The following is a 56,246-nucleotide window of genomic DNA, read 5'->3' as shown; positions in this document are numbered from 1 at the left end:
TATGCCTAAAATAGTCATTAGTATAATATCTAACATGGTGCACCTTTTGCATTAATATCAAATATCTATTAATACATGAGGAATTAATATGAATATTTTAAATGTAGGGCAAAACTATTCCATTACGACAGCAGCTAGCGGCAATAAAATGCCGACTGAATCTATTGCTGTAGAAAAAAACATAAACCAAAATAATTCACAACCTACAAAGATTGATATGAGAAACATATCAATTGATGAAATTAATACATTAATTAAATCAGGGGAAAGTGCTTTACTTGATGTAGTGCCATTTATACCATTAAATGTACTTGAACAATATAATAATGATCCCGAAAAAATAGGTAAAATCAAAGTAGACTTAATTGGGCAAGTTGAAAAATCTATAGATTTTAAAAAAAGCATTGGTGAGAATACTGACTTTTTATCAGGTGTTTTAAGTAAATTTAAAGATCTTGACGGTAAACAGTTAAATGGGAAGGTTGATATCTTAGCATAATACGGCATATAACAAGACCTTCAAACGGACAAAAAACAGTTTGCTGTTTTCACTTCGTTCAACATTTTAGCAAACAATTTTTTGCCGCTTAAGGTGGCGTTATAACTCAAAATCAAAGCCTTGTGCTACTCGCAAGTTTTAACTATACTTTGTACCATATAGAGTACAACTAAAGGTGTCGTTATGAGCAGACTTCATTTTGATCAGGATATACAACCACTTTCAGATTTTAGGGCTAGTGCAGCTTCTTTTATTCGTCAAGTTAACGAAACAAGAAGACCTATTGTTATAACACAAAGAGGGAAAGGGGTTGCAGTCGTTGTTGATGTTGCTGAGTATGAAGCCATGCAAGAAAAGATAGAGTTACTTGAAGAAGTACAAAAAGCAGAATCTCAACTTTCTGCGGGTCTAGGTGTATCTAGCTCAGATGCTAGAAAACGGATTTTACAGAGCATTCAACCTTGAAAGTAATTTGGTCTCCTTTAGCAATAGAAAAGTTAGAAGTAATCGCTAAGTATATTGCTCTTGATAAACCGTCTGCCGCAGACAAATGGGTAAATGACGTTTTTGACCGTACAGACTTGCTTTCTTATCAACCAGAACTAGGTCGCGAAGTACCAGAGTTATTAGATTCAAACTACCGTGAAGTCGTTTTTGGTAATTATCGTATTATTTATAAAGTTGGAAATGAGGTAAATATATTAACTGTACGTAATAGTCGTCAGCTTCTAAGTTCGGATAATATTGAGTTATAACAAGCGCTTCAAACGGAAAAAATACAGTTAGCTGTTTTCACTCCGTTCAACATTATAGCCAACAATATTTTTCCGCTTAAGCGGGCGTTAGAGCGTAAGCGTCTAGCAAAGTGCACCTACCAGTAACTCATCAAATCTCTTAGTCTATTTCCTCGTTTCAATGAGGAGATAACCATGAGGAAATCACGTAGCCTTGAGCAGTGGCGCAACATTATCGAAGAGCAACAAGCTAGCGATTTAACGATTGCTGAGTATTGCCAACAACATGCTTTATCAAAAACCACGTTTTATGCCACAAAAAACAAACTGAGTGCGTCATCGGGTCATTTTATTCGTGCCAAAATCACCAAACAAATCGACGTTATCGAGCAGCAAAAGCCGTTCACTCTTGCGATTGGCAATGTAACGCTCAGCTTGCCGACAACAACCTCCGCCACCTTCCTAAGTCAATTATTACACGACCTTGCTGGATGAAAATGTTCGTTAAACCCGACAGTATTTACTTGCACCGCGATGTCGTGGACTTTCGAAAGTCTATTGATGGCCTTGTTGCTATCGTTGAAAGCGAGTTAAAGCGCGATGCCTATACTGGCGCATTATTTTTATTTTGCAATAAAGCCAAAGACAAGCTCAAGTTAGTGTACTGGGATAAAACGGGTTTTGCTTTGTGGTACAAACGATTAGAAAAGGATAAGTTCAAATGGCCCAGCCAATTAGATAAGCTGGAATGTGAACTCACCGAGCAACAACTTGTTTGGTTATTATCGGGGTATAATGTGCTTGGTCATCAAGCATTGCGCTATCAGTCTGATCTAGAAGAGATCGAATGACGAGTCAACGATCATTGCCACCACGCCAATCATTATCTGCTCTGCCAGCAAGAAAATACGAGTAAACTCTGCTAGATTGTGGCCATGAAAATTGATGCCCACTCATTACCAGACGACCCAGAGCAACTCAAGCGTATGCTGCTTGAGTTGCGCCTTGTTGTGGCAAAAAAAGACGAAGAATTGGCTAAGAAAGACGCACATATTCATGAATTACTTGCAGCCTACAACGCCAAGCTTGCCAAAGAATACGCCAAGAAATCAGAAAAAATGCCAGGCGCGGGTGAAGTGTTCAATGAAGCGGAAGAAACGCTAGATGAACATGATAAAGCGCTATTAGCGGCGTCTCCCGCCGTAAAGAAAGACAAAGCCAAGCCTAAACGCACCCCACTGCCAAAGCAGTTGCCCAGAGTTAACGTGGTTGTTGACCTAGATGATGAGGACAAAATCTGTGATTGCTGTCAAAGCCCCTTGCACAAAATGGGTGAAAGCAGCAGTGAGGCCTTAGAGCTTGTGCCGGCGCATATCAAAGTGATTAAAACCATTCGCCCTAAATATACCTGCCGCCACTGTGAGCGTGAAGGTGTTGAAAGTGCGATAAAAACCGCCCCGATGCCCGCAACGGCCATAGCAAAAAGTATCGCGACCCCCAGTTTGCTGAGTCAAATAATCACCTGTAAATACCAGTTTGGCTTACCACTTTATCGCCAAGAAACACTGTTTGCTAACATCGAAATTGAATTGAGTAGACAAACCATGTCGAGCTGGATGTTACGTTGTGCACAACTGTTGTCCCCCCTGTATCAACGCTTAAAAGAGGTGTTGTTATCTCAAGCGGTTATTCATGGTGATGAAACCCCGTTACAGGTGATTAACGCAGATAAAGCAACAAGCTATATGTGGGTGTATTGTTGTGGTGATGATAGGGCAGTTAAAGGCCGTAATAGGTCGAAAAAACTGGCTGTTCTCAAACACCAGCAAGGGCGCACATGCCAGTGCCATACTGTATAGTCTTGTTGAAACCGCAAAGGCCAATGATATTATGGTGCATGACTATATCTCAATGTGCTTGCAATACCTTGCTAAGAAGCCTGACAATATTGACAGGCTTCTACCATGGAATATTAAACACAGCTAGGTGCCGTTAGCTAGACGCTTACCTTCAATATAAGCAACTTCAAAGAACTCTTTGTGAGTATCTAAGCCAATAAAACTTATGTTATTGTTAAGCATGTTGACCTCCAGTATTGTATGACTTAACAAATACAGTATGGCTCTGGTTGTAAAACTAACCTAGGTTCTAGAAGGTCAGCACCTAGTGGGGGAGTCATTATTTCTGTGTACGATTATCGATAAAGTCTATCAAGGATATATTATGAAAAACGTTGTTGTGGTCTATTTACTCGCTGAACTTACTCCAGGCTCTCCAGATGCCGAGAGCCTAGTTTTTTCCTATGAAGATGGTGCTTATTTACCAAAGTTGGGAGAGTTTGTTTATTTTGGTGATTCTAGAATTAAATTTCAAATAAAAGCCAGGGAGCACTTTTATATAAATGATGACACATTAAGAATTGTTTTTCGATTGGATTCTCCTAAGCAAGTAGATGACGCTACCAGAAAAGCTTTGCATGCACCCTTAACTCAAATGAAAAATTTATAATACTAACACATATGAACCTTCTGGGAGTTAATAGGTAAAGCGAGTAAGTCCACACTGAATTAATTTAGTAATTTATGAGAGACTAATTATGGCTCCAAAAAAATGGACCTATTACTTATCGAAACTTACATTACTCGATGAGATTCTAGGTTTTATTTACTGGGCGCTTGCTAGTTACGGTATATTTCTTATTGCAGGCTATATTGAAAGCCAAATTGCTATGATCTGCGCTTTTTTAATTTATATCATTACAGTAGCTTTTTTTTACATTTTCATTTCAAAAAAAGTTAAAAAATATATTAACGAAGATTCAAATTAAATGTATAACAAAACGCTGGATCTGGAAATATTACGCGCTGGGAGGCATTTGTGAGCAATAAAATTAATTATTTTGCTTTGGTATTATTTGTTTTATCTGTTTTATTTCAAACCACAGTACACGGCAAGGAGAAGCATATGTCAGGGCCAGCGCAAAACGGTGTTCTTATTTATTCTAGTGATTTGAGCAACCTATCAGAATTTTATGAGAAGCTTTTTGGCATGCGAGTTGTTCGCACGACCAATGATTTTATTAACTTGGAAACGAATGGTTTCAACTTAATCATTCATGTACCACCATTTGATATGCCGACTAAAGTGTTCAGCCCAATTAAGCTTTTCCTTACGGTAGATGATATCACTATTTCTAGAGAAGAAGCTGTGAAATTAGGTGGCCAAGCATTCGAAGGCGAGTGGAGCAATCCAATATTTAAAGTGTCAAACATCGCAGATCGTGATGGTAACCATATTCAAATTCGTCAATTTAATAAATGATAAAAAGTATGTTATCCATCAGCAAGATACTTTGCTTAATCTGTCATCATGGTTGCCAGGCGATAGCCTGCAACAAACACAGGGCTCTCTTATCTTACTCTCAGTGAGTGCCTGCTTATTTCAGCATCCTTGCTGATAGCAGGGGCACCAGACATTCATCGGTTAACCTATTGCTGGCACTATTCAAGGCGACGTGTTTAAAGCCAGTTAGTGGGTGTCCACACATCTAGCCAAAATAAGCTCTGTTAAACCATAAATAGCGCTTCGTCACATCACTGAAAATCAAAATTCACAAAGTTAATGTATTAATTAATAAATGTTGCAAAAAAATGTCGCTAGGGGCAAAGTTATAAGCATTACTAAATTGATAAAGCAATGAGTAAATGGCTATAAGTAAGTTCTTCTAAAACTTGTTCGCTTTTGATGAAAATCTTAATTTTTAATAGGAGTTAAATCATGAGATTAAATAAATATGCAATATTGATTGCAGTTTTCTGGGTTAGTTTTACTTATGCGAACCCTTTGCAACAAGTAAGGGATTTTACTAGTGAGCAGTTATCCGATAATTTATTTGTCTTAAAATCAACAGGTTCAAATACTAATGTAGGGATTTTTATGGGTGAGACATTTATCTTACTAATTGATCCTTTTGTTGGTAATGCAAATAATACCAAGCTGGTGAGTGCAATTAGAAAACTATCAGATAAACCTATTAAATATATCATTAATACACATAGTCATAGTGATCATATTGGTGCTAATTCGTTTTATATCGAACTTGGCGCTGATGTAATTTCGAATAGAAACGGGCAATTCTATTTTAATAATGAGCTAATTTCCTCCGAAGATAAGTACACAATAGATGTAGGGAATGAAAAGCTAGATCTTTTGCATTTTATATCTCATACCACTGATGATGTGATAGTTCACTTTCGCAAAAACAACATTATTTTTATGGGCGATACATATATGCATGATACATATCCCCATGCCTATGCAGGCGGAAGTAAAGGCCAATTTGAAGTCATAAATAAAACATTATCACTTTCTAATGATTCAACAAAGTTAATAACAGCGCATGGACGTTTTCTGACAAAAAAAGCTGAGTTTTTATCTTTTAAAGAGAAATCTGAATTATGGTATGAAAAAATCAATGCGTTAAATGAGCAGGGAGAATCTATGGAGGTTATCGTGAGAAATGAAGAGTTAATCAACATTAGCAAAATGTTTAGACCTTTTTCTCTTGGCTACTTTGAACAACAGGTAAGAAAAACAGTGGTGGCAGAGCGTTTAATCTCGAAATAAATAAGCAAATTATAGGCTTTTTTGTCAATAGTTAAAACAGTTATTCTGGTTAAGGTTGGGACGAATGTATTCGCCCCGATCAGATTAATTACAGAATTTCAGCTGTTAATATAACGCGACTAATTCACCGCTTTTATTGAAGGTTAAAAACTCTGCAATCATGCCGTTTTGAATTTTTTCCATCATCATTTTTAACGGTTGTGCGGCTTCGTCGCTGTTGGGAGCAAAACCACCGCGGCCACCTAAGGCAGCTACAAAAGCGATATCCCAATCTATGCCGGTATGGGTAGATTCTTCAACCAGCACTGAAAAGTCTGCAATTTCTTCCGGTAATTTATCAACACAAAGCACAGGCGCTAAAGTGCCACCTTGTTGCTGGGCAAACCTTTGCTGTTGCTCTTCAGTGTAGCCTTTAGGTAATTCGGCTTTGGCAAACACAAACATTAAGCGTTGTGGTTCAGTTTGAGCGTTTGCTTCGCGGATTAAGTCGGCATAAGATTCAATGTTCATATTTAACAAGCTCTATAACTATTTTGTTTAGTTTATCAAACCTATTTGTGGTTTACATTGACCATCTTGGGGGGGAGCAATCTAACTATTAATAGGTAGATTGTTTGTTAAGCGCTAACGGGCTGACTATTAACAACTTGATGACTAAATAATGCCGCAATAATATCAGATTGGGTAATAATACCCACTAGCTTTTGCTGGGCATCTAACACTGGAATATGGTGTAAACCTTGATCTGATAATATAGGCACTAGTGCTGCTATATGGTCATCCTCATTTACCACTGTAAGCTTAGTAACCATAATTTCTTCTACTCTGCGTTTATATTGTTTGTTGTGTCTGCTTTTAAGTAGCAAATTATTAAGGTGGCGTAATAAGCCCCAATAATGTGGCACTTTTAAATTCTTTAAAAAATCTACGGTTGCTACTACGCCTAGTAACTGGTTATTACTATCTGTTACGGGCAGCATGCTAATTTTATGTTTACGCAGTAATTGCCAAGCGTTAGCTATGGCGGTGTATGGGGTTACCGTAATTAGATCGCGAGACATGATGTGGTGGCAACGAATTTCACCACTTTTACGCTGATAGGCATTAAGTTGTGCCTGATGATATAAGCGTTCTAAATCTTGTTCGCTAATGTCGATAACAGTATCAAAACTATTAAGGGCACTTAATAGGTCTTCAGTTTGTAAGCCTAACCGTTTTAGTGGTGACTTATCATGGTGTAAATGCACGGGATCAAATTTTTGGGTTGGCTTTTGTAAACCACGCCTTAATAGCACTTTATTTAGTAAAATTGACACCGCCAACATGACAAATACACTTAAAGCGACTGGATAAAGCAAAAAGTCATAGCCTAAAGCGGTATCGCTGGCGGCAATAACAGGTACTAAAGCGGTTGCGCCACCCGGCGGATGCATGCACTCAAAAATATACATCACAAAAAGTACTAAGCTTATGGTCACCGCAGCCATTAAGGCTAAATCAGTAAACAGATGCGAACACATTAAGCCAATGCTAGCAGATATTAAATGACCGCCAACAAAAGACCATGGCTTTGCCAGAGGGCTATTAGGTAAGCCAAACAATAACACAGACGATGCGCCCATAGAGGCAAGTAATACTACCGTGCTAGCAGCATCAGCCAATTGCATACAAGTAAAAGTGACCACAAATAAAGCGATAAAAGCCGCTAAAGCCACTTTTAAACGTTCTATTAATGGGATAGCAGATAAGCGTTGGCTATCTTGCTTTATTAGCCCTAACTGTGCAGCCAGCGTAATAAAAATATTTTTAGCTTTAGTTTGCAACTAAGCATCCATGTCGTGTTAAAAAGGGCGTGAATTATAATAAGTTTAAAAAAAAGACACCACCGTTGATACGGTGTTGTTATATACGATTTATATCTAACTTATCACGTAAAATAAAGCTCTAGCCGCCAAAGTACCGTGCCCAACCATAACCAACGTTTAGCCTAAATTATCCAGCTGTCAGTTATACTCAGAATTTTTCAAAATACTTTAGAGGATTTTGGTATTTCAACTGTTTTTTTCCAGAAAAAATGGGTAAGCAAATTGAATTGCTTACCAATATTTTGCAGTGAGCTTGCTTGTTGCTCACTGCTTTCGCTTTGGTGTCTTGTGTCCTCAGCAAGATCACGAATGTGGTAAATGCTTTGATTAATACTTTCAGCTACTGCCCCTTGTTCTGATACTGCCTCGGCAATTTGTTCATTGGCAATAATAGAATTAAGGGTGTTTGTACTAAGTTTGCTAAACTGCTCTGTCAGCTCAGAAATAGCACTAACACATTCTGCTGTTTGTTCAGTACCTTGTTGTAAAGCTTTACTGCTTTGTTGGGTGCTTATATCAATTAAATCGCTTATTTTTGCTATCTCGTTGACTGAACGTTGGGTTCTATTTGCTAATTGTCTAACTTCATCTGCCACTACGGCAAAGCCGCGCCCAGCATCACCAGCCCTAGCTGCTTCTATTGCTGCATTTAATGCTAATAAATTAGTTTGATCTGCTAAACCAATAATTACATCTAACACACTTCTTATTTGTTGGCTATTTAAAGTAAGAGTTGCGAATTCGGTTGATGCTAACTGAAGTGTGCTATCGAGTTTATGTAATTTTTCGGTGGTTTTTTGCGAGTATTCATTACAAAGGATAATGCCTTTTTGTAATTGATCACCACTTTGTGCATTGTCACGAGCGTTGTTTGCAACATCGTTAATACTAGCTGCCATTTGATGCATGGCAGTGGCTAATGACTCTGTTTCTGTAAACTGTTGCACCACGTTATTACGTAACTGCTGCATTTTTTCTGTAATCAATTGGCTAATATTATTTACTTGCTCTGACACAAAGCGCATTCTGCCAGCTAATGCTGCAGTATCGCTTTGCTTGCTTTGTATTTGAAAATGAAAGTTAGCCCCAAGATGACGGCTACCTGTATATATATATTGAATAGCTTGACTGGTAATATCGTTAGCTACAATAGGTTTTTTATTTACAGGATTAAGCAGCTGGATACCAAATACAGTCGTGACGGCAAGAGATAACATTAATAAAACTAAGTTAATAATATTATTTAAATTAACGAATGATATAAATAAGCTTGTTAACAAAACAGGTAAAAGTGTAATTAATAATAGTTGTAAAAATGAAAAACTAACTACGCGAGGGGTTTTTCCAGCATTTAATTGTTGATATATTAATTCTGCCCGAGCTATTTGTTCTAAAGATGCTTGGCGACGAACAGATTGATACTCAATAATTACCCCATCTTTATAAATAGGTGATACATAAGCATCTACCCAATAATGATCACCGTTTTTACAGCGATTTTTAACAATACCGCGCCATGATTGACCACTTTGAATTGTTTGCCACAAGTGTTTAAAAGCAGAAGCCGGCATATCTGGATGACGCAGTATCTTGTGGCCATGGCTTATTAACTCATTTTCAGCATAGCCGCTAATATTAATAAAATCTTGGTTAACCGAAGTGATACGACCTTTAAGATCAGTTGTAGATAAAATATTAGCATTTTCATGTACCGGAATATTTTTTTGAGTAACAGAACGTGTTTGCATAAAAAAGCTCGAATGATCTATAACGAATGTTAACAGTAACAGGTGTTATTTAATTCTACACTGCTCTTCAAGAGATACTCATAACAGGCTATAACGCAGTAAAATAGGTAGTTTAGTAAGGTAAATTTTACGTTTAGGGTTTAATGTAACGCTATATATGGTTTTGGATTATTCAAATATAAAAAAGCACCACAGCAAAGCTGTAGTGCTTTTTATTCGTTTGTTTAACTTAGTTGCTAATTTGCTTAGCTGCTTTAGTGTCAAATACGCCTTTAACAATTTGCCAGCTTACCGCTAAGGCACCTATGATAAAGACCACGTCACCTATAGTGCGCACCCAGCGTAGTGTATGCAGTAAATCACTTTGCATAAAGGCTTCACTTCGTGCATACCATAAGCCTTCTGTGGCACTAGCATAAAACTGGATAAAGCCTATTGGTAATAAACTCGTGAATAGCATTAATACTAAGCCCACGTTTAACCACCAAAATGCGGTCTTCATTAGCTTTTCGTCAAACTGCAACTGCGGCCGAATGTAGCGCAATATTAATAAACAGAAGCCTAAGGCTAAGAAACCATAAACACCAAATAATGCCGCATGCGCATGAGTAGGCGTGGTGTTTAAGCCTTGAATATAATATAGCGCTATAGGTGGGTTAATCATAAAGCCAAACACGCCTGCGCCTAACATATTCCAAAATGATACCGCGACAAAAAACATGAGCGGCCATTTTAAGTCTGCCATCCAAGGCGCACGGTTTTTCATTCGCCATTGCTCAAAAGCTTCATAGCCTAACACCACTAAAGGCACCACTTCTAAGGCACTGAAAGTTGCCCCAACGGCCATAACCGGTGTAGTCGTACCCGAGAAATATAAGTGGTGGAAAGTACCAGGAATACCACCTAGCATAAACAGTGATGCCGAGGCTAAGCTTGCGCTAGTTGCCATAGTGCGTGATACCAAGCCCATACTATGGAAAATAAAGGCTAAAGATACAGTAGCAAACACTTCAAAGAAGCCTTCTACCCATAAATGAACTACCCACCAGCGCCAGTATTCCATTACCGATAAGTTAGTCCGTTCGCCGTAGAATAAACCGGCGCCATAGAACAAACCCACACAGATAACCGAAGCACCAAATAAAGCTAATAAGTTTTTATCACCAGGCGCTTTAAAGGCGGGCACTATGGCGCGTAGCATTAACACTAACCAGAATAAAATGCCGATGTATTTAATGATTTGCCAAAAGCGACCAATATCAATGTATTCATAACCTTGATGGCCAAACCAGAAGCTATATTCATGCGGCATAATTTGCATAATGGCAAAGTAGTTACCGGCGAATGAACCTGCCACTAAAACCACTAAGGCCCAGAATAAAATATCTACGCCAAGCTTTTGGAACTTAGGATCTTTACCGCCATTAATAATAGGTGCTAAAAATAAACCTGCGGCTAAAAAGCCTGTCGCAATCCAGAACATAGCCGCTTGTAAGTGCCATGTACGGGCTAGGCTGTAGGGTAGCCATTCGGTTGTATTTAAACCATAGAAACCATCACCTTCAACGGTATAGTGAGCAGTAAAGCCACCTAAGAACACTTGCAGGGTAAATAGTGCAACTACCACTACAATATACTTGCCCAACGATTTTTGTGAGGGGGTAAGTTTAAGGTTAGCTATAGGATCGAACTTTGGTGACACCGGCTCTTCGTCATCGTGTTTGCGTAAGAATGCCCAAGCCCAAACTAAGGCTCCAACACCAGCAATTAATAAAATAATACTAATTAAAGACCAAATTAAATTTTCAGCTGTAGGCTTATTATCAATTAACGGCTCATGGGGCCAGTTGTTGGTATAAGTGGCTGCATTTGGAGTACGCTCAGTTGAAGCCGCCCAAGCCGTCCAAAAGAAAAACTGTACCATTTGCTCTCTGCGTTCTAGTGAAGGCAGGGTGTTGTTTTTCATTGCATAGTTAGCACGGGTTTCGCTTAACGACGGATCATTACCAAATAATTTAATATAGTGATCAGCAGTTGTTGCAATGGCCTGTATACGGCGACTTGACAGCACTAGGGTGTCAGTGGCTTTATCATAAGTGTTAATACGATAAGCTTCTTTTAACGCAAACTGTAAGCCATTTTGCTCAGCTGGCGTTAAACTGTCATAAGCTTTGTTATATTGATCTTGAGCGGCAAGCTCTAACCAAGCCAGTAATTCACGATGTAACCAATCTGCAGTCCAATCTGGTGCTTGGTAAGCACCATGACCCCAAATAGAGCCTAGCTGCATCCCCCCGACAGATTGCCAGGCAGTTTGACCATCTAAAATACTTTCATTGGTCATTAATACCTTACCGTCTTGGCTAACTACTTTCGCCGGAATAGGTGGAGCAGAGCGGTAAACTTCTGCACCAAAATAACCCAGCACACCAAAGGTAATTGCTAAAACGGTGATTAATACCCACCAGAGTTTACGATATCCAGCCATAATCCCTCCAAAAACTACTTACAAAGCGCCAACAAGCCATTTAAAACTCCTATTATTGTAATAAAGCATTAGATAGCTATCTAATGCTCTAGTAACAATACAAGAGTTAGGCCAGTTTTTAACTTTTTGTTTTTAATGTAATTTTAGTTATGGTGCTTGTGATTGGGTTTTTTTTACCTATTAATGTTTGGGTTTATTTAACCGTTAGGGTTATTTTTACCCTAAATGGTGAGGCGCTAAATATCTCAAGAACTATTCTTCTGGTTTATACTGCTTTTTGGCTAGAAAAGACTAGGTTAAGATAATTGGCATAAGGCTGTCAGATTTAGTTAAATAGTAAATCTGACAGTTTTAGTAAAGGCTTATCTCCTTGTTTTATTAACGTTTTTTCTTAGTTAGAACGGTGATAATGACGTAGTTGGTGCTCTACTCGGCGGCCTTTGCTAAAGGCGGATACGCGTTTTAAGTAACCTATAACGCGTGTGCCGTAGTCTATATCTGCACTACCACAGCTAGAGCAACTGGTTAAGGTGCGTTTATCTATGGCTTCACAGCTATTGCAAATGGTAATTTTAACGTTGACGCAAAAGTAGTTACAGCCAGTTTGAGCGGCGATAGTTAATAATTGGATATAACCTGCTTTATCCAGCTTTTCTTCTAAATTTAAATGTAGCGCTGAGCCGCCATCTAAGTAATCTAGTAACTGGCGGCCATGTAATTGAAACTTATCTAGGGTGTTACAGTTGTCGTCTTCTACTACATAAAAATACGAGTTATAGCAGTCACGATTAACTACATAGCCGTCATTTTTATCCCAGTTCGCGTTTTTAACGCCTAGGTTTTCAGCTGGCACAAACTCGGTATTAAACATATAGCCATATTCAGCTTTGGCAGCCTTGTTGGCATCAAAGATAATTTTTAAGTTCTGTTGCACAAACTCAATGTAGTGCGGGTTGTTGTCTGCAACTAGGCCTTGCGATTCTGCCGCTTCAACCATGCCGTTTATGCCTATGGTTAAAAATTGCTTTTCTAATGAGATAAAACCAGCGTCATATACTGTTAATAATCCAGCGTCTTTATAGTCTTGCATTAACTGACGATAGGCGACTTGGTATTTATGAATTTTGCTAACTTCTGTGGCTAAATCACGGCCATCTTGAATTAAACGATTCATATTAATGGTAATAACATTAATAGAGCCTGTGGCCACGCCACCTGCGCCTAACGAGTACGAAAAGGTATTATCGCTAATTTCACTGCGTAAGCGACAGCATGAGGCTAACGAGTCGGCATTGTCAGATTGATAAACAAAAAACGAGCTGCCCTGGGCTAAATGCTCGGCTATTTCGTTAGCAAATAGCTGATCTTTACATTTACCGTTATCTGTTAGCATAGCAACGGTTACAACAGGGAAGGTTAAAATGGTTTTTTCACGCTCTTGGTTAAACCAAGTTAAAAAGAAATTTTGTAAGGCGCTAACAGAGTGCCATTCTGGTTTTATAAAGCAGTCTTTATCAGCGCTGTCTTTAACCATGTCAGGAAATACAAAGTCGCCAAACATACTTTCAAAGTAGTGCTGATCGTAAATAGAGATATTCCAAAATACACTTTGATAACCCCGTGCCGCTGCCGGTTGGTTTAAGGCATAAACCACATGTTGTAAGTGATTTTCAATTTGTTTGCGGTGAGTCGTTAAGTAATTATCGCCATAATCTTTACGGGCAAAATGATCAAAGTAAGTTAAAAACTCTACTGTGGCAACAGCACCCGCAAATTGGCTGCTTACAGCAAACACAAAGTTAACAAAACAGCCGCAAAAAGACTCTAAATGCTTAGGCGCTTGTGACTCGCCGCCTAGCTTTGTTAAGCCATCTCGTAAAAAGGGGTACATAGTGACAGATACGCAGTATGGTTTTAAGCTGGTTTCATCATGAACATAAATTTCATGATCTTTAATTTGTCGCTGATATTCTTGCGCTAATTCAGCGCCAAATAACTGGCTAATTTTATTGCTAACTAAGCTGCGGTTTACTTGAATAAAATGATCTTTCATCAGCTCTGATTCTAAAGTCGCAATATTTTTTTGCGTTACATTAGCATTAGCATCTAAAGTCGAGCCATCAGCTGCATTTTCTGCCTGTAAATACTGCTTGATAAAGTTAAGTTTTTGCTGAAGTTGTAGTTCATTAAGCGCAATCATTAGTATATTCCTTTGTCATTATTGCTTTATAAAACGGTGGTTTAAGCACTCACCGTTGCGTAAATCGATAAAACGTTGATTCGTAATTGGGCTATTTAAGCCACCCAGTTCGGGCCGCCATGGGCCTGTTTTTAAATAAGTAAGTTGCTCGCTAACTAAATTTGGGATCTTGTCTAAACCGGTGTACAAGCATGTATGTAGTTGATGTTGGCGTACTAATTTTAATAAGCTAATTAATTTTGTTGGTTGCCATTCTCCGCCTAAAAACAACACGCAACTAATTAACCCTTTATACTGTTGTAAACGTTGCTTTAAATAGCTTTCAGTAAGCTCAGTGCCTGAATGCGCAGGCCAGCTATCTACGCTATGGCAGCCTTTACAGCCAAGTTGGCAGCCAGTAATGGTAAAGGCTAATGACACTTCACCTGGCACCTCTTGAAACACAATTTGTTCAGCACTAAAGTTAAACATTTAGGCCACCTTTTACTTTATATGGTGTGTTATTTTAAATTTGACACTATATGTTGTGGTTAAGCTTAGGCTGAGTAGCGTTTTATAGATTGATCTAGATCATGTTTTTGGCAGGCTAAATTCACTGTCTGCTGCAAACAGGCATTAGTTAAGGTTTTATTACCCCGTTGTAGGTAGTGGCTCTTTATCAGCAGACAATAAAAAAGCCGCAGTGTTTTAGAGCTGCGGCTTTTTTATAAATGGATTTTATACAAGCTGTCTATATAAGCGACTTAAACAGACAGATTTGCCTAGTTAATTACTCTAAGTGATAACTCAACATAAACCAGACTTTAGTGGTATCAACTGCAAAGTCATTAGCGTCATAGTGAGCTAGTTTAATTAAGCTGGCTAAACCATTACCGAACTTATAGCTTGCGCTTAAATTCCATTCGTCACCGTAGTGCTGATTACCAGCATCACTGTCAAACCTGTGCCATGCTAGATTAAGCTTAACAGCTTGTACTGGTACGCTTAGTTGCAACCAATGATCGCGTAAACCAGTATTAGGGGTATTCAAAAAAGTATCAGTAAAGCCATGAAAGGCATGTAAAGTTGCTAGCGGAGTTTGGAAGGCGCTAGTGCCATTACCGGCTAAGCGCTCTTGGCCAGCTTGTACATTAAAATGTTGTTGCTGCCAGTTAACACTAACTCTATGGTAATGATGCTTGTAATCTATAGCGGCATTATGCTGATCTTGTTGCTGCGCCAAGGCTAAATGCCAGCTTAAATTAGGTACTTGGCTAATGCTGCCTTGATAATCTATACCTAGGGTAATACTGCTGCGTGCTGCCCAGTTGCTGAAATCTAAGTCATACCCATACGCACTTAGCTTATGTTGTGGGTGCAGTTGCCAATTAATTAGTGCTGTATTAAAGCTACCGTCTTGGTCTGCTGCTGCGCCTTTGGGACCAAAAATGCGGTTAATGTTATAAAAATGACCAATTTCAGCGCTAATGTTTTGTTTAAAATTGTGCTGCAAACGGTAGCCATCAAAAGTTTGTTCGTTTTGCCGCCATGCTACACCGCCTAAAAAACGCTGATTTAGATGATTTACTTGCTGCCGACCCGCAGTAAAAGTAGTACCGGCAGTGCTTTTATAACGGATAAAAGCTTGATTAATATCAGTACCTTTGGGATCAGCAATAACACTATATTGGTTATTACCGTTTACTGTGCTGTTGTAGTGGTCATTACCAATTAGGCTAACATTGTCTAGTTGAATAAAGCCACTAAAACCAGAAACAGTACCAGACTGTATATTTAAGCGGCTTTTTAAAGTTGAGCCTATAGCCTCATCAAGTAAGTTATCTTGATCAACATATTCCAATCGATAACGAAAATCAGCGCTAAGATTAGACTCCTTTAAGGCTTGGCTTAGTGTATTAGTAAAATCATTAGCATAGCTGGTGTGAGACAAAGCTGTGATTACAGATAACGCGATGAGATTGCATGTTTTCATCAAATAACCCTTTTTGGTAAGAAACCTTAGGCAATTTTAACTTTTAATCAGCTTTTTAATAATTAGGACAAAGAGTTACTTACTAGAGGGTAGTCAAATAACAACAGGGGGTAGATATAAAAAACGAGCTAACCAGCTCGTTTTTTATCGTTAAATATCAATGATATGTTGGTGTTTAATTATTTACAGTTTTATTGCATAAGGGGCGAGTCAGATAAATTAAAGTCATAGCCTTTAATTTCTGCATTAGTAATTAAGGTGTGAATATATTGCGCGACAGCTTTACGGCGCACTTTTTCATTTAAATATTCTGCTATTTTTTGTTGTACTGCGCTAAAGGGCAGTAAATTACCTGCTACTTTTCGGGCAATATGCACAACATGAATACCATAGCGGCTTTCAACCCCTTGCGGCATTAACCCTGGCTCGGCAGTGAAAATTTGTCGTTCAAACTCGGGAACAGTTTGGCCTTTACTAATTTGGCCTAAACTACCACCGGTTTCTTTAGATGGGCAAATAGAATGTTGTTTAGCTAGCTGAGAAAAATTTTCGCCTTGTTGTAATTGGTTTATTAACTGTTCAGATAATATTTTCGCTTCTATTCGCCCTTTATGATCTTCGGGAGCTGCGGCTAATAAAATATGGCTAACTTCTAATAAAGGCGAACTATGAAAACGTTGCGGATTTAAGTTGTAATACTGCTCACATTCTTCATCAGACGCTGTTGGAATATTCACTTCTTGCTCAATTAGGGCGTCTAAAAAGTTGTCATCACTGGCGATGTTAAGTTCACTTTTAACTGTTAGTCCTAGTGCTTTTGCTCGTTGGCGAAATAACTCTCCAATAATTAATGACTCTGCAGCTTTTAATATAGCGGCACGTTTGTCAGGAGCAGGGTGATACTGTACTTCTGCCATCACCGTCGCTTCAGGTATGGTGGTTTGGTTAACTTGGATCATATTAAACCTCTATTGGCTTCTATAGAGTCGGATATAGCCAGACAGAGTTACTCTCTGTCTGGCTGATACTGCTCTTAACATTAATTTTTGAGCATGGTTAATTAGCGGACAAAACGTTGGCGTACAATTTGGTGCTTACGGCTAATATATTGCACCGGTACACTTAACATATGCACTAAGCGACTAAATGGGAATACCACAAATAAGGTCATACCCAAGAAAACGTGTAGCTTAAATATCCAATGAACACTGCTTATAGCTGCCACAGCAGCTGTGCTATTAAAGGTCATAGTATTTTGCGCCCAAGCCATAAGTTTTAGCATTTCTGTCCCATCCATATGACCTAAAGATACGGTAATAGACAGTAAACCAAGAATTAACTGAGCATAGAGTAAGAATAAAATGACAATATCCATAGTATTGCTAGTGGCACGAACTCGCGGGTTAAATAAGCGGCGTTTAATTAATATGGTTAATCCATAAAAGCAAATTAAACCAAATATACCGCCTGCTACAACCGCAATTACTTGCTTCATACCGGGTGTGATGCCAAATAAGTGCCATACACTGGCTGGCATTAATAAGCCAACGAAGTGGCCTAGGAATATACCAATAATACCAATGTGAAATGGAATACTGCCTTGGCGTAATTGTTTCTTTTCCAGCATTTGGCTAGAGCCAGTTTTCCAAGTGTATTGTTCTCGGTCATACCGGATCCAGCTTCCAATAAACATTATCGCCATGGCAATGTACGGATAAATACCAAAGGCAAACAAATTAAGGTGTGCCATTTTTTGCTCCTTAAGCGCGTGAGTTAGCGGCTTCTTTAAATAATTCAGTGCCCAGCTCATCAGTGCTAAGCGGTACGTATTGATCTTTGCGCTGCTTCTCGCTGGGTTTATTGCCGCTACCACAGGCTGAATCAGTTTGATTATTGCCCATAAAGGTAACCATTTCTTCTTCCCACACTTTGTCTAACTCTTTGGCGGTATCATCACGCTTCTCATTAGCGATTTGCGCTTTGATATCACTTAAGTCGACTTCTGCATTAGATAACGCTAGAAGGGTATGGAATAAGGTGGCATAGCTAGTTTCTCGTTGCTCGGCGCGACACGCCAGTACAGCAAGAATAGGGGCTATTTCTTCTAAACCAATTTGGCCATTTACTTCACCTTGAGTAGATAAAAATTCAAGGTAAAGTGGAATGTAGTCGGGCAGTTCTTTCATATCTAAGTCAAGCCCAGCTTCTTTATATTGGTTTAGTAAATCAACCATAGCTTGGCCACGATCGCGTGACTCACCATGAATATGCTCAAATAACAATAATGATAATGAGCGTCCGCGTTCAAATAAGCCGTCGTATTCAGACTGCCAATCCATTAAGTCGCTGTTACAACGGGTTGTGATAAAGTCACTTAGCTGCGCTTTTAACTCTGCATCAATATTTGCGTTAGCTACAACCTCAAGTAAGTCTTGTTTCGCTGCAACTAACGCCTCTGTTGGGTAATCTAATAGTAGCGATATAACCTGAAAAATTTTCATTTGCTTTAATCCTTAATTTCAACAGGAATAACTTGGCGTACCCCTTTAGCTTTAGTACCAAATAAGTTAACGCCGTTGTTACCATCGCCACAGCCATTACCAAAACTAAAGCCACAGCTGCTTTTTAGGTCATAAGCATTTTCAGCATAGGCGCGATGACTAGTTGGAATAACAAAACGGTCTTCATAGTTAGCAAGTGCCATATAACGGTACATTTCTTCTACTTGTACTGGTGTTAATCCCACTTGAGTTAATACATCAGCGTCTTCAACACCATCAACTTGCTGAGCACGTTTAAAAGCACGCATTGCAACCATGCGTTCTAATGCTCGAGCGACAGGGGCTTCATCACCTGCGGTTAACATATTAGCTAAGTAACGCAGTGGAATACGCAGCGATTTTACGTCTGGAATTTCGCCATTCATACCAACATGACCAGCTTGTACAGCCCCTTGAATTGGTGACAGTGGCGGCACGTACCACACCATAGGTAAGGTGCGATATTCTGGGTGTAATGGTAAGGCAACCTTCCAATCCATTGCCATCATATACACAGGAGAGCGCTGGGCTGCGGCTATCCAATTGTCGCCAATGCCTTCGGCTTTAGCGGCAGCAATGACTTTTGGATCATGTGGATCTAAGAAAATATCTAGCTGGGCTTGATATAAATCTTTTTCGTTTGGCGTATTAGCCGCGGCTTCAATTTTATCAGCGTCATATAACAGCACACCTAAGTAACGAATACGGCCAACACAGGTTTCAGAACAGACTGTCGGTTGCCCAGCTTCAATGCGAGGGAAGCAAAAAGTACATTTTTCTGATTTACCGGTTTTCCAGTTGTAGTATATTTTTTTGTACGGGCAGGCCGATACACACATCCGCCAGCCACGGCATTTATCTTGGTCAATTAATACTATGCCATCTTCATCACGCTTATAAATAGCGCCAGATGGACAAGCTGCCACACAAGCAGGGTTTAGGCAGTGTTCGCATAAACGAGGCAAGTACATCATAAAGGTCTTTTCGAACTGACCATAAATGTCTTTTTCTACTACTTCGTTAAAGTTGGTATCCACTTTACGCTTGGCGAACTCAGTACCAAGAATTTCTTCCCAGTTTGGACCCCATTCGATCTTTTCCATCCGTTTACCGCTAATAAGTGAACGCGGACGAGCAACTGGCTGATGCTTTAAGTCACCAGCTGTATGTAAATGTTGATAGTCAAAATCGAACGGCTCGTAATAGTCATCTATTTCTGGTAAATCTGGGTTGGCAAATATATTAGCTAAAATACGGCGTTTACCCCCAATTTTTAGCTCTAATTTGCCTGCTTTATTGCGTACCCAGCCGCCATTCCATTTATTTTGGTTTTCCCACTCTTTAGGAAAACCAATACCAGGTTTTGTTTCTACGTTATTAAACCAAGCGTATTCAACACCTTCACGCGAGGTCCAGACGTTTTTGCAGGTGATGGAGCAAGTGTGGCAACCAATGCACTTGTCTAAATTCAGCACCATACCAATTTGGGCTCTAACTTTCATAATTACTTACTCCAACCTTATTTTGTATCTAACCAGTCAACGTTGTGCATTTTGCGTAAGACAATAAACTCATCGCGGTTACAGCCTACAGTGCCGTAATAGTTGAAACCGTATGCTTGTTGAGCATAACCTCCTATCATATGGGTTGGCTTCATTACGGCTCGAGTGACCGAGTTATGAATACCACCTCGAGTACCGGTTTGCTCACTGCCTGGAATATTGACGATACGTTCTTGAGCGTGGTACATCATGCTAGTGCCTTCAGGTACTCGCTGTGACACAACTGCGCGTGCTGCAATTGCACCATTGACGTTGAACACTTCAATCCAATCGTTATCTACTATGCCTGCTGCTTGGGCATCAATTTCACTGATCCAAACAATAGGGCCACCACGGGATAGGGTTAGCATTAATAAGTTGTCTGAATAGGTACTGTGAATGCCCCATTTTTGATGCGGTGTTAAAAAGTTCAGCACTATTTCAGCATTACCATTGGGCTTTTTATTTAATACCGGCGCAACCGTCTTTAAGTTGATAGGTGGCTTATAGCTACAAAGTTGTTCGCCAAAGTCACGCATCCATTCATGGTCTTGATAAAACTGCTGGCGGCCGGTAATAGTACGCCAAGGAATAAGCTCATGAACGTTGGTATAGCCGGCGTTATAAGATACATGTTCATCTTCTAAACCAGACCAAGTTGGGGATGAAATAATTTTCCGTGGTTGTGCGACTATGTCGTTAAAGCGGATTTTTTCATCTTCTTTTGGCAAGGCTAAATGGGTATGGTCGCGGCCGGTAAACTCACCTAATGCTTGCCAAGCTTTAACGGCAACCTGACCATTGGTTTCTGGCGCCAAAGATAGAATCATTTCACAAGCATCAATGGCGGTATTAATTTTGGCCATGCCTTTATTAACACCTTCAGCAGTGTGGGTTCTATTTAGCTTACGAAGGAAGTCTACTTCGTCTTTAGTATCCCAGCTGATACCTTTGCCGCCGTTACCGACAGACTCTAGTAGTGGGCCTATAGAAGTAAAGCGAGCATAAGTATTAGGGTAATCACGTTCAACAATATTAATGTGCGGCATGGTTAAGCCAGGAATAGCTTCACATTCGCCTTTCCACCAAGCTTTAACGCCGTAAGGTTGGGCTAGCTCTGCTGGGGTGTCATGATGCATTGGGGTTGTGACTACATCAGTTTCAACACCTAAGTGTCCTTCACTGGCTTTTGAGAAGGCTTTTGCAATACCTTTAAATATTTCCCAGTCGCTACGCGCTTCCCATACAGGATCGATAGCTGCTGTTAATGGATGAATAAACGGATGCATATCCGAGGTATTCATATCGTCTTTTTCATACCAAGTTGCAGTAGGTAATACGATATCTGAATACAAACAAGTAGTAGACATACGGAAATCTAATGTAACCCATAAATCGACTTTGCCTTCAGCACCGTCATCGGTCCATTCTACGTCTTGAGGTTTGTTACCACCAAAGTTACCTAAGTCTTTACCTAGTAAGCCATGCTTAGTGCCTAGTAAATGCTTAAGCATATATTCGTGGCCTTTACCTGATGAACCCAATAGGTTAGAGCGCCATACAAACATATTGCGTGGGAAGTTTTGCGGATCTTCAGGGTTCTCACAAGCAAACTTAATAGTGCGATCTTTTAATTGCTGTAATACATAATCTTTAACCTCAACACCTGCAGCCTTTGCTTGTGCTGCTAACTTTAATGGGTTAGTGCCTAACTGGGGTGCAGAAGGTAACCAGCCCATACGTTCGGCGCGAGCGTTATAGTCGATAATACTGCCGGCCCATTTATCTTTATTGGCTAAAGGAGAAAGGATTTCAGTCATATTCAATTTTTCATAACGCCATTGGCTAGAATGGTTATAGAAAAATGAAGTACCGTTCATATGACGCGGTGGACGCTGCCAATCTAAACCGAAGGCCAGTGGGGTCCAGCCAGTTTGCGGACGTAGCTTTTCTTGGCCAACATAGTGCGCCCAGCCACCACCACTTTGACCAATACAGCCACACATCATTAACATATTAATTAAGCCACGGTAATTCATATCCATGTGGTACCAGTGGTTTAAACCCGCACCAACAATAATCATTGACCTACCGCGAGTTTTATCGGCGTTGCGACCAAACTCGGTGGCTATGCGAATAACGTCTTCAGGTTTAACGCCAGTAATAGCTTCTTGCCAGCCTGGAGTATAAGGAATATCGTCTAAATAACTTGTTGCGCGGTTAGGGTCGTTAACTCCGTTATCAACACCGTAATGCGCTAACATTAAGTCGTATACTGTGGCGACCAAAGAGGTTGAGCCATCAGCTAACTGCACCCGTTTAGCTGGGATTTTGCGCATTTGCACATCGTCATGCGATGTATGTTGGAAGTATTTATATTCATGTGGCGCACCACCAAAATACGGGAAGCCAACATCGGCAAATTCATCGCAATTGTCTTTTAAGGACAGCTGCAACTCTACAGTGCCATTTTTATCTTCTTGTTGTAAGTTCCACTTGCCTTTTTGGCCCCAGCGATAACCAATAGCGCCGTTCGGACTAGTTAAGCTTCCATCTTGATTAATGGCAATGGTTTTCCAGTCTGGGTTGTTTTCCTCGCCTAAATTGTCAACTAAATCGGCAGCACGTAAGAACCGACCTTGTGATAAACGGCCTTCGCTTTCTTCTAACATAACTAACATCGGCATATCAGTATAGCGACGTACATAGTCAGTAAAGTAGGAGCTTGGATTATTAACGTGGAATTCTTTTAAAATAACGTGACCAAATGCCATGGCTAAAGCCGCATCAGTGCCTTGGCGCGGTGCTAACCAGGTATCACCAAACTTTGATGCTTCAGAGTAATCTGGTGTAATAACGCAGGTTTTGGTGCCTTTGTAGCGTACTTCAGTTAAAAAATGCGCATCAGGAGTACGTGTTTGCGGTACGTTTGAACCCCAAACAATAATGTAATTAGAATTATACCAGTCAGCTGATTCAGGTACGTCTGTTTGTTCACCCCAAACTTGTGGTGATGCAGGAGGTAAATCACAGTACCAATCGTAGAAGCTTAAGCAGTTACCACCAATTAATGATAAATAACGCGCCCCGGCGGCATAAGACACCATAGACATGGCCGGAATAGGCGAGAAACCCGTTACGCGGTCAGGGCCATATTCTTTAGTAGTATATACGTTAGATGCAGCAATTAATTCATTTACTTCATCCCAGCTTGCACGAACAAAGCCACCTAAACCACGGCGCTCTTTATAGCTTTTTGCTTTAACTGGATCGGAAACAATTGACGCCCAAGCTTTAACTGGATCTTTATGAATGGCTTTAGCTTCACGCCATAATTTCATTAATTGCTTACGCATTTTTGGATACTTTAAGCGGTTAGCGCTGTAAATATACCAAGAGTAACTTGCGCCTCGTGGACAACCCCGTGGCTCATGATTTGGTAAGTCTGGGCGAGTGCGTGGATAATCAGTTTGCTGCATTTCCCACGTTACTAGGCCATCTTTGACGTAAATTTTCCAGCTACATGAGCCTGTACAGTTAACGCCGTGTGTTGAGCGCACAATTTTGTCATGCTGCCAGCGTTGGCGATAACCCTGTTCCCAGGTTCTGTCTTCATTAGTGGTAATGCCGTGGCCATCGGCGAAGGGCTCTTTGCGCGTTTTAAAAAAGCGCAATTTGTCTAGAAGGTGGCTCATGGTTAACTCCTGGTCTTATCTTGCATATAGGCAATCTTTGTTTTGATATAGCTACTATAGAAATTACTACCGAATAATGCTTGATATAGATCAAGACAGCTAGTGGCCTAAGTTGTTGTTTAAATTCAAAAATACCCACAAGTAGGTAGTGCCTAATTGTGCTAAAAGCTTGAAAATACTGGGGTGTTGGTGATAGTGACAGATTAGGTTATGCTTTATTTACCCCAGCTAACGCAAAAGGGGTAGCTCGAATTTTCTGGGCTATTTATCAGCTTTGCTGATTAGAATTAATATAAATTTGCTTGCGGATGGCCAAATAGCAAAAGCATTTAGGAGAAGCAATGCAAAAGTTTTCTATAGTGACTCGAATTAGTGTTGCTTTAGCCTGCATAGTGTCATTAGCCATTGCCACTATTTTAGTGTCTTTTTGGTTGTCAGATAAACTGGATAGCCATGCCCAGGCTATTAATACGGCAGGCTCATTACGAATGCAAACTTACCGTTTAGGCTGGTTAGCGGTTGAAGCAAATAATCTGCAACTTGAAGCCGCGATTGAAAATATCCAGCTAAGTTGGCAAAACGCGATTTTTAAACGCGTCATTCAAGATAACGCTGAAATTACCCCGCTGTATTATCAAGCAGAGCAACAATGGCAGCAGTTATTACCTTTATTAAGCCAGCTTACTTATAGCGATTTAACTATGCAGCTTGAGCAACACATTAAACAGTTAAACGAATTAGTGCTGGCGATACAGCATGATGCCGAGCATAAAGTGAGAACCTTACGCTCTGTTCAATTAATTGCGTTGCTTTTAACGGTTATGTTGGCGTTAATAATTACTCATTGGCTAAAAGTGAAGGTTGAGCAGCCATTAATAGAATTAACGCGGGCGGCAAGACGAATTGGTCATGGCGACTTTACGGTTAGAGTTACGCCACAACAACCGGATGAGTTGGGTTTATTTGCAGAAACCTTAAATAAAATGAATGATGCTATTGGTCATATGTATGGCAACTTAGAGCAGCGAGTAGATAAACAAACTAAAAAATTACAACATCAAAATACCCGATTAAATTTTTTATATACCATTTCACGGCGCATGAGTGAAAGTGTGCCGCAGCATAAAGATTTTCAACAAATAATAGATGCACTAAAAAGCATAACTCAGTTAGATAATATCGAATTATGCTTAGTTACCGAGCAAGGACAGCAGCCTTATTTTCAAGTGCAGCCTGGTGCTAATGAAATTGATCCTTGTCAGGAGTTAGACTGCAGTGATTGTTTATCAACTAAAACAATTAAAAACTGCGATAACTTATTAATTTATAATTATCCGTTAAACCGAGACAAGCGTAATTTTGGTGTTTTAGTTGCCCGTAAAGAAAGTAATCATGCGTTAGAGCAATGGCAGCAGGACTTATTAAACTCGGTAGCAGATTTAATGGCTATAGCATTAAGCTTAAAGACCGAAGAAGAGCAAATTAGGCGCCTAGCCTTAATGCAAGAGCGAACGGTAATTGCCCGTGAATTACATGACTCGCTAGCTCAAGCGCTGTCTTATTTAAAAATTCAAGTCGCGCGGTTAAATAAAGCGTTAGTTAAACAAGATCAAGCAACGATAGATGACGTTAAAATTGAACTAAAACAAGGATTAGATTCTGCTTATCGGCAGTTACGTGAATTACTGACAACCTTTAGGTTAAAAATTGATGGCACTGGCTTATTAGATGCGTTGCACACTACAGTTAAGCAGTTGATGGAGCAATCATCATTACTAATTAAATTAGATTATCAATTAGTTAGTGTGCCCTTAGCGCCAAATGAAGAGGTGCATCTATTACAAATAATCCGTGAGGCCAGCCAAAACGCCATTCATCATAGCCAAGGTAGCTTATTGCAAATTACCTTATTGCAACAAGCTGATAAATCTATTTATTTGGCCATAGAAGATGACGGAGTAGGCATAGATTCCTCGCCAGAAAAGTTAAATCATTATGGTTTGGCTATTATGCAAGAGCGAGGTAAGCACCTAGGTGGCGATTTAACAATCAAGCTTCGAGAAGAAGGCGGAACTGGGGTATATTTTAGCTTTGTACCAAGCTATTGGCAGGAGCAAAATGTAAGCTAAAAAAACGGCGCTCTGGTTTTAATGCACCAAGCGCCGTTTTAAGTACTGGCTAGCTATTTCCGCTATCAATATAAGGTAGGCTAGCGATTATGGATTATAAAACTCACCATTTTTACGTAAGTAATAAAACCAGTTAACTAACAGACATAAACCATAGAAGATAGCAAAACCTATCATGGCATATTCAGGAGTAGTGGCTTTTATCTGCTCACCTAATACTTGTGGAATATAAAAAGCACCATAAGCGGCTACTGCTGATGTCCAGCCTAATACAGGGCCCGCTTGCTCTTTTGGAAACACCACAGCAATGGTTCTAAAGGTTGAGCCATTACCAATACCACTGGCGGCAAATAAGCCTAAAAATATTAAGAAAAAGGGGACAAAGTATTGCTCTGGCGTTTCAGATTGATAGGCCAGCTTCATGTAATAACCGGCACCTAAGGCACAGGCAATCATGATTGCTGAACAAATCTGCGTTACTAAAGCACCACCTAACTTATCTGCTATCCAACCACCGACAGGGCGGATCAAGGCACCAATAAAGGGAGCTATCCAAGCATAAGTTAAGGCACTTGGCCCATTAGGGTTGGTAGTTTCATGGGTCATTACACCGTCAACCATAATATGGCTATAGCCAAATATTACTTTAATTGACAACGGGAAAGCTGCCGCAAAACCAATAAAAGAACCAAAGGTCATAACGTATAAGACGCTCATTACCCAAGTATGCTTGTTATTAAAGATCCGGTATTGCCGATCAAGGCTAGTGCGAATAGCACCAGGCAACAGTTTTAACAACATAACCGTGCCAAATAATACCGCTAATAATACAATTTCTTTAGGTATGCCAAAACCAGAGCCATTAGCCGCCTCTGGTAAAATTAACCATAAACCAATAATTGACGTGAAAAAGCCTATGCCCAGCATAGCTAAAATAATACTGAAAGCCGTAATAGCTTTAGGCAATTTGGGTGTGACTTCTTCAGTATGAATATTGTTAGTAGCAAACCAAAGTAAAAAAGCTAAAGGAATTAAAGTAATTAACCAAGCAAAACCCGAGTTTTGGATCCAGGTTTCTGTGCCGGCTGGAATGGTACCCGTTACTGTGCCACTAGGTTTAAGTAGTGTCATAGGCTCGCCACCGCCTAACAAACTAAAGACACCATAAGACATAAACAAAGGCACTAAAATTTGCACCGTAGTGACACCAAAGTTTCCTAAACCTGCATTTAAACCTAAAGCTAAACCTTGTTGTTTTTTAGGATAAAAAAAGCTGATATTAGACATTGATGAAGCAAAGTTACCGCCCCCGATACCGGATAATAAAGCCATTAATTGAAACACCCATAGTGGCGTATCAATGCTTTGTAGCGCTAACCCAGTGCCTACGGCAGGTATAAGTAGTAATGTAGTGGTTAAAAATAAGGTATAACGACCACCGCATAGACGAACAAAGAAGCTAGAAGGGATCCGTAAGGTTGCGCCAGTAAAGCCGGCGATAGCAGTTAAGGTAAATAACTGAGCTGTAGTGAATGGATAACCCACGTTTAGCATTTGAACGGTAACAATACTCCATAGCATCCAAACACCAAAGCCACAGAGTAAGCTTGGGATAGAAATCCACAAGTTACGACTAGCAATGGCTTTACCTTGGGTTTGCCAAAAGCTCTCATCTTCAGGCAACCACTTTTTTAGGTCTGACATAACAAACTCCTCAAAGGGACAGTAATAGAATTACTTGAACTATGAAGTGATGTCACTAATGCAGCAATGCGCCTTGAGAGTTAGTTAATTAACTCGCTTGAGTCTTTTTAGTTACCTATTAGTGGGTACTGATATTGGTGAATTAATAAAATTTTCAACTAAAACAAAAGGTTAAATTGGTAGTGTTAGCAATTTAAGCTAGAGTGTAGTAATAATACTGTGAGAATTAAATTACGCTAAGATGATTTAAATCAAAGTTTAATAGCAATTAATGTAAGCTAATAGAACAAAATCGTGCTTAATACCTAAAGCGCACTATGACGGAGTAACTAATCACTATGTCGGAACATATAGCCACTATAATGCTTGTTGATGATCATCCTTTGTTACGTAAAGGCATGAAGCAACTGCTCACCATGGAAGAAGACGTTGAAGTTATAGCTGAAGCGAGTAGCGGAGCAGAAGCCGTAAAATTAGCAATTGATCTTGATCCTGAACTGATAATTCTTGATTTAAATATGCAGGGTATGGATGGCATTGAAACTTTAAAAGCCATGCGCGATGAGGGCGTAAGTTCACGTATTGTAATGCTTACCGTATCAGATGCAGATGAAGATGTTGTTAATGCCATTAGTAATGGTGCTGATGGTTATTTACTCAAAGATACTGATCCTGACGTTTTACTAGAAAATATTAAACGTGCTTTAGAAGGTAAAATGGTACTAAGTGAAACTATTACCCAAGTACTAGCAACCGCCTTGCGCAGACCAAGCGTTAAACCAGTAGCAGAACTAAATAGTTTAACTAATCGTGAATATGAAATTTTAAGCCTAATTGCCAAAGGTATGAGCAATAAAGTGATAGCCCGTGAGTTATCTATTTCAGATGGCACAGTAAAAGTGCATGTTAAGCATTTATTGAAAAAGTTAGGTTTACGCTCACGCGTAGAAGCCGCTGTGTGGATGGTTAATCAGCAAGGAGCAAAATAGTGTCAGCGAATCAATTTAATCAACCGAAGCCATTAATGCCAATTGCTGAGGCGCTATCGACTATGCTTGGCTTAGTTCAGCCAATTGCAAGTACTGAAAGTGTTGCTATTTTACAAGCCTTAGATCGGGTATTAGCTGAAGATATTATTTCGGCAATAGATGTTCCGGGTTTTGATAACTCGGCTATGGATGGTTACGCTTTTCGTTGCCAAGATGCTGCTTTAGACCAACCACTTGAGCTAGTGGGGGCTGCCCTTGCTGGCCAAGCTTATGCCGGAACCGTTACAGCAGGGCAATGCGTAAGAATTATGACCGGTGCTGTAGTGCCAGCGGGCGCTGATACCGTTATTATGCAAGAGCAGGTTACAGTTAACGCTGATCAACAACACATTCGTTTAACTAAGCTGCCAAAAGTGGGCGACAATATTCGCCGTGCGGGTGAAGATATTGCAAAACAACAACAAGTATTGCCAGCGGGTAAACGCTTAGCCGCTGCAGATATTGGCCTGCTGGCTTCATTAGGTATTGCTGAGGTTATCGTAAAGCCCAAATTAAGAGTGGCTATTTTATCTACTGGGGATGAGTTAACTCCCCCTGGCCAACCTTTAAAAGATGGTTATATTTATGACAGTAACCGCTATGTTATGCATGCTATGTTACAGCGTTTAGGGGTTGAAATTATTGACCTTGGTTTACTGCCAGATGATCCAGACACTATAGAAACCGCGTTTAAACAAGCCATGTTGCAAGCGGATGTGTTGATTACCAGCGCAGGGGTATCAGTAGGTGATGCCGATTACACTAAGCAAATTTTAGTGAAATTAGGTGAAATTGATTTTTGGAAGGTAGCGATAAAGCCTGGCAAACCTTTTGCCTTTGGCAAGCTAGATGACAGTTGGTTCTTTGGTTTGCCGGGTAACCCTGTTGCAGCCGTCGTTACCTTAGAGCAGTTAGTGCAGCCAGTATTGCGTAAAATGGCCGGCGAAACTATGTCTGCTATACCTGAGTTATTAACCGCAACCTGTGAAGTGGCACTGAAAAAGCGCCCTGGCCGTGCTGATTATCAACGTGGCTGGTACTGGCAGCAAAATGGCCAACTTTTTGTTAAAACCCTAGGTAGCCAAAGTTCAGGCATGTTGACCTCTATTGCTAACGCTAATTGTTATATTGTATTACCCCAAGACGCTGGCTCTTTAGAATCAGGCAGCACAGTGGATATTTTGCCTTTTTCAAGCATGTTGCGTTAATTTGCCAGCTAAAAGTACCATTTTTCAGGATAATATATGTTTAAACGGCTTAGTATTAAATTAGCAACAGTACTTATTAGCGGTAGTCTTTTGCTATCTACAGCTGTTATGGCTGAAAATACGAATATTGCAGCAGCGGCGAGTTTACGCTTTGCACTTTCAGATATAGTGGCACTATTTACAAAACAACACCCTGAATATTCGCTACAAGTAACTTATGGCGCTTCAGGTAAACTTAGCCATCAAATTATCAATGGTGCGCCTTTTGATTTATTTTTATCAGCAGATATGCAGCGACCTTTACAGCTTGAAGCTGCTAAAGTTACAGCTTCGCCTATTCAAGCTTATGCTTTAGGCCGAATTGTTATTTGGCAAGCGGATGAAACAGCTCCAGCGTTAACTTTGGCTGATTTAATCCGCCCTGAAATACATAAGTTGGCTATAGCGCAACCGGCTCATGCCCCTTATGGTAAAATGGCGCAGCAAGCGCTAGAAGCTGCAGATATTTGGCAACAAGTGCAAACAAAACTAGTCTTTGGTGAAAATATTGCCCAAACAGCGCAAATGACCCAATCAGGTGCGGCTGATGCGGGCATTATTGCGCTATCTTTAGCTAAAAACCCTAATATTACTCGCGATAACTATTCTTTAATTGATGCAAGCCTACATCAGCCGTTATTACACGGCTTAGTGTTAACTAAATCTGGTGCTAATAACCATGCTGCCAAATCTTTTGCTAACTTTATGCAAAGCGCTGCAGCGGAAGAAATTTTACAACAACATGGCTTTGAACGGCCTTAATCTTACCCTAATTATATACCTCTTTTGCCTTAGTCATTAATGTAGCCTTGTTGATATACATCAATATTGCAATAGTTATAGCAGCGCACACTACATAAAACGGAGGTGTTTTATGTTATTAGTGGATGCATTACTGCACGAATTACAACTTTTTGAGGTTAAACAATTATTTGGCATTCCTGGTGATTTTGTTTTGCCATTATTTGAACAATTACAACAACGTAATAGGTTACCGCTGTATTATTTAAGTCATGAACCGTCAGCGGTATTCGCTGCCGATGCGGCTGCTCGTATTAGTAAAAAACCATCAGTGGTAATATTAACTTATGGCGCAGGCGCACTTAATGCCGTAAATGCCGTAGCTCAAGCCTATGTAGAGCATGTGCCTTTAGTGGTTATTGCTGGTTTTCCTAGTGCAGCGGAAATTCAAAGTGGCTTGCAAATTCATCATCAAGCTAAAAATATTGACTCGCAGCGAGATATTTACCGCGAGATAACTGCTTGCCAAGTGCGGCTTAATAACCCTAAGCAGGCCGGTAATGATATTCGCTTAGCGCTGAAAACAGCAAAAGAGCAAAGCTTGCCCGTATTAATTGAAATTCCTCGTGATGCGGTTTTGTATAATACTGAATTAGCAACAGACTACATAGCACCTCAGCCAGATGCGGTGGATATTGAACAAGCAGTAGCCTATTTAAGCCAAAAATTAGCCGCTGGCCAGCGGCCAGTTATTGTTGCGGGGGTCGATGTTAGGCGTTTTGATGCTGTAGCAGAGCTAGAAGCTTTAGCCAGTAAGTTTAATATTCCTTTTATTAGCACTTTAATGGGCCGAGCTTGTGTCAACCAGCAACATCCGCTTTATCAGGGGATATTTTTAGATAAAACTGATTTGCGGCCAGCTCAATTGTTACGCCAAGCGGATCTTATTCTGCAAATAGGTGTGATAAAAACCGATAGTAATTTTGCAGCAAACCGAGCATTTTTCCCCACTGACAATGTGATAGAAATAAGCGCAGATAAAATGCACACCAAAGATAACGTCTTTAGCGGTATAAGCCTAAAAGCTTTACTAAGTAGTTTATTGCAACAAGCAATACCACCTTTTAGTAACCAAGAGCTAGCAACAGTTGCTTTAGATGGCCCTAAGACAAAACCAGACACTAGCCAACTAACAACTACTAGTGTGGTGCAACAGATAGATCAGCAACTAGTAAAAACAGCACTTACTGTGCCATTTGTTTCTGATATTGGTGATTGCTTATTTGCATCTTTACACGCTAACCCTAGCTTAATGTTGGCTCCAGCTTTTTATGCTTCAATGGGCTATGCCGTGCCAGCGGCCTTAGGCGTGCAAGCGGTGACTGGTTTAAGACCCGTTGTCTTAGTAGGCGATGGCGCTTTTTTAATGACAGGCTTAGAGTTAGGCCACTTTGCTCGTTATGGTTTTACGCCTATTGTTGTTTTATTTAATAACAGTGGCTGGGACATGATTAATGCATTTTCACCTAACCTAAATTGTACTAGCCTCAATAATTGGCATTATGCTGAATTAGCCCACAGCATGGGCGGCAGTGGCGTGCAAGTACATAGCTTAGATGAGTTTAATTTAGCTTTAGCTGCGGCGCTTGAAAATGAAAGTCAATTTAGTTTAATTGAAGTAGTGTTAAGCACCGGTAGCCGTACTGAGCGGCTAAATAATTTTGCAGCCGGTTTTAAAAACGCTGAAAAATCAGCAGTAGTGCAATGTTAGGGCTAAGTCACTTAAGCTTGCGTTAAATCAATAATTGAAACTTTACAGGCGCTAAACTAGCGCCTTATTTTGTTTGTGGGCGCTTTGTTATGTTTAAACCTGAATTACTCTCGCCAGCGGGTAGCTTAAAAGCTATGCGGGTGGCTTTTGCTTATGGTGCCGATGCGGTATACGCCGGCCAGCCACGTTATAGCTTACGAGTGCGTAATAACGAATTTACGCTGGCAGAATTAAAAATAGGCATAGAAGAAGCGCATCAGCAAAATAAAAAATTCTATGTGGTGGTTAATATTGCCCCACACAATAGCAAGCTTGGCCGTTTTGTTGCCGATATGGCCGCTGTGGTAGCGTTAAAGCCAGATGCGTTTATTGTTTCTGATCCTGGCGTGATTTACTTACTGCAGCAAAACTTTCCTAATATAGCTCTGCATTTATCTGTGCAAGCCAATACCATGAACTGGGCGGCAGTGAAATTTTGGCAGCAACAAGGCGTAGAGCGAGTGATAGTATCGCGGGAACTGGCTATTGAAGAAATAGCTGAAATACGCCAACAAGTACCTGATATGGAAATTGAAGTTTTTGTGCATGGTGCTTTATGTATGGCTTATTCAGGCCGCTGCTTACTATCGGGTTATATTAATAAACGGGATCCAAACCAAGGTACTTGTACTAATTCCTGCCGTTGGCCTTATAGCGTGCAACTAGCAGAAGAAGACGAAGTAGGCCAGTTTAAACCTATTAGCACACCGGCATTAATTGAAGAACAAGGCCGACCTGGTGAACTAATGTCATTGGATGAAGATATTCATGGCAGCTACATTTTAAATTCTAAAGATTTACGTGCCGTACAGCATGTCGAAAAACTAAGCGCCATGAAAGTGCATTCATTAAAAATTGAAGGGAGAACAAAGTCTGTTTATTACGTGGCGCGTACCGCTCAGGTTTATCGGCAAGCTATAGATGATGCTGCGGCAGGTAAAGCTTTTGATACTCGCTTATTAGACCAATTAGAAGGCATGGCAAATAGAGGCTTTACCGAAGGCTTTTTACGCCGGCATGTGCCGCAAGATACCCAAAACTATGGCACTAGTCATAGTCAGGGCGAGCAGTTATTAGTTGGCGAGTTTATTGGTCAGCAAGATAACCAAGGTTATGCCTTAGTTGAGGTTAAAAATCGCTTTGCTATTGGCGATAAGCTGCTATTGATGACACCAAAAGGTAATGTTAACTTTACTTTAACCGGTTTAAAAGACAGCCAATATAATGACATTTTACTTGCGCCTGGCTCTTGTTATAAATTATTAGTGAAGCTGCCTGAACCGGTCGATTTAGCTTTTGCCATGCTAATTAAGTACGCTAATCATATTGAGCAGCCCTTAGAAACTAGAGTCGGCTAAGGTATAGATTTAATTTCTTTAATATCTGTACCTATCGTTATATACATCGATCACTTTTTGCGGTTCAGCCATTTTTTAGCCCACTTAGGCCTATTAACCTCATAATAATATGGATTTTTAGGCAGTGTGATCTTGGGGTTAGCTTGCTTTAAAGCTGCAAAAAAAACTTTTCTATCAATAGAAAAGTTATTGTACATCAGCTGCTTGCGTTCGCCTGAGCTTAGTGCTATCAGAGTCGTGCTATAGTTGCGCTGTACATCAGTAAATTGTTCAAGTGCCACAACTTCTGCAATAGGAACTGTCCAGCCGTGATCGGCAAAAGTAGGAGCAAAGTAATGTAGCTCTTTAGCTGTGACACTAAGCTCTATACTTTTATTTTTAAACCAAAAATAAAGCGCAATACCAACTAGAATGGCTTCTATAATCCAAATAGCAATATCAGCAACAGCCATAATTTCAGTCGCTGCTGCTTGATCATACTTAGGAAGGTAATGCGCTGCAGCTAAGTACATTGCATAGGCGACAACTGCATTTAATAGTAAGGTTATAGCCATGCTGCGTTGGCTTCGGCTGTATTTAAAATAGGTCAATTTAGTTTACTCCTAGCCTGATATAACAAAACGCAACAAAATGAAGATGAGCACCGCTAATATAGTTTGACTATAAAACCTTAGCATTAAATCTAATGATAAGGATATTTTTGTCTAGGTTTGTATTCTTGTTGATAAAGATCAAAGCATGCAGCTACCAATCTGTTTAAATAGACAGCTATAACCCATTTAGGAGTATTAGGCCTTGCCAGCTTTGATAGAAGTGTCATGTATAAATTGTGATATGTGTGTCCCTGAGTGTCCTAATGAGGCTATTAGTATGGGGGCACTGCATTATCAGGTGACTGCTGAGCTTTGTACTGAATGTGAGGGCTTTTATGATAAGCCTACTTGTATAGTCGTTTGCCCAATAGATTGTATAGCGTTAGTTTAAGGTGCAAAACAGCCGTCTTTATTCTGTTTTAATGAAAATAAATAAACACTTAGCTGAAATATAATGTGATGATCCGCGTTCTATTAGTCAACTAAGACGGTCAATTAAGGTAACATTAGATTAATGACCGCCATGATTATGTTTATTTGGAGAATAGAATGAAGATTTCTTGTTATTTAACGCTATTAGGGTTAACTGCAGTATTGAGTAATTTTGCTTATGCCGAAGAAAAAACACCTGAAGTGATTGAGTTTATACAAAAGCAAGGTCTTGAAATTGTCGATACGTTTGAAACTGAAGCGGGGTTAACCGGGTACGCAACTCAGGTGAATGGCCGGGCAATAACAGTATATTTAACGCCAGATAAAAAGTATGCGCTTATTGGAAACCTAATTAATGCCCAAGGAAAAGATTTAGGTGCAGATGCAGTTCAGCGTCTTATCAGCGGCCCTGCCAATGAAAAAATTTGGCCTTTATTAGCGTCGTCAAACTGGGTCGCTGATGGTAAAGACACCGCGCCGCGAGTTATTTATACTTTTACTGATCCTAACTGTCCTTATTGCCATAAGTTTAGAGCCGCTGTTGCTGATGACATTGAAGCAGGTAAAGTTCAATTACGTCATATTATGGTAGGAATAATTCGCCAAGATAGCCCTTCAAAAGCGGCTAATATTTTAGGTTCTTCTGATCCGGTTAAAACTTTATTGCAGCATCATACAATGTTAGATAAAGGCGGTATTAAGCAAGATCAACAAGCGATTAAAAATGGCTTCCCAGCCGTTAATATTAATACAGCATTATTACGTGACTTGGGGTATTCAGCTACGCCAACAAATTTTTATAAAGATGAAAATGGTCAAGTGGTTATTGTGCAGGGAATGCCAAGAGCTGAAGCCTTGAAAAAAATGTTAGGTAAATAATGATAGCCGTTAATTTAGGGCCTTTAGCCTTACCGGTATCTCCTTTATTAACCTTGATCAGCATTATTATTGGTTTTACGGTAACCTCTTTTGTTGCAAAAAAAGCAGGAGTACAGCAAAAAGAAAGTGCTTCTAATGCTTTATTTATAATATTGCTAACCGGCTTGGTTGTGGGACGTTTCGTTTTTGTGCTGCGGTTTGCTGATAGCTATGACAGCTTTTGGCAAATGCTGGATATACGCGATCGCGGCATTGACTATATGGCGGCCTTATTTAGCGCATTAGTTGTGTTATTTATTCAGTTAAAGCAGCGTCAGCTGCGCAAAGCCTTGTTATCTGGCGTAATCACTATGATAGCGTTATTTACGCTTTTTACTTTAGTTATCACGGCAGGTCAGGCGCAAGCTGTGCTGCCCGATACGAGTTTTATGCAACTAGACGGTAAAAAAGTAAAGATAAGCGATATTAGTCAACAGCGGCCTACTGTAGTCAACTTATGGGCTAGCTGGTGTCCACCTTGCCGGCGTGAAATGCCTGTTTTGCAACAAGCTGAACAGCGTTATGCTGATATTAGTTTTATTTTACTTAACCAGCGCGAGCCAACCGATACTGTAGAACACTTTTTACAGCAAAATGGTTTAAGCTTTAAGCATGTGCTGTTAGATAATAAAGGCGATATGGCAACCGCTATGGCCGCTTTTGGTTTACCTGTAACCTTGTATTTTGATACCAATGGTCGCTTAGTTCATAGCCATATGGGCGAGTTATCAGCAGCCAGTTTACAACAAAGTATTGAGCAGTACCTAAAATAACTAAACACTAAACATGTGCTTAGTGCAGAGCAACGGCTTTAATTTGTATATATAACGGCATATTTATAGCAAGTTTTAGCCGCTGTGCGGATTGTTTAGTAATTAGGGCTTGTAGCGGTTGTTGTTCAACCTTTAGCTGCACTAATACTTCGGCAGGGTGCTCGGCATCGCGCAAACCGGTAATAGTAGCTTGTAGCTGATTATTTACCGAGCTGTGCTCTAAAGGTTGTAAGCTCAGGGCGACATCTCTAGCTTGAATGCGCAGCCTGCAGCTATTTTGCTCAGGCAGCTGAGCGCTAGTTTGCTCTTGCTGGCTTAATGGTTTTGGTACTTGTAATTGCTGCTTACCTAACTGCAAACTTAACAAGTTAGGATCTTGGCTAGGCTTCATTTTGCAGTGCAAAACAGACATAGCACCAAAGACTGCAAACTGAGCTAAGTTTAGCTGTTGCTGTAATTCCCCTTGGCTAATGACTTGGCCTTGATCAACTAGCACTATATAGTCGGCTAGTTGCACTATATCTTCGAGTTGATGGCTTACTAATAACATAGGGATTTTGCTTTGCTGGGCAACTTGCTGCAAATAAGGCAATATTTCTTGTTTGCTAGGGCCGTCTAGTGCGGTTAAAGGCTCGTCTAACAATAGTAATTGTGGGCTAGTTAATAAGGCGCGGCCTAAGGCAATGCGTTGGCGCTGGCCGCCGGATAGCTGGGCTAAATCTAGGGCGAGTAAAGGCTCAAGTTGCAGCATATTTATTACCTGCTCTGGCTGCAACTTTTGTTGGGCTTTAGCTGTTCGTTTATAACCGTATAATAAGTTATCTCTTACCGATAAATGGGCCAATAAACTGGCTTCTTGAAATACCATGCCAAGACGGCGTTTATGAATAGACACTGAGGTTTTACCCTGCAGCCAGTTTTGCTGTTGAAAACTAATCTGGCCTTGGCTGTTTGGCTCTAAGCCGGCAATAGCACGCAGTAAGCTGGTTTTACCACAACCTGAACGACCAAAAATAGCGGTTACGCCTGTGCTGGGAAGTTGGCAATTAACTTGCAGCATAAAATGCCGCCGCGGCAAGCTAAAATTTAAATTAATCATAATCTTACCAATGAAAAGCGGCGCTGAGCAGTATACACCAGCGATAACACTATAAAAGCGGCGATCAACATACCTAACGACAAGGTATGGGCAGCGGCATAATCCATTGCTTCGGCATAATCATAAATTAACACTGATAACACTCGGGTTTCGCCAGGAATACTGCCCCCCAGCATTAAAATAACGCCAAACTCACCTAAAGTATGAGCAAAACTAAGTGTAGTGGCGACAATAAAGCCGCCGCGACAAAGCGGTAAGGTAATAGTGAAAAACCGATCGAGTTTATTAGCGCCTAAACTGGCCGCAACTTCAAGCGGCCGGCGGCCCATATCCCGAAACGCCTGCAATAAAGGTTGCACAGCAAAGGGTAAAGAGTAAACAACCGAAGCAATTAAAATACCGGTAAAACTAAAGGCTAAATGGCTTAAACCTAAACTTTGTAAGGTGCCGCCAACAGCACCATGCGGACCAAGTAGCATTAGCATATAAAAGCCTAATACAGTAGGGGGTAATACTAAGGGAAGGGCAACAATAGCTTGTACTGCTATACGCAACTTACTATGGCCGGAAGCCAACCAAGAGGCGATAGGGGTGGCGATAACTAATAAAATTAAGGTGGTATAACTACATAACTTAATGGTTAGCCAAATAGCCTGCCAATCGGCTGCGGTTAACTTACTTAAGCTGAGTTCCATATTTACCCATCCCTTGCGGTTACTGTATTTACTACTATCACAACTACTAGTACAGCTACTAGTACAAGCTACCAGCGTTTAATGGCAGCTTGATCACTGGCTTTAGCAGCTACCCAGTATTCTTGTTCGGTAGTGTGCTCTTTTTTCCAAAATGGCGCCGTATTTTTTAAGTAATCCATTATAAACTGGGCTGCTTCAAAAGCAGCAACACGATGTGGGCTAGTAACGCCAACAAAGACTATTTGCTCATTAGGCAATAAAGTGCCCACCCGATGAATAATACGCACACCACCAAGCTGCCAGCGTTGTTGTGCCTGCTTAGCAATATCCTCTAAGGCCCGCTCGGTCATGCCAGGATAATGCTCTAAAGTCATGGCTTTTAAAGTGCTGTTGGCAAGTTCACGCACTAAACCGGTAAATATAACCACAGCACCACAGCTGGCATTAGTGCTTAAGCTGGCATATTCATCAGCCAGATTAAAATCTGCTTGTTGTACGCTAATAGATAGTGTCATGTTAGCCGCCAGTAACCGGTGGGAAAAAGGCGAGCTCATCATTAGCTTTTACTTCTGTGCTTATAGGCACCAGTTGCTGATTTAAAGCGCATAATAAATCTGCTTGGCTTAATGCGTGTTGCCAAAGACTATCTTTAGCTTGTAATTGGGCTAATACAGCGGCAATAGTTACTGTTTTCGATGCTGAGGCATTGCTAGTTAATGAGCTTAAGTTAAATTCTAGTTGGGCGCATTGTAAGCGCTCGCGCAGGGCGGCAAAAAATAAGATTTTAATCATGCTAGTGCTCCTTTACTTATAATCTGTTACTTAATTATCTTCTAACAAATAATGGCCTGATTTGCCGCCGGTTTTTTCAATTAAACGAATATCGGTTATTTGCATGGCTTTATCAACGGCTTTGCACATATCGTAAATAGTTAAAGCCGCTACCGATACCGCGGTTAAGGCTTCCATTTCAACACCAGTTTGGCCACTTAATACGCAAAGGCTTTGCAGCTTAATCTGGCCATTAGCTGCATCTAATGTAAAGTCGATACTGACCTTACTTAACATCAGCGGATGACAAAGCGGGATTAAATCACTGGTTTTTTTTGCGGCCATAATACCGGCAATACGGGCGGTGGCTAACACATCCCCTTTTTTAATTAATGCTTGTTCAATAAGAGCAACTACTTCTGGCTGGGTATTAATAGTGGCTGCAGCCCTAGCTTCACGCTTGGTGCTAACTTTATCTGATACATCCACCATGCTAGCTGCGCCATCTTTATCCAGATGAGTTAGCTGTAAATCACTATCGGCTTGGTTAAAAAAACTATCCTTCATATTAAGCTCCATTACAGCTATTAAGTGGGCTATTTTTAACGTGGGCAACAAAGTTACAAGGCCCAGTGCGGCTATCTAGTTGCGGTAAAATTAACTGCTCCATGGCTAAGCGACAGGCGCCACCTGAACCTGGCATAGCAAAAATTAAGCTATGATTAGCAAAGCCCGCTAAGGCACCAGACTGCATAGCCGCCGAGCCTAATTCCGCAAAAGAAAGCTGGCGAAATAATTCACCAAAACCTGGAATAGGCGTGTCGATTAAGGCGCTAACGGTGCTAACAGTGCAATTACCCGCAGCAAAGCCGGTGCCACCGTTGATTAAAATAACTTGAATGTTTTCATCTTGGCTCCACTGATTAAGTGTGGTAGTAATAGCCGCAATATTATTTTTATGAATAGCGCGCGCGGCAACAATGTGGCCAGCTTGCTGGCATAGGTTAGCAAGTAAGTCGCCACTAGTGTCACTTTCAGCGCTGCGGCTGTCAGATATAGTCATCACGGCAAGCTTAAGGGCGTAAAACTGATTTAATTTGGCTTTGGCCATTATCTTAACTCCAAAATAGATGGCTAATTGCTAGATTTACTCTGTTTTTGAGCAGTCTGCAAAGAACAGCTTAATGTTGTTTGTTGCTGTAAAAACGCCTGCCAGTCTGCAGGGGTATTGGTATTGAGCAACTGTGTTTCATCAATGTCGACTGAACTAGCATTTAAAGCGTTTAATAACTGCTTAATTGAACGCTGCTGTTTAGTTAGTTGTTGGCTAATAACGTGCTGTAATTGGCTGTTAATCGTTAGCAAACAGGGTAAGGGGCTTTGGTTAAAGCAGGCTGCAGCTGCGCTTTGTTGCAGTAATAGTTGTAACGCCTGAGTACTCAGTAAAGGTGTATCTATAGGCAATACTAATAACCGCTTATGCTGACAGTGCGGCAGTGCTGCTAAAATACCTGCTAAAGGCCCTTGCTCAGGTTGCAAGTCTTGAATATAACCTTTTTGGTTGCGGCTAATTAAAACTTGGCTAGCTCCAGCCTGCGTAGCTAATTGCTGCATATGTTGCAATAAGCTTTGACCTGCGAATTGCAAGCAGGCTTTATCTTGGCCCATACGGCTTGATTTACCGCCAGCTAAAATTAAGGCACTAAATTTACTCATTTTTTAGCCGCCAATCATAGCTAAATGGCGAGTTGAGCCGCTGTTGTCATCTAATAAATAATGGGTTTCCGCTTTGGTTAAAATAGCGGCTTGTAAAAACTGCATAACGGGCTCTGGATCGTCAGAGGCGAGTAAATGGCGTAAGTTTTGATGCTGCTCGGTAAATAAGCATAAAAATAACTTAGCTTGGCTAGACACTCGTAAGCGATTGCAATCAGCACAAAAGTCTTTGCTATAAGGCATAATTAAGCCAATTTTACCTTGATAATCCGCATGGCTATATTCTAATGCTGGGCCATCAGAGATGCCTTTGGCTTGTAGTTGCCAGCCTTGCTCTAATAAAGTTTGTTGAATGCTGCTGCCACTTAAATGCTGCTTTTGATAAAAAGCGGTATTGTCGTTGGTGCGCATAAGCTCGATAAAGCGCAGTGATACCGGTCGATCTTTTACAAACTGCTGAAAGTCAGGTAGCGCCAACGCATTGTGTTGCCGTAACAAAACCGTATTGATTTTTACTTGTTTAATACCCACAGCTTGCGCATACTCTATGCCCTCAAGGATTTCAGCTAGTTTATCTTGACCTGTTACCAAATGAAAAGTAGCCGCATCTAAGCTATCAATACTGACATTAATAGCGTCTAAGCCAGCGGCTTTTAAAGCCTCAGCATCACGTTTTAAACGATAACCATTGGTAGTTAAAGCTACTTTTTCAATACCAGGTACCGCTTTACAAGTGGCGATAATTTCACATAAATCTTTGCGTAAAGCAGGTTCGCCGCCGGTGATCCGGACTTTTTTAGTGCCTAATTTAGCAAAGGCCGTCACTAAGCGTTTAATTTCGGGTAAGGTTATTTCACCTGAGCGTGAATTACAGTCATTGCCATCGGGTAGGCAGTAGGTACAGCGAAAGTTACAACTTTCGGTAATAGAGAGCCGCAAATAGGTAAAGCGGCGCGAGAATGCGTCTACTAACATTGAATACACCTTTCCAAATCGGGGAGGTGAGGCCGTTTCCAGCAGCACCCGGTGGCATTATTGCCACGGCTTGCCGTTCATGCCTACAATTAATGCTTTGCAGGGGTAGAGCCGGTAGCTCGGCGTTATGTATTGAGTGTAGCTTAGTCATTATGAAGTTTAAATTGCCAAAAAGGAGTGCTTATAAGCTACCTATAATGAGGTAGCCAATTATAAAGGTTTATTTAACCGCTTATTCTGTTAACTCTTTGGCTAAATAATCAATTAATAAACGAATTTTGGCTGAAAGCTGGCGGTTATGTGGGTATAAAGCCCAAATGGTTTCATTGGGTATTTTATAGTTATCTAATAAAGTAATAAGTTGGCCGCTGTCTATATGATCTTGCAAATAATAATTGGGCAATTGCACTATACCTAGGCCCTTTAAGGCTGCGTCGGCTAAGGCAACACCGCTGTTATAACGTAAGCGGCCGCTAAGGCGAATGTTGCGCTCTTTGCCACTATCAATAAAGCGCCAATAGTCATTAGTGCCCATTAAGCAACTATGGTATTCAAGCTCTGATAAGCTGTGTGGCATACCGTGTTTTTTAATATAGCTAGGCGCTGCGCAGACATAGTTACTGCGTTGGCTAAGTTTTTTAGCAATAAGAGTGGAGTCGGCCAAATTACCTATGCGAATAGCTAAATCAAAACCGTTTTCAACTAAATCCATTTTTTGGTTGGTTAAGAAAGCGGTTACTTCAACCTCGGGGTAGAGCTGAATAAAATTATTTATTAGCGGTAAAATTTGCTGCTCGCCATAGGTAACAGGCGCCGTTAGTTTTATTGTGCCTTGCGGTTTAGCCTGTAAATTAGTAATGGCGCGTTCTGCAGCCTCTAAGCCGTCTAATACACCACGACAATGCTGATAAAATATTTGGCCTTCTTCTGTTAGCGACACTTTACGCGTTGTACGGTAAAACAACTTAGTGTTTAAGCGTTTTTCTAAAGCCGTGATTTGTCGGCTAACTTGAGCCGTTGAAATGCCAAGTTGTTGCGAGGCTTGAGTAAAGCTATTTTTTTCAGCTACAGCAACAAACTCGCTAATTCCTTCCCACAACATTTAACTGCCTTACGCTTGTTCTGATTTAAGTATAAAGTGCCAGAAATTTCGTGTTATAGCAAAGTAAAAGGCGACGCTGACTGTTGTAGCTTAGTTTATTAACTTAGCTTTTAAAGCGTTATTATTAATTATATTTTTATTCAATGCTTTAGCTTAAATTTTGTTTGTAAGAGGCTATTTGTGAGAATGTTATTACACTATGCTAGTATTAGCACCACAGTTAGGTAGCACAGCTAACTTTATCTCTTATTGTAGCCTTTAAATCACCAATTTAAATTAGCAAGTACTAATTTAGCTTGGTCTCTGACTAATTTCTGAATTTGCTTAGGAGTCAAAATGGCCTTATCTGAAGCAGCTAAATCTAAACAGCCCATCATGTTGTTAGTAGAAGGCACCAGCTGTGCCAGTTGCGTAGCTAAAGTGGAAAAAGCCTTACATGCGGTAGCAGGTGTAGATAAAGCAGAAATGAATTTTGCCGATCGTTCTGTGCTAGTTAGCGGTAATGCTAAGGCGACAGCACTAATTAAGGCTATAGAACAAGCAGGCTATCAAGCTAAGTTACCCGATACCGACCAAGAAGAGTTATTGCTAGAAGAAAGGCAGCAAGCGGATGCGGCTAAATATAAGTTATTGATGCGCGATACTTGGTTAGCTTTAGCCTTAGGTGTGCCGCTGATGTTATATGGTCTAATAACCAATGATATGACGGCTGATACCACTATAGAGCGCTGGTCATGGTTAGCGGTTGGTTTATTAACCTTTTTATTAATGGTATTTCCAGGTCGTCATTTCTATGTAGGTGCTTGGCAGAGTATAAAAAATCATTCTGCCAATATGGATACCTTAATCGCCTTAGGTACAGGCACGGCTTGGCTGTATTCAATGGTAGTCGTGTTAGTGCCTGAGGTAATGCCCGAGATGACGCGGCATATTTACTTTGAAGCCACCGCTATGATTATCGGTTTAGTGAATTTAGGCTTAGCGCTAGAGCTTAAAGCGAGGGGGCAAACCTCGGCCGCTATTGCCCGTTTAATTGGTCTACAAACCAAAACTGCTTTAGTTATACGTAATGAGCAAGAGCGTAGCATTAACATTGATCAAGTTATTTTAAATGACATTGTTAAAGTGCGCCCAGGTGAGAAAATACCGGTTGATGGTGTCGTGATTGAAGGCCGAACAGCAATAGATGAATCTATGCTAACGGGCGAGCCGATGCCGGTAGATAAACAGGCTAAAGATACGGTTTCTGCAGGTACGTTAAATAAAACTGGTACTATTTTATTTAAAGCGACCCGAGTAGGCAAAGACACGGCGCTGGCGCAAATTATTCAAATGGTAAAGCAGGCACAAAACGCCAAACCGGCTATTGGCCGCTTAGCCGATGTTATTTCTGCTTATTTTGTGCCAGCCGTTATGATTATTGCCGTTTTAACCGCACTGGCTTGGTTAAATTTTGGCACCGAGCCCAGTTTAGCTGTGATTACCGCCACCACAGTGCTGATTATTGCTTGCCCTTGTGCTTTAGGGTTGGCAACGCCTATGTCAGTGATGGTAGGGGTAGGCAAAGCCGCAGAAGCGGGCGTTTTGATCCGTAATGGTGAAGCTTTACAAACGGCGTCTAAAGTACAGGTTATGTTGCTAGATAAAACCGGCACTATTACCCAAGGCAGCCCTAAATTAACCGATATCAAATTAGCTGAGGGCTTTGAGCAAGCCCAAGTATTGCAGTTAGCGGCAAGCTTAGAGTCAGGCTCAGAGCACCCGTTAGCTCAAGCTATTTTAGAGGCGGCCAAACAGCAAGATATTAGCTTAGATAAGGTAACAGACTTTAATGCCATAGCCGGCCATGGTGTCAGTGCTAACTTAGCTGGCAAAAGTTTATTATTTGGTAATGAAAAGCTAATGCGTAAGCATAATATTGATATCAGTGCCTTTATTGAGTCTGCTCAAGCTTTAGCCGAGCAAGCAAAAACACCGATGTATTTTGCGGTAGCGGGCAAATTTGCTGCAATATTAGCAGTGTCAGATCCGATTAAAGAAGACTCTATCGCTGCCATTAAACGCTTACAGCATAATGGTATTAAAGTGATGATGCTAACGGGCGACAACAAAGCTACCGCTGCTGCTGTGGCTAAAGCTGTGGGCATCACTGAGTATTTTGCCGAAGTATTACCTAAGCATAAGTCTGATAAAGTGAAAGAGTTACAGCAACAGGGCTATATTGTTGGTATGACAGGTGATGGCATTAACGACGCACCGGCTTTAGCCTTATCTAACGTTGGTTTTGCCATTGGCACGGGTACTGATGTGGCGATAGAAAGCGCAGACATTACCTTAATGCGCGGCTCACTGCATGGTTTGGCCGATGCCATTGCCATTAGTAAGGCCACTTTAACTAATATTAAACAGAACTTATTTGGTGCCTTTATTTATAACGTAGCGGGTATTCCAATAGCGGCAGGTATTTTATATCCGTTTTGGGGCATTTTGCTTAACCCTGTGGTTGCAGGTGCAGCTATGGCGTTATCGTCAGTAACAGTGGTAACCAACGCTAATCGGCTACGTTTATTTAAGCCAAAACAGCATTAATGCCAGTTGTTCGCTTTGTTAATACTGGCCTCGCACCTAATACAGTTAATGCTAACAGCGGCTAAATAGTGTCTATAAATAAGGATAAATAAACTATGTGGTTAATTAATTTACTGGGTTTGGCACTGATTGGCTTAATTGTTTGGTGGTTTTGGTTATACCAGCCAAGCACAGCAGCAGCTAAAAAGATGTCTGATACTAAGTAATAGTGCTATGTACTAAGTGTTGAATGCTTAGTGTTAAATGTTAAGTGTTAAGTGTTAAGTGTTAAGTGCTAAGTGTTGAATGTTGAGTTGTTAGTTTTGTTAGCCAGTTTTCAATAGCAAATACGTGCGGATCATCAATTTTTAATTGTCGTAGTGATTGGGCTAACTGCAATAAATACTCACTGTTTTCACCACTGGCTCCTTTAGAGCGGGCGATATGTTTAGCAATATCCTGCTCTGATGCTGGGCCTAAGTAAGCGCTGTTATCTGCAGTGGCAATATAGGTTAAACCTGTGCTTACTTGATTATCAGCAAAATGCAATTCGGTATTAACTCGTAAGTAGCCATTTTTCTCACGGTAATCTAATTGAGTGAAAACACTAGGGCTAACTCTATAGGCCATTCCTTCGCAACTGGCGCCTGGCATTTCAACTAAAGTTGCTACTCGGCCCGGTGCTTCTGGTGTACTGAGATGATCGTGTGAACTTTGCCAAAATATCCGTTTACCGGCTAAAATAGAATGGCCTTTTAGGCAACTAATTGTTATCCAGCAGATGCACCGCATCCACCACAGCCAACGGCAAGAAGAAACCAATAGTAATTACAGCTTCAATTTAACGCTTTGGAATAAGCTATTTGGTAGTTATCGCAAAACCGCGACTAAAACCGATCAAGAATTAGATATCGGCTTAGTGCAATACCCGAAGCCTGAGCAAAATAGTGGCTTAAGCTACTTGCTCAGTTTACCGTTTCGGCGTAAAAAGTAATTTGGCTATATTTTACTCTATAACAAATATGATTGATTACTATTTTATAAGATGATGTTTTTAAACAAATTAAATATGTAACAAAATTAATATTTATTGGTTAATATAAGCAACGAAATTAAGTACAGCTCATTTTGAATAAGGATATTAACTATGCGTTTTACGGCGCTAGTATTCTTGATTTTGTTCAGCCTGCCTGCGACTGCATTAGAAATAATTGCGGAAATCCCATCACCATTTGAAGAGCAAATAGCTTTTAATTTAACGCCTAATTCTTTTGTTTTAAAAACAAGAGCTGAAAGTGGAGAAGTTGAAGTTTGGCGAATTAACCCTGACACCAACTTTCCAGAATCTTGGTTACAATTTAACGAGGTTAAACCTGACAGTAGTACAAAACCCATCTATTTTACTGCTTTAGGACAAGATTTTTGGGTAGCGGGAATAAATACCAATGGTACAGAAAATATTGAAACTATTGATATCGCCCATTATCAAGCAAATGGTAATGTAAGTTATATAAGCGTCGTCGCACCTACAGACCTTGGTTATATTCTGAGTGACGCAGCCAAATGGCATTACATTAATGAATTAGATCTATTAGTAGGCCGGCTAATTAAAGGTGGGGGTGACAATGACGTATTGTTGTTATGTCAGCAAGCTAAGCAACTACGGGCAGAGAATTGTCGTTATAAGCCTATTGAAAAAGGTGAGTTAACCATTGCAAACAGGCATATCATAATAAAAAATAATTCTACGATGAGGCTTTATTCGTTAACCCAAGCTTATGAATTACATACTGAATTTTATACCGATACACGTTTTTCTGAAATGAGTTACTGGCCAGGTTCAGATAGGGTTCAATTTAAAACTTCTGGCATTGATAATGGAGTGTCTTATGAGCAGTTTTGGCAGTTAAGCTTAGCTGATAATGGTTTGCCTAAAGAATTAGAGCAACGAAGTAGTCAGGCGAGTTTTAACAATGCAGGCTGTTTATTTTATGTGATAAATAAAGCGTTATGTATATCTTTAAATAATATGACTTTTTTAAGTCATCAGCCTGAACAAGATATTAGTGTGAAATTTGAGTATCAGGGATCTGTTGCCAATGGCCCTACAGGTGAATTAATGGCTGTTGCTGGCGGAAATCGTATTGTAACTGCAACAAGGTTTAGCTTAACTGTACTTGAACTGCCGCTTCCTGAGCATAAAGTGTTGCTATTACCAGAAGAAATAGCGTTATTTTCAAATGATGAATTTACGCTAAATAAAGCCGATTTTTTTAGTGATATTAACGTCGATAATATTTCATTACGAGTGTCTTGGCAGAGTGAACATTCTTCGGTATCGAATAATATTCTCATTCCTATTAGCAGTACTGTATTTAAGGTAGATACTGAAAAAAAAATTGCCCGCTTTAATCCCAGGGGTAGTTTATTAATAGATGTCATAGACGGTATGTGGAATGCGTATTATAAGGTGTTGCTTAGTATCACCAACATTAATGCTGCTCCAATAGCCACAAGCCGAGTAATTCATACCGAAACATTAGAAATAGACCAAAGCTATCAGCTTGAGTTAAGTGATATTTTTACTGATCCAGACTTAGATATTTTAGTCTATATAAGTAATGATTTACCTGACATATTTGCCTTAATTGATGGCGTTATAGTGGTCACGCCTAAACAAGCTGAAAGTTTTTCATTTACTGTTACTGCAACAGATCCAGCTGGGTTATCTGCACAGGCTACGATAATGGGCAAATTTTCAGCCCCAAACAATCCAAAAAGCAACCCCAAAAGTGATGCGGGCACGCTATCTGTTTATGGGCTACTTATACTGCTATGTTTTGTACGCTTGCGAATGCGAAAAAACTAACACTTAATTGATTAAGTTACGGGGAATGTTTATGCGTGAAAACAGTTTTTTATGCTTGTTGATGTTGTTGTTTCTGGCAGGTTGTGGTGGTGAAAGTAATAAAAATGATGTAACAACTGGTAACCTGCCTAAATTTACGCTGACAGTGCCAGCTATTACTGTCACGGGTGATATGTTAAAGCAGGTGACCGTTATGCAGCAGATAGGCACTGTGACTGCTAGTAATGCCAGTGCACAAACGCTATATTTTCATCTTGATTTGCGGCACAACACTATTAATAGCGCTGATGTATTAATTGAAAATGGCCGGGTGTATGCGCGAGTATTTTTAAAAGCCGCGTTTTCGATGGTAGACTTAAATGCGCCAACACGATTAGAAATACCAACCAAAATAACCGCTTGTTTAAACATCAGTTGCACCCAGCAATTACCGGGTTCTCCCGCAAATTTGAACGTAACGTTAGTGTTTGCGCCTGCAGAAATTATAAACGTACCTCAGTTTTTATCTTTTTCGTCAGATGAAGCTGACAATAATGAGGGGGTGCAAACACTCACTTCATTTAGTATTCACAACACTAGTACCGAGCCATTATATAGTACTTTAACCCATTATTCAGAACAGCTATTTCAGCATGCGTCATTAAGCAGAGCGACAGGGAGTGTTAGTGATTATGAACTTAAATTACAATTTCTTAAACCAGAAACACTTGCAAATAAACAGCACTTTGGCTTGGTGTCAATGCAGTTTTGTTATGATTCTAGCTGTAACTACAGGGTTAAAAATAGCCAGCAGCAAGTTGCAATAACTTATAATCAACTTGGATCAGCCTATAAAGATTATCCAGATTTAAATGTATTACCATCAATACTTCCACCAGATATTACTATGCAAAACCAAAATCACTTTCTAAGCCAAGAAAATGTTTTGGTCGGTTACATTGTTCGTGAACAACAGACTTTTCTTGTTGCTTATGATTTAAGTTCAGGGCGCTTAAATGAATTAGACATCAGCGGCGATGCCTATAATATGCATTCTGGTGCGAGTCATTTAATGTTTGCTGAATGGCATAGCACTGCACAAGGCATGATGTTTGAGCATAAAGTTTATGGTTGGAATAACAATAATTTTACGTTGATAAACAGCTTTACGTTGCCTAATTTATGGAACAATGTCACTTTTTACAACAACAGCATTTATACCTATAACCACGATGCCTCATTACCTTATCGTTACAATATTGGGCCGCCAGGTGCGTTAGTAAATAGCGTGTTTCCACTTAGCTCAACCCATATTGTCGATAATAGTAACGGCAGGTTTTACAATATCGGTACAAGTAGCCCAGGGTGGATTCAACAGTGGCAGCTTACAGATGCAGAACCACACTTATTAAGTGACAAGGCTATTAGTACAGCAGGAAGCAGCTGTTGGGAAATATTCAAGTTACTTAATGGTTACGGAATAATTAACAATTGCGCTGAAGTGTATACATTTAACACTGGCCCAAATGATGAGATTAAGCAAACCCAGCTGTTATCTATTCCTGAAACTCATGAAATTAAAGGTATTGCTGTGAATGATGTTAAGCAGCAATTTGTGCTGATACTGCATCCAAAATCTAATAATAGTTGTAATAAAATAAAATCTTACTGTGATCTTATCGTACAGCGCTACAAAAATGATTTAACCCTTATGGATGAATATGGTTGGCGCGGCCAAGGTAGTGCTGAAGTAAACAAGGTAGAATATCCTTCGGAATATGTCTTTTACGATCAAAGCGGAGAAACTCTATATATGTTTAAAAATGATAGCCCAAAGAGCACAGAGTTATTTCCAATTAATTTTCCGTGATTTTGAGGTTTAATATTAGCTGAATATAAAAACTTAAAGCAACGTTGGATATTTATATTACTACGTTGCTTTATTCCTGCCTGACTTAGTCTGAATATAAATTCAGTTTGCAATATTACTGGCCTAGCACCTAATACAGTTAATGCTAACAGCGGCTAAATAGTGTCTATAAATAAGGGTGAATAAGCTATGTGGCTAATAAATTTACTGGGTTTGGCATTGATTTGCTTAATTGTTTGGTGGTTTTGGTTATATCAGCCAAGCACAGCGGCAGCTAAAAAGATGTCTGATACTAAGTAATAGTGCTATGTACTAAGTGTTGAATGTTGAGTTGTTAGTTTTGTTAGCCAGTTTTCAATAGCAAATACGTGCGGATCTTCAATTTTTAATTGCCGCAGTGATTGGGCTAACTGCAATAAATACTCACTGTTTTCACCACTGGCTCCTTTAGAGCGGGCGATATGCTTAGCAATATCCTGCTCTGATGCTGGGCCTAAGTAAGCGCTGTTATCTGCAGTGGCAATATAGGTTAAACCTGTGCTTACTTGATTATCAGCAAAATGCAATTCGGTATTAACCCGTAAGTAGCCATTTTTCTCACGGTAATCTAATTGAGTGAAAACGCTTGGGCTAACTCTATAGGCCATTCCTTCGCAACTGGCACCTGGAGTTTCTATTAGTGTTGCTACTCGGCCGGGGGCTTCTGGTGTACCGCGATGATCGTGTGAGCCTTGCCAAAACCGGCGTTGCCAATTGAATATCTTAGCTGGCCGTCGCTCTAGGTACGGAAAATCAACTTTATAAATTAACGAGCCATAACCGAATAACCAAATATCATCGCCAGTTTCGGGTAATTTTTGCATTGCATTTAGTTGGCGAGTATCCGCAGACATCATAGTACTCACTATTTAGTTGAATATAACCGTACTTTACCATCAAGCTAGCCATTAAGTTAACCATGATCTTTATACTGATTTGGGCTAACTTAGTTGTTTTATTTATGTATTAAATTGTACTTATTGTTAGTTTTAGTTTATATTTAAACATAAATCAGGAGGCAATATGGATACGTTAATCAAGACGCAACAAAAGCCCAATATAGCGCCTGTAGCCATTAAAATGTTTATGAATATTACCGGTGCAGAATGGCAATTACCTGAGAAGGCAATGCGAACTTTATTAGGCGAGCCAAGCCGCAGTACCTTTTTTAACTGGCGGGCTGGTAAAGTTAGTAGTTTATCTAAAGATACCTTAGAGCGCATTTCTTATATAGCCGGTATTTATAAGTCACTAAAAATTTTATTTCCTAATGTTAATCAAGCCAATGAATGGGTGAAAAAGCCCAATGCGGCGTTTAATGGCCAATCGGCATTAGAGGTTATGTTAGCCGGCAGTATTGTCGATTTAGCCAGAGTAAGACGTTATTTGGATGCTCAACGTGGATAAACCCAGTGAAACACGTTTACCTTGGCAAGCCAGACGTATTATACCAAGCTTATTCCCACCGATTGATCTTTTTGAACGTGTGCTTGATCCCGCCGAGTATGAAGCCGCATTTTATATTGAATCTTTAACTAATGATCGGCTTCGTGATCAAGTAGGAGACTTAGCCTTAGTTAAACCGGAAGATCGTATTTCTGGTTGTGGTACTACGCCAATAATGGCTGCCTTTACCCATGTTGGGCATGCTAGTCGTTTTACTGATGGCAGTTTTGGTGTTTATTATGCGGCTAATAATAGTAAAACCGCTATTGCCGAGACGGCCTATCATAGAGCGAAGTTTTACCAAGCCACTAATGAGCCTGATACGCGTATTTATATGCGTGAATATGTAGGCGCTGTTATTCAGCCAATGCTTGATATTACCGCTAAGCAATATCAGCCCTTGCATGATCCTGATAGTTATCTACTTAGCCAAAATTTTGCGAAGCAACCTAGACAAGAAAATGCTTATGGTTTGTTATATAACAGTGTGCGCTACCAAGGTGGGTTATGTATAGCCGTATTTAGGCCTTCAGCTTTACAGCCGGTTATTCAGGCTGCCCATTATGAGTATTTTTATAGTGCAGAGTTAAAACGTATTAAGCATGTTTTGCATGTTAGCGAAGTAAAACTGAAATCGTCGATATAACTTTGATAAGGCCTTAGTTGCATAGTCGCAGGCTTATTTTTAGTTATGATATTTAAGCTATTTAACTTTTGGTAATTCTAGCCAGCTTGTTGTATAGGCGGGCGATAAGTAGCCACGCTTCATGCTCCAGTCTTGTTTAGTGCCTTGGCTGGCAAACCAGATGGTTTTATCTTTTTTATTGTTTAAGCTATCAATCAACTGCATTAATTTATCTCCGGCTAAGCGTTGCTCGGCTTTTTGGTCAAATAAGCCAAGCTGACACTGATTTGGCTTATAAAAATCTGACAGCATAACGCCTGCTTTGGCATAGCTAAAATTAGCTAACCATAAGCTCTCTAATAATTGCATAGCTGCATTTAAAAAAACTCGCGTGTCACTGCTTGGCATTTCTAACGCCATGCTTTTGCTATTACTTAATATATTGTTGGCTGGATTAAAGGCGCTTGTACGAATAAAAACCGTTAAAAATTTAGCTTGCTGCTGTTGTTGTCTTAGCTTTTTACAGGCGATATTGACATATTCACTAATGGCTTGCTGCATATGCTCTTTTTCAGTGATGCGTTTACCAAAAGAGCGACTACTTATAATTTGTTGTTTGCTGGGAATAACCTGCTCTAATTGAATGCAAGACTCGCCATTAAGTTCACGTACTGTGCGCTCAACGACTATAGAGAAATGCTGACGAATAAAGTTTGGATCAGCATCCGCCAGTTGTAGCGCGCTAGTAATGCCTAACTGCGCTAAGCGTGAACTTAACTTGCGGCCAATACCCCAAACTTCATTTACGGGTACTAAAGCAAGGAGCTTACGCTGCCTAAGCTTGTCGGTTAAGTCGACAACACCTTGTGTTTTGGGCCACTTTTTAGCAGCATAATTGGCCAGTTTAGCTAAGGTTTTAGTTGGCGCTATGCCAACGCAAACGCTAATGCCAATCCAGTTTTGTATGTTCTCACGCAACATAAGGCCAAAGTCATTTAAGCTCTGTAATGACTCAATGCCGGTTAAATCTAAAAAAGCTTCATCAATAGAATACACTTCAACAGCTGGCGCTAAGCTTTCTAGGGTATTCATTACTCGCTGTGAGATATCGGCATACAAGGCATAATTAGAAGAAAACGCGACAACACCATGCTGGCGCATTTTTGCTTGAGCCTGAAATAATGGCACACCCATTTTAATGCCTAATTGTTTTGCTTCTTTTGAACGCGCAACAATGCAGCCATCGTTATTTGATAGTACAACAACAGGTGTGTTAGCTAAGTCGGGTCGGAACAACTTTTCACAGCTAGCATAAAAGTTATTACAGTCGACTAAAGCAAAAATAGCTGGGGTCATGTCTTTTTTATTATCGTTTTATTTGCCTGATCACGTTGGTTACAACGCCAAAAATATTTAGTTCATCCTCTTCATTAAAACAAATAGGTGGATAGTTTTTATTTCTGGCTATAAGCTGTAACCTGGGTTTAGTGCTAAGCTGTTTTACTGTGAATTCACCGCTAACTGCGGCCACAATAATATCGCCATGCTGGGCTTTTAATGCACGATCAACCACTAATACATCATCTTCAACAATACCGGCCTCTATCATTGAGTCACCCTCAACACGAACAAAAAAAGTCGCATTAGGATGGCGAATGCATAGTTCATTTAAATCTAAGGTACGTTCAATATAGTCCTGAGCCGGCGAGGGGAAGCCTGCTTGAATTTTACTGCTAAAAAAAGGGATGGTTAATTTGCTTTGGCTGTCTGCATTAGCCATAAATATAGCGGACATAAATACCTCTAACATGTATATTTGTACAGTATAATGAATTTTGTGAATTTCACCAAATTTAGTTATTAAATTGAGAGCTTTAATTAGGGTTTATTATTGAGTTAATATTGAATTATTATTCGGTTTATAGTCGAAAAGAGTGAAAGAGAAGTAGTTCAAGTTAACAATTCAGAGGTATAGCAACTGGTTAGTTGATGATGTAATTTACGACATATATCAATTAAGGCAAACGTTTAGCGGTACTCTCTTATTAATACACATTGTTAATGCAACGGAGCTAATATGACTGATCATATGCCGGATGACTTATCTATTGTCGGACGCGATTTGCGCGCTTATACCGATGAATTAAGACCTAAATATCCTATTGTCAAAAATATGCTAGGTGAATGGGTGCTACTTAGGCATGCTGATGTTGTTGCTGCAGCTAAAGACCATCAACGTTTTTCTAGCCATGTCTCCCGCTATTTACAAATACCTAATGGTCTAGATGGTGAGCAGCATACAAAATACCGACAGGTTATAGACAAGTACCTAACTAAAACAGCACTCACACCTTTTGTTGCCGTGTTTGAGCAAGTTGCTAATGCTTTAGTAGCAAGCTTACCTCAAAACCAAGTAATAGATGCGGTACATGATATAGGGGCTACCTTTGCTGTACGAGCACAATGCGCTTGGTTAGGATGGCCTGTTGAGTTAGAGCCTAGATTACTGCAATGGATGGCCGATAATCATGCCGCTACACGTTCAGGTGATTATAATAACATGGCTGAAGTTGCTGCCGATTTTGATGAAATTGTCCGCTCAGTTATTGTACCGCGCCGTGCAAAAAGTAACATTCAACAAGATATTGAACTAAATGATGTCACCAGTCGGCTTTGCCAAGAAACAGTCGATGGCAGGCTGCTGACTGAAGCTGAATTAGTGTCTATTTTACGTAATTGGACTGGCGGCGATCTGGGCTCTATCGCACTTTGTGTGGGTGTTATTGTAGCTTATATAGCTCAGCATCCAGAGTGTATAAAACAATTAGTTACCGCAAAAGATGCAGAGGTAGAAGCGTTTATTAATGAAATATTACGTTTAGACAATCCTTTTGTCTCTAACCGCCGCATCACAACCTGTCCAGTTAACATAGCCGGCCAGCAAATTCCAGCAGGCGCTAAAATAAAGCTAAATTGGACATCGGCTAACCGTGATGAAACCGTTTTTAATCATAATAAATTTGATGCCAAAAGCCATGCTGCAAATAATTTAGTTTATGGTATTGGTAAACATATTTGCCCAGGTCAGTTATTAGCAACATGGCAGTTACGTATAGCTCTGCAAGCTTTACTGGCGGGTATTAATCGCATTGACTTTGTTACCGAACAACCATTAGAGAGAGAAGTGGCGCCTGTGGGCGGCTATTATAAAGTACCAATAATTTTGGCATAAATAATAAAGTTTAAATACACTAAAATATAAAAAAACTCTACACTTGTCCTGTACACTATTGATAACTAACTATTTCAGTACTTTAATTAATTTTAACTACAAATTATCCACATAGTATAAAACCCTGCTTTAATTAGGTAACTACTAGCCGATGCAAATGGCGGTCTAACTTAGAAAATAGCCGCAACAGATTTATCTTAGCGAGGTAACAATGAAAAAAAGTATTCTAGCCCTATCATTAGCAGCAGTTTTAGTGCCTAGTGCTGTGTTGGCAAACACGACAATTAATGGTTTTGCATCGGTTAAAGCCGGTATCACAACGGGTAGTGATGAACAGCTTTATGGTTATGATGATACGATAGATTTTAAAAATGAAAGTTTAATTGCACTACAGGTTAAGTCAGACTTAGGTGATAAATTATCGGTTACCGCTCAGCTACTTGGCCGAGGCTCAGAAGATTTCGAAGTTGGTTTTGAGTGGGCATTTATTAGCTACTAGCTAAGCGACAATATGAAAATTAATGCTGGCCGCTTACGTACTCCTTTTTTTAAATATTCTGATTTTAAAGATGTAGGCTACACCTATGACTGGCTCATACGTATGATCTTTAGGATTTGA

The 56,246-nt window shown here is 40.1% G+C and carries 54 protein-coding genes, 1 pseudogene and 1 riboswitch; of the genes and pseudogenes, 28 read left to right on the top strand and 27 right to left on the bottom strand.

All coding sequences use genetic code 11. The features are described from left to right. Positions 1–88 precede the first annotated feature (88 nt). From ACRCA4_RS13050 to ACRCA4_RS13000, 11 genes and pseudogenes are all read left to right on the top strand, one after another. Positions 89–499 carry a hypothetical protein gene (locus ACRCA4_RS13050; protein ID WP_007991288.1) on the top strand — a complete coding sequence of 137 codons (411 nt, stop codon included), beginning with the start codon at positions 89–91 and terminating at the stop codon, positions 497–499. Between the two features lie 183 nt (positions 500–682). After that, complete coding sequence (locus tag ACRCA4_RS13045) at positions 683–964, top strand: type II toxin-antitoxin system Phd/YefM family antitoxin (protein WP_433189363.1); 282 nt, start codon at positions 683–685, stop codon at positions 962–964. Further along, positions 961–1,254 carry a type II toxin-antitoxin system RelE/ParE family toxin gene (locus ACRCA4_RS13040; RefSeq protein WP_433189360.1) on the top strand — a complete coding sequence of 98 codons (294 nt, stop codon included), beginning with the start codon at positions 961–963 and terminating at the stop codon, positions 1,252–1,254. The genes ACRCA4_RS13045 and ACRCA4_RS13040 overlap by 4 nt, the downstream gene beginning before the upstream one ends. A gap of 174 nt (positions 1,255–1,428) precedes the next feature. Continuing rightward, positions 1,429–1,728, top strand: coding sequence for an IS66 family insertion sequence element accessory protein TnpA (tnpA, locus tag ACRCA4_RS13035; protein WP_433189357.1), 300 nt, complete (start codon positions 1,429–1,431; stop codon positions 1,726–1,728). After that, a complete protein-coding gene (gene tnpB / locus ACRCA4_RS13030; RefSeq protein WP_132583005.1) occupies positions 1,725–2,084 on the top strand; it encodes an IS66 family insertion sequence element accessory protein TnpB in 360 nt (119 codons plus the stop codon). The genes tnpA and tnpB overlap by 4 nt, the downstream gene beginning before the upstream one ends. 84 nt (positions 2,085–2,168) lie before the next feature. Continuing rightward, positions 2,169–3,017: pseudogene (gene tnpC, locus ACRCA4_RS13025) on the top strand (IS66 family transposase); the annotation flags it as partial. Positions 3,018–3,123: 106 nt separating this feature from the next. Beyond that, positions 3,124–3,219: a hypothetical protein gene (locus ACRCA4_RS13020; RefSeq protein WP_433189369.1), complete on the top strand. Its 96-nt coding sequence runs from the start codon at positions 3,124–3,126 to the stop codon at positions 3,217–3,219. A 237-nt stretch (positions 3,220–3,456) separates the two neighbouring features. Beyond that, complete coding sequence (locus ACRCA4_RS13015) at positions 3,457–3,741, top strand: hypothetical protein (RefSeq protein ID WP_433189353.1); 285 nt, start codon at positions 3,457–3,459, stop codon at positions 3,739–3,741. Positions 3,742–3,829: 88 nt separating this feature from the next. Further along, a complete protein-coding gene (locus ACRCA4_RS13010; protein ID WP_433189350.1) occupies positions 3,830–4,060 on the top strand; it encodes a hypothetical protein in 231 nt (76 codons plus the stop codon). Between the two features lie 50 nt (positions 4,061–4,110). Continuing rightward, on the top strand, positions 4,111–4,554 hold the full coding sequence (locus ACRCA4_RS13005) for a VOC family protein (protein ID WP_433189347.1): 444 nt from the start codon (positions 4,111–4,113) through the stop codon (positions 4,552–4,554). Between the two features lie 456 nt (positions 4,555–5,010). After that, the gene (locus ACRCA4_RS13000) at positions 5,011–5,859 is read left to right on the top strand and encodes an MBL fold metallo-hydrolase (RefSeq protein WP_433189344.1); all 849 of its coding nucleotides are present in this window, start codon (positions 5,011–5,013) and stop codon (positions 5,857–5,859) included. A 105-nt stretch (positions 5,860–5,964) separates the two neighbouring features. Here the strand turns inward: ACRCA4_RS13000 and ACRCA4_RS12995 are convergent, their stop codons facing one another. The 12 genes from ACRCA4_RS12995 to ACRCA4_RS12940 all read right to left on the bottom strand — a co-directional run bounded on the left by ACRCA4_RS12995 (position 5,965) and on the right by ACRCA4_RS12940 (position 23,908). Next, positions 5,965–6,369 carry a ribonucleotide reductase subunit alpha gene (locus ACRCA4_RS12995; RefSeq protein ID WP_433189341.1) on the bottom strand — a complete coding sequence of 135 codons (405 nt, stop codon included), beginning with the start codon at positions 6,367–6,369 and terminating at the stop codon, positions 5,965–5,967. Positions 6,370–6,476: 107 nt separating this feature from the next. Next, positions 6,477–7,682 carry an HPP family protein gene (locus tag ACRCA4_RS12990; RefSeq protein WP_433189338.1) on the bottom strand — a complete coding sequence of 402 codons (1,206 nt, stop codon included), beginning with the start codon at positions 7,680–7,682 and terminating at the stop codon, positions 6,477–6,479. Between the two features lie 200 nt (positions 7,683–7,882). After that, positions 7,883–9,472, bottom strand: coding sequence for a methyl-accepting chemotaxis protein (locus ACRCA4_RS12985; protein ID WP_433189335.1), 1,590 nt, complete (start codon positions 9,470–9,472; stop codon positions 7,883–7,885). Between the two features lie 229 nt (positions 9,473–9,701). Then, the gene (locus ACRCA4_RS12980; protein WP_433189332.1) at positions 9,702–11,960 is read right to left on the bottom strand and encodes a nitric-oxide reductase large subunit; all 2,259 of its coding nucleotides are present in this window, start codon (positions 11,958–11,960) and stop codon (positions 9,702–9,704) included. A gap of 391 nt (positions 11,961–12,351) precedes the next feature. Continuing rightward, complete coding sequence (gene nrdD / locus ACRCA4_RS12975) at positions 12,352–14,160, bottom strand: anaerobic ribonucleoside-triphosphate reductase (protein WP_433189330.1); 1,809 nt, start codon at positions 14,158–14,160, stop codon at positions 12,352–12,354. An 18-nt stretch (positions 14,161–14,178) separates the two neighbouring features. Continuing rightward, positions 14,179–14,631, bottom strand: coding sequence for an anaerobic ribonucleoside-triphosphate reductase activating protein (gene nrdG / locus ACRCA4_RS12970; RefSeq protein WP_433189327.1), 453 nt, complete (start codon positions 14,629–14,631; stop codon positions 14,179–14,181). Between the two features lie 298 nt (positions 14,632–14,929). Continuing rightward, positions 14,930–16,132: an alginate export family protein gene (locus ACRCA4_RS12965; RefSeq protein WP_433189324.1), complete on the bottom strand. Its 1,203-nt coding sequence runs from the start codon at positions 16,130–16,132 to the stop codon at positions 14,930–14,932. 191 nt (positions 16,133–16,323) lie between these two features. After that, on the bottom strand, positions 16,324–17,091 hold the full coding sequence (locus tag ACRCA4_RS12960) for a peptidylprolyl isomerase (RefSeq protein ID WP_433189321.1): 768 nt from the start codon (positions 17,089–17,091) through the stop codon (positions 16,324–16,326). Positions 17,092–17,192: 101 nt separating this feature from the next. Further along, entirely contained in the window at positions 17,193–17,882 is a 690-nt protein-coding gene (gene narI / locus ACRCA4_RS12955) for a respiratory nitrate reductase subunit gamma (protein WP_433189318.1), read from the bottom strand. Positions 17,883–17,892: 10 nt separating this feature from the next. Then, on the bottom strand, positions 17,893–18,633 hold the full coding sequence (gene narJ / locus ACRCA4_RS12950; RefSeq protein WP_433189315.1) for a nitrate reductase molybdenum cofactor assembly chaperone: 741 nt from the start codon (positions 18,631–18,633) through the stop codon (positions 17,893–17,895). Between the two features lie 5 nt (positions 18,634–18,638). Continuing rightward, positions 18,639–20,174, bottom strand: coding sequence for a nitrate reductase subunit beta (gene narH / locus ACRCA4_RS12945; protein ID WP_433189312.1), 1,536 nt, complete (start codon positions 20,172–20,174; stop codon positions 18,639–18,641). Between the two features lie 17 nt (positions 20,175–20,191). Then, a complete protein-coding gene (locus ACRCA4_RS12940; protein WP_433189309.1) occupies positions 20,192–23,908 on the bottom strand; it encodes a nitrate reductase subunit alpha in 3,717 nt (1,238 codons plus the stop codon). Positions 23,909–24,249: 341 nt separating this feature from the next. On the opposite strand from ACRCA4_RS12940, the gene ACRCA4_RS12935 reads away from it, so the two are divergent. Further along, positions 24,250–26,037, top strand: coding sequence for a histidine kinase (locus tag ACRCA4_RS12935; protein ID WP_433189306.1), 1,788 nt, complete (start codon positions 24,250–24,252; stop codon positions 26,035–26,037). Positions 26,038–26,124: 87 nt separating this feature from the next. Here ACRCA4_RS12935 and ACRCA4_RS12930 read toward each other — a convergent pair whose 3' ends face one another. Further along, entirely contained in the window at positions 26,125–27,741 is a 1,617-nt protein-coding gene (locus ACRCA4_RS12930; protein ID WP_433189303.1) for an MFS transporter, read from the bottom strand. Between the two features lie 338 nt (positions 27,742–28,079). Here ACRCA4_RS12930 and narL point away from each other — a divergent pair, with 338 nt between their 5' ends. The 5 genes from narL to yegQ all read left to right on the top strand — a co-directional run bounded on the left by narL (position 28,080) and on the right by yegQ (position 33,925). Next, positions 28,080–28,730, top strand: coding sequence for a two-component system response regulator NarL (gene narL / locus ACRCA4_RS12925; protein ID WP_433189300.1), 651 nt, complete (start codon positions 28,080–28,082; stop codon positions 28,728–28,730). Beyond that, positions 28,730–29,977: a molybdopterin molybdotransferase MoeA gene (gene moeA / locus ACRCA4_RS12920; RefSeq protein ID WP_433189297.1), complete on the top strand. Its 1,248-nt coding sequence runs from the start codon at positions 28,730–28,732 to the stop codon at positions 29,975–29,977. The genes narL and moeA overlap by 1 nt, the downstream gene beginning before the upstream one ends. Positions 29,978–30,013: 36 nt before the next feature. Further along, positions 30,014–30,778, top strand: coding sequence for a molybdate ABC transporter substrate-binding protein (gene modA, locus ACRCA4_RS12915; protein WP_433189294.1), 765 nt, complete (start codon positions 30,014–30,016; stop codon positions 30,776–30,778). A gap of 112 nt (positions 30,779–30,890) precedes the next feature. Then, complete coding sequence (locus tag ACRCA4_RS12910) at positions 30,891–32,528, top strand: thiamine pyrophosphate-binding protein (RefSeq protein ID WP_433189291.1); 1,638 nt, start codon at positions 30,891–30,893, stop codon at positions 32,526–32,528. An 89-nt stretch (positions 32,529–32,617) separates the two neighbouring features. Then, positions 32,618–33,925 carry a tRNA 5-hydroxyuridine modification protein YegQ gene (gene yegQ / locus ACRCA4_RS12905; RefSeq protein ID WP_433189288.1) on the top strand — a complete coding sequence of 436 codons (1,308 nt, stop codon included), beginning with the start codon at positions 32,618–32,620 and terminating at the stop codon, positions 33,923–33,925. Between the two features lie 50 nt (positions 33,926–33,975). On the opposite strand, the gene ACRCA4_RS12900 is transcribed toward yegQ, so the two are convergent. Further along, a complete protein-coding gene (locus ACRCA4_RS12900) occupies positions 33,976–34,515 on the bottom strand; it encodes a hypothetical protein (RefSeq protein ID WP_433189285.1) in 540 nt (179 codons plus the stop codon). A gap of 223 nt (positions 34,516–34,738) precedes the next feature. Between ACRCA4_RS12900 and ACRCA4_RS12895 the strand changes: the two genes are divergently transcribed. The 3 genes from ACRCA4_RS12895 (at position 34,739) to ACRCA4_RS12885 (ending at position 36,641) form a co-directional block, all read left to right on the top strand. After that, positions 34,739–34,909 carry a 4Fe-4S binding protein gene (locus ACRCA4_RS12895; RefSeq protein ID WP_433189366.1) on the top strand — a complete coding sequence of 57 codons (171 nt, stop codon included), beginning with the start codon at positions 34,739–34,741 and terminating at the stop codon, positions 34,907–34,909. Positions 34,910–35,067: 158 nt separating this feature from the next. Next, a complete protein-coding gene (dsbG, locus tag ACRCA4_RS12890) occupies positions 35,068–35,829 on the top strand; it encodes a thiol:disulfide interchange protein DsbG (protein WP_433189282.1) in 762 nt (253 codons plus the stop codon). Further along, complete coding sequence (locus ACRCA4_RS12885; protein WP_433189280.1) at positions 35,829–36,641, top strand: TlpA family protein disulfide reductase; 813 nt, start codon at positions 35,829–35,831, stop codon at positions 36,639–36,641. Before dsbG ends, ACRCA4_RS12885 begins: the two co-directional genes overlap by 1 nt. Before the next feature lie 19 nt (positions 36,642–36,660). On the opposite strand, the gene modC is transcribed toward ACRCA4_RS12885, so the two are convergent. From modC to ACRCA4_RS12840, 9 genes are all read right to left on the bottom strand, one after another. After that, a complete protein-coding gene (gene modC / locus ACRCA4_RS12880) occupies positions 36,661–37,740 on the bottom strand; it encodes a molybdenum ABC transporter ATP-binding protein (protein ID WP_433189277.1) in 1,080 nt (359 codons plus the stop codon). Further along, entirely contained in the window at positions 37,737–38,435 is a 699-nt protein-coding gene (gene modB, locus ACRCA4_RS12875) for a molybdate ABC transporter permease subunit (protein WP_433189274.1), read from the bottom strand. The genes modC and modB overlap by 4 nt, the downstream gene beginning before the upstream one ends. Positions 38,436–38,503: 68 nt before the next feature. Further along, entirely contained in the window at positions 38,504–38,950 is a 447-nt protein-coding gene (gene moaE, locus ACRCA4_RS12870) for a molybdopterin synthase catalytic subunit MoaE (protein WP_433189271.1), read from the bottom strand. A gap of 1 nt (position 38,951) precedes the next feature. After that, positions 38,952–39,227, bottom strand: coding sequence for a MoaD/ThiS family protein (locus ACRCA4_RS12865; protein WP_433189268.1), 276 nt, complete (start codon positions 39,225–39,227; stop codon positions 38,952–38,954). A 30-nt stretch (positions 39,228–39,257) separates the two neighbouring features. Further along, positions 39,258–39,773: a cyclic pyranopterin monophosphate synthase MoaC gene (moaC, locus tag ACRCA4_RS12860; RefSeq protein WP_313908689.1), complete on the bottom strand. Its 516-nt coding sequence runs from the start codon at positions 39,771–39,773 to the stop codon at positions 39,258–39,260. A 1-nt stretch (position 39,774) separates the two neighbouring features. Then, positions 39,775–40,317, bottom strand: a complete 543-nt coding sequence (locus ACRCA4_RS12855) for a molybdenum cofactor synthesis domain-containing protein (RefSeq protein ID WP_433189265.1) — start codon at positions 40,315–40,317, stop codon at positions 39,775–39,777. 23 nt (positions 40,318–40,340) lie between these two features. Beyond that, a complete protein-coding gene (gene mobA / locus ACRCA4_RS12850) occupies positions 40,341–40,922 on the bottom strand; it encodes a molybdenum cofactor guanylyltransferase (RefSeq protein WP_433189262.1) in 582 nt (193 codons plus the stop codon). Positions 40,923–40,925: 3 nt separating this feature from the next. Further along, complete coding sequence (gene moaA / locus ACRCA4_RS12845) at positions 40,926–41,897, bottom strand: GTP 3',8-cyclase MoaA (protein ID WP_433189259.1); 972 nt, start codon at positions 41,895–41,897, stop codon at positions 40,926–40,928. Then, a riboswitch (molybdenum cofactor riboswitch) is annotated at positions 41,889–42,034 on the bottom strand. It overlaps the preceding gene by 9 nt. A 95-nt stretch (positions 42,035–42,129) precedes the next feature. Next, complete coding sequence (locus ACRCA4_RS12840; RefSeq protein ID WP_433189256.1) at positions 42,130–42,999, bottom strand: LysR substrate-binding domain-containing protein; 870 nt, start codon at positions 42,997–42,999, stop codon at positions 42,130–42,132. 336 nt (positions 43,000–43,335) lie between these two features. On the opposite strand from ACRCA4_RS12840, the gene ACRCA4_RS12835 reads away from it, so the two are divergent. Further along, on the top strand, positions 43,336–45,588 hold the full coding sequence (locus ACRCA4_RS12835) for a heavy metal translocating P-type ATPase (RefSeq protein ID WP_433189253.1): 2,253 nt from the start codon (positions 43,336–43,338) through the stop codon (positions 45,586–45,588). A 267-nt stretch (positions 45,589–45,855) separates the two neighbouring features. On the opposite strand, the gene ACRCA4_RS12830 is transcribed toward ACRCA4_RS12835, so the two are convergent. Continuing rightward, on the bottom strand, positions 45,856–46,359 hold the full coding sequence (locus ACRCA4_RS12830) for a gamma-glutamylcyclotransferase (RefSeq protein WP_433189250.1): 504 nt from the start codon (positions 46,357–46,359) through the stop codon (positions 45,856–45,858). Here ACRCA4_RS12830 and ACRCA4_RS12825 point away from each other — a divergent pair. From ACRCA4_RS12825 to ACRCA4_RS12815, 3 genes are all read left to right on the top strand, one after another. Continuing rightward, positions 46,349–46,561, top strand: coding sequence for a sterol desaturase family protein (locus ACRCA4_RS12825; RefSeq protein WP_433189247.1), 213 nt, complete (start codon positions 46,349–46,351; stop codon positions 46,559–46,561). The genes ACRCA4_RS12830 and ACRCA4_RS12825 overlap by 11 nt on opposite strands. A gap of 153 nt (positions 46,562–46,714) precedes the next feature. Further along, positions 46,715–48,436 carry an Ig-like domain-containing protein gene (locus ACRCA4_RS12820; RefSeq protein ID WP_433189244.1) on the top strand — a complete coding sequence of 574 codons (1,722 nt, stop codon included), beginning with the start codon at positions 46,715–46,717 and terminating at the stop codon, positions 48,434–48,436. A gap of 31 nt (positions 48,437–48,467) precedes the next feature. Beyond that, complete coding sequence (locus ACRCA4_RS12815) at positions 48,468–50,285, top strand: hypothetical protein (protein ID WP_433189241.1); 1,818 nt, start codon at positions 48,468–48,470, stop codon at positions 50,283–50,285. 305 nt (positions 50,286–50,590) lie between these two features. Here ACRCA4_RS12815 and ACRCA4_RS12810 read toward each other — a convergent pair whose 3' ends face one another. Beyond that, positions 50,591–51,181 carry a gamma-glutamylcyclotransferase gene (locus ACRCA4_RS12810; RefSeq protein WP_433189238.1) on the bottom strand — a complete coding sequence of 197 codons (591 nt, stop codon included), beginning with the start codon at positions 51,179–51,181 and terminating at the stop codon, positions 50,591–50,593. Positions 51,182–51,347: 166 nt separating this feature from the next. Here ACRCA4_RS12810 and ACRCA4_RS12805 point away from each other — a divergent pair, with 166 nt between their 5' ends. Further along, positions 51,348–51,731, top strand: a complete 384-nt coding sequence (locus tag ACRCA4_RS12805; RefSeq protein WP_433189234.1) for an MbcA/ParS/Xre antitoxin family protein — start codon at positions 51,348–51,350, stop codon at positions 51,729–51,731. Beyond that, positions 51,724–52,416, top strand: a complete 693-nt coding sequence (locus ACRCA4_RS12800; RefSeq protein WP_433189231.1) for an RES family NAD+ phosphorylase — start codon at positions 51,724–51,726, stop codon at positions 52,414–52,416. The genes ACRCA4_RS12805 and ACRCA4_RS12800 overlap by 8 nt, the downstream gene beginning before the upstream one ends. Before the next feature lie 57 nt (positions 52,417–52,473). On the opposite strand, the gene umuC is transcribed toward ACRCA4_RS12800, so the two are convergent. Further along, positions 52,474–53,751 carry a translesion error-prone DNA polymerase V subunit UmuC gene (gene umuC, locus ACRCA4_RS12795; RefSeq protein ID WP_433189228.1) on the bottom strand — a complete coding sequence of 426 codons (1,278 nt, stop codon included), beginning with the start codon at positions 53,749–53,751 and terminating at the stop codon, positions 52,474–52,476. A gap of 10 nt (positions 53,752–53,761) precedes the next feature. After that, complete coding sequence (gene umuD / locus ACRCA4_RS12790; RefSeq protein WP_433189225.1) at positions 53,762–54,190, bottom strand: translesion error-prone DNA polymerase V autoproteolytic subunit; 429 nt, start codon at positions 54,188–54,190, stop codon at positions 53,762–53,764. A gap of 282 nt (positions 54,191–54,472) precedes the next feature. On the opposite strand from umuD, the gene ACRCA4_RS12785 reads away from it, so the two are divergent. Together ACRCA4_RS12785 and ACRCA4_RS12780 are read left to right on the top strand one after the other, a co-directional pair. Beyond that, positions 54,473–55,627, top strand: coding sequence for a cytochrome P450 (locus ACRCA4_RS12785; protein ID WP_433189222.1), 1,155 nt, complete (start codon positions 54,473–54,475; stop codon positions 55,625–55,627). Between the two features lie 211 nt (positions 55,628–55,838). Beyond that, positions 55,839–56,126, top strand: a complete 288-nt coding sequence (locus tag ACRCA4_RS12780; protein ID WP_433189219.1) for a hypothetical protein — start codon at positions 55,839–55,841, stop codon at positions 56,124–56,126. The last annotated feature ends 120 nt before the right edge of the window (positions 56,127–56,246 follow it).

Source organism: Rheinheimera sp. WS51 (genome assembly GCF_050936095.1).
GTDB lineage: Bacteria > Pseudomonadota > Gammaproteobacteria > Enterobacterales > Alteromonadaceae > Alishewanella.
Note: the sequence above shows the minus strand (reverse complement) of the source record. Positions and strands in the feature narration are given on the sequence as shown.

What these genes read in the sequence shown, in the direction of transcription:
- ACRCA4_RS13050 (WP_007991288.1), top strand. Translation starts at nt 89, where the DNA reads ATGAATATTTTAAATGTAGGGCAAAACTATTCCATTACGACAGCAGCT.
- ACRCA4_RS13045 (WP_433189363.1), top strand. Translation starts at nt 683, where the DNA reads ATGAGCAGACTTCATTTTGATCAGGATATACAACCACTTTCAGATTTT.
- tnpA (WP_433189357.1), top strand. Translation starts at nt 1,429, where the DNA reads ATGAGGAAATCACGTAGCCTTGAGCAGTGGCGCAACATTATCGAAGAG.
- tnpB (WP_132583005.1), top strand. Translation starts at nt 1,725, where the DNA reads ATGAAAATGTTCGTTAAACCCGACAGTATTTACTTGCACCGCGATGTC.
- ACRCA4_RS13020 (WP_433189369.1), top strand. Translation starts at nt 3,124, where the DNA reads ATGGTGCATGACTATATCTCAATGTGCTTGCAATACCTTGCTAAGAAG.
- ACRCA4_RS13015 (WP_433189353.1), top strand. Translation starts at nt 3,457, where the DNA reads ATGAAAAACGTTGTTGTGGTCTATTTACTCGCTGAACTTACTCCAGGC.
- ACRCA4_RS13010 (WP_433189350.1), top strand. Translation starts at nt 3,830, where the DNA reads ATGGCTCCAAAAAAATGGACCTATTACTTATCGAAACTTACATTACTC.
- ACRCA4_RS13000 (WP_433189344.1), top strand. Translation starts at nt 5,011, where the DNA reads ATGAGATTAAATAAATATGCAATATTGATTGCAGTTTTCTGGGTTAGT.
- ACRCA4_RS12995 (WP_433189341.1), bottom strand. Translation starts at nt 6,369, where the DNA reads ATGAACATTGAATCTTATGCCGACTTAATCCGCGAAGCAAACGCTCAA.
- ACRCA4_RS12985 (WP_433189335.1), bottom strand. Translation starts at nt 9,472, where the DNA reads ATGCAAACACGTTCTGTTACTCAAAAAAATATTCCGGTACATGAAAAT.
- ACRCA4_RS12980 (WP_433189332.1), bottom strand. Translation starts at nt 11,960, where the DNA reads ATGGCTGGATATCGTAAACTCTGGTGGGTATTAATCACCGTTTTAGCA.
- nrdD (WP_433189330.1), bottom strand. Translation starts at nt 14,160, where the DNA reads ATGATTGCGCTTAATGAACTACAACTTCAGCAAAAACTTAACTTTATC.
- nrdG (WP_433189327.1), bottom strand. Translation starts at nt 14,631, where the DNA reads ATGTTTAACTTTAGTGCTGAACAAATTGTGTTTCAAGAGGTGCCAGGT.
- ACRCA4_RS12965 (WP_433189324.1), bottom strand. Translation starts at nt 16,132, where the DNA reads ATGAAAACATGCAATCTCATCGCGTTATCTGTAATCACAGCTTTGTCT.
- ACRCA4_RS12960 (WP_433189321.1), bottom strand. Translation starts at nt 17,091, where the DNA reads ATGATCCAAGTTAACCAAACCACCATACCTGAAGCGACGGTGATGGCA.
- narI (WP_433189318.1), bottom strand. Translation starts at nt 17,882, where the DNA reads ATGGCACACCTTAATTTGTTTGCCTTTGGTATTTATCCGTACATTGCC.
- narJ (WP_433189315.1), bottom strand. Translation starts at nt 18,633, where the DNA reads ATGAAAATTTTTCAGGTTATATCGCTACTATTAGATTACCCAACAGAG.
- narH (WP_433189312.1), bottom strand. Translation starts at nt 20,174, where the DNA reads ATGAAAGTTAGAGCCCAAATTGGTATGGTGCTGAATTTAGACAAGTGC.
- ACRCA4_RS12940 (WP_433189309.1), bottom strand. Translation starts at nt 23,908, where the DNA reads ATGAGCCACCTTCTAGACAAATTGCGCTTTTTTAAAACGCGCAAAGAG.
- ACRCA4_RS12935 (WP_433189306.1), top strand. Translation starts at nt 24,250, where the DNA reads ATGCAAAAGTTTTCTATAGTGACTCGAATTAGTGTTGCTTTAGCCTGC.
- ACRCA4_RS12930 (WP_433189303.1), bottom strand. Translation starts at nt 27,741, where the DNA reads ATGTCAGACCTAAAAAAGTGGTTGCCTGAAGATGAGAGCTTTTGGCAA.
- narL (WP_433189300.1), top strand. Translation starts at nt 28,080, where the DNA reads ATGTCGGAACATATAGCCACTATAATGCTTGTTGATGATCATCCTTTG.
- modA (WP_433189294.1), top strand. Translation starts at nt 30,014, where the DNA reads ATGTTTAAACGGCTTAGTATTAAATTAGCAACAGTACTTATTAGCGGT.
- ACRCA4_RS12910 (WP_433189291.1), top strand. Translation starts at nt 30,891, where the DNA reads ATGTTATTAGTGGATGCATTACTGCACGAATTACAACTTTTTGAGGTT.
- yegQ (WP_433189288.1), top strand. Translation starts at nt 32,618, where the DNA reads ATGTTTAAACCTGAATTACTCTCGCCAGCGGGTAGCTTAAAAGCTATG.
- dsbG (WP_433189282.1), top strand. Translation starts at nt 35,068, where the DNA reads ATGAAGATTTCTTGTTATTTAACGCTATTAGGGTTAACTGCAGTATTG.
- ACRCA4_RS12885 (WP_433189280.1), top strand. Translation starts at nt 35,829, where the DNA reads ATGATAGCCGTTAATTTAGGGCCTTTAGCCTTACCGGTATCTCCTTTA.
- modC (WP_433189277.1), bottom strand. Translation starts at nt 37,740, where the DNA reads ATGATTAATTTAAATTTTAGCTTGCCGCGGCGGCATTTTATGCTGCAA.
- modB (WP_433189274.1), bottom strand. Translation starts at nt 38,435, where the DNA reads ATGGAACTCAGCTTAAGTAAGTTAACCGCAGCCGATTGGCAGGCTATT.
- moaE (WP_433189271.1), bottom strand. Translation starts at nt 38,950, where the DNA reads ATGACACTATCTATTAGCGTACAACAAGCAGATTTTAATCTGGCTGAT.
- ACRCA4_RS12865 (WP_433189268.1), bottom strand. Translation starts at nt 39,227, where the DNA reads ATGATTAAAATCTTATTTTTTGCCGCCCTGCGCGAGCGCTTACAATGC.
- moaC (WP_313908689.1), bottom strand. Translation starts at nt 39,773, where the DNA reads ATGAAGGATAGTTTTTTTAACCAAGCCGATAGTGATTTACAGCTAACT.
- ACRCA4_RS12855 (WP_433189265.1), bottom strand. Translation starts at nt 40,317, where the DNA reads ATGGCCAAAGCCAAATTAAATCAGTTTTACGCCCTTAAGCTTGCCGTG.
- mobA (WP_433189262.1), bottom strand. Translation starts at nt 40,922, where the DNA reads ATGAGTAAATTTAGTGCCTTAATTTTAGCTGGCGGTAAATCAAGCCGT.
- moaA (WP_433189259.1), bottom strand. Translation starts at nt 41,897, where the DNA reads ATGTTAGTAGACGCATTCTCGCGCCGCTTTACCTATTTGCGGCTCTCT.
- ACRCA4_RS12840 (WP_433189256.1), bottom strand. Translation starts at nt 42,999, where the DNA reads ATGTTGTGGGAAGGAATTAGCGAGTTTGTTGCTGTAGCTGAAAAAAAT.
- ACRCA4_RS12835 (WP_433189253.1), top strand. Translation starts at nt 43,336, where the DNA reads ATGGCCTTATCTGAAGCAGCTAAATCTAAACAGCCCATCATGTTGTTA.
- ACRCA4_RS12825 (WP_433189247.1), top strand. Translation starts at nt 46,349, where the DNA reads ATGCACCGCATCCACCACAGCCAACGGCAAGAAGAAACCAATAGTAAT.
- ACRCA4_RS12830 (WP_433189250.1), bottom strand. Translation starts at nt 46,359, where the DNA reads ATGCGGTGCATCTGCTGGATAACAATTAGTTGCCTAAAAGGCCATTCT.
- ACRCA4_RS12820 (WP_433189244.1), top strand. Translation starts at nt 46,715, where the DNA reads ATGCGTTTTACGGCGCTAGTATTCTTGATTTTGTTCAGCCTGCCTGCG.
- ACRCA4_RS12815 (WP_433189241.1), top strand. Translation starts at nt 48,468, where the DNA reads ATGCGTGAAAACAGTTTTTTATGCTTGTTGATGTTGTTGTTTCTGGCA.
- ACRCA4_RS12810 (WP_433189238.1), bottom strand. Translation starts at nt 51,181, where the DNA reads ATGATGTCTGCGGATACTCGCCAACTAAATGCAATGCAAAAATTACCC.
- ACRCA4_RS12805 (WP_433189234.1), top strand. Translation starts at nt 51,348, where the DNA reads ATGGATACGTTAATCAAGACGCAACAAAAGCCCAATATAGCGCCTGTA.
- umuC (WP_433189228.1), bottom strand. Translation starts at nt 53,751, where the DNA reads ATGACCCCAGCTATTTTTGCTTTAGTCGACTGTAATAACTTTTATGCT.
- umuD (WP_433189225.1), bottom strand. Translation starts at nt 54,190, where the DNA reads ATGTCCGCTATATTTATGGCTAATGCAGACAGCCAAAGCAAATTAACC.
- ACRCA4_RS12785 (WP_433189222.1), top strand. Translation starts at nt 54,473, where the DNA reads ATGACTGATCATATGCCGGATGACTTATCTATTGTCGGACGCGATTTG.
- ACRCA4_RS12780 (WP_433189219.1), top strand. Translation starts at nt 55,839, where the DNA reads ATGAAAAAAAGTATTCTAGCCCTATCATTAGCAGCAGTTTTAGTGCCT.